Source organism: Serratia sp. CY74737, assembly GCF_052166775.1.
Lineage (GTDB): Bacteria > Pseudomonadota > Gammaproteobacteria > Enterobacterales > Enterobacteriaceae > Serratia > Serratia ureilytica.
Genome location: NZ_JBJNOF010000020.1, coordinates 56,036 through 111,854 on the forward strand (window position 1 = coordinate 56,036; position 55,819 = coordinate 111,854).

Sequence of the window (55,819 nt, forward strand, 5' to 3'; positions counted from 1 at the left end):
GTCGTAGCGTGCAAAAACACCAGATATTGACCGGCATCGGCCGGCGGCTGGCTGAGAAAGCGCGCGGCGATGGCATAGTCGCCGTAGCTGCCCGGTTTATCGTAGCCGAGGCTTTTGGCGAACAGCTCGCGCGTGCGTTCCACCGCGTGCTGCCGTTTGTCTATCTCATGGCGCACGTTGTAGAACCAGCTGGCGAACGGTTCGCGCGCGCTTTTGCAGTCAGGGCCATGTTTGTTGCCCTTGGCGACGCGCGTGATCAGCGCGGCGCTTTTCATCAGGCCCTGCGCGTCGATCACCACGTCGTAACGGCGTTCTTGCAGCGCGCGCTTGAAGTCGCAGCGCTGCTGTCGGGTGTCGCTGCCGAACCAGTTTTTGCGCCAGCGGCGAATGGCCACCGGGATCACGCGATCCACCGCCGGGTGCCAGGTGGGGATTTGGCTGAAACCTTCTTCCACTACCCAGTCGAAGCGGATATCGGGAATGGCCTGCAGCGCATCGGTCAGGGCGGGCAGCGTATGCAGCACGTCTCCCATCGAGGACGTTTTTACGATTAACACCTGCATGACTATTCCTCGCTGGCGACAAGCAACGGCGTCAGCGCATCCAACACTTGCTGCGGCTGAATATCGATCAAACTTTGGTGATACCCCTGTTCGGCATCGCCCTTACGCACCTTGTGGTAGCCGCTGATTAAGCGAATCACCCGCGCCTTGTCGGAGAGCGGCGGCGTGAAGTCGGGGCTGCTTGGGCCGTACAAGGCTATCAGCGGTTTGTTCAACGCTGCGGCAACGTGCATTAAACCGGAGTCGTTGCTGACCACCGCCCGGCAGGCCGCGATCAGGATCACCGCCTGCTCCAGCTGGGTTTTTCCGGCCAGATTAAGGCAGAAATCGCGCGCGTCGTCCTGCAACGCGGCGCGGATCTGTTCGCCGGCCTCATGGTCTTTTGCCGAACCGAACAGCGCGATTTGATAGCCGCTCTCGATCAGCCGTTGAGCCAGCGCCGCGTAGTGATAGTGCGGCCAGCGCTTGGCGGGGCCGAACTCCGCGCCTGGGCAGAAGCCGACGATCGGGCGGCTGTCGGTCAGGTTGAAGGCTGAGGTGGTTTCGGCGATCTCTTCGTCGCTCACCCGCAGCTGCGGCCACAGCAGCGGCTGCGGCAGATCGTCGGCGCGCTGAACGCGGCCTTTGTCATAGGCCAGCGCCACATAGCGCTGCACCATCAGCGGGAAAGCCGCCTTGTCGAGCACGCGCACGTCGTTCAGCAGGCCGTAGCGCATTTCGCCCCGCCAGCCGGTGCGCTGCGGGATATCGGCGAAGAAAGGCACCAGCGCGGATTTGAACGAGTTGGGCAGAACGTAAGCGCGATCGTAACGGTTGGCGCGCAGAGCGCGCCCCAGGCGGCGGCGCTCGCCGAGCCCCAGCGCGCCGTGGCCCAGCGGCATCGCCAGCGCCTGATTGACTTCCGGCATGCGCGCCAGCAACGGGCGGCACCAGGCCGGCGCCATCACATCGATCTCCGCCGACGGGTATTCGGCCTTCAGGGTGCGATAGAGACTTTGCGACATCATCATGTCGCCAACCCAAGAAGGGCCGATAACCAGTATTTTCATACCCAGCGTTAATTCCTTCAGCTTATGCGGTGCGGTTCAACCAGGCCATGTACTCTTTCACGCCTTCGGCGACCGTTTTGAACGGTGCGTCGTAGCCGGCGGCGCGCAGCTTGGTCAGATCGGCCTGGGTGTACGCCTGATAGCGGCCCTTCAGCTTCTCCGGGAACTCGATGTATTCCACCGCGCCTTGCTGATGGAAGTCCACCACCGCGTCAGCCACCGCCTGGAAGGTTTCCGCCCGGCCGGTGCCGCAGTTGAAGATGCCGGATTTGCCGGTTTCCCAGAACCACAGGTTGACCGCCGCCACGTCGCCGACGTAGATGAAGTCACGCTTGAAGTTTTCGCTGCCGGCGAACAGTTTCGGGTTTTCGCCGCGGTTGATCTGGGTGTTCAGGTGGAAGGCGACGCTGGCCATGCTGCCTTTGTGGCCTTCACGCGGGCCGTAAACGTTGAAGTAGCGGAAGCCGCAGATCTGCGAGTCCGCTTCCGGCAGGATCTCACGCACGTACTGATCGAACAGGAATTTGGAATAGCCGTACACGTTGAGCGGCGCTTCATACTGACGCTCTTCGATAAACTCTTCGCGGCCGCCGTAAGTGGCGGCGGAGGAGGCATACAGGAACGGAATCTCGCGATCCAGGCAGTAGTGCAGCAGGTCTTTGGAGTACTGATAGTTGTTGTCCATCATGTACTTGCCGTCCCACTCGGTGGTCGCAGAGCAGGCGCCTTCGTGGAACACCGCTTCGATCTCGCCCAGATCGTCGCCGGCCACGATGCTGGCGATAAAGTCTTCTTTATCGATATAGTCAGCGATGTCCAGATCGACCAGGTTGACGAACTTGGTGCCGTCTTTCAGGTTGTCCACCACCAGGATATCGCGATATCCCTTGTCGTTCAGTGCCTTAATGATGTTGCTGCCGATCATGCCGGCGCCGCCAGTAACGATAATCATTGGGTTACCCCTGCTAAGCTGCCTGGTGGGGCACAATGCCCCACGCTCAATGGCGGTTATCATAGCATTTCATGCCGCGGCAAACAGCGGAAGGGCTCCGAATATCCCGCATTGCCATTGAAGTCCGCCGTTTGCCGTGATATCTGCTGCAATTTTAATATTCTCTCCCGTGCATTCTCGTCAGTTTGGTTACAAATCAGTAAAATATGCCGCAATTAGCCCAATCCTGGAGATAACCGAATGTCAGCGTCTTTTTATCAGCAGTTGGAACAACAGCTTGCCGCCACGCGCAGTGAAGGGCTGTTCAAGGAAGAACGCATCATTACCTCCGCGCAACAGGCGGACATCGCCGTCGCCGACGGCAGCCATGTGATCAACTTCTGCGCCAATAACTACCTGGGCCTGGCCAACCATCCGGCGCTGATCGCCGCCGCCAAATCGGGGATGGACAGCCACGGTTTCGGCATGGCGTCGGTGCGCTTCATCTGCGGCACCCAGGACAGCCACAAGCAGCTCGAACAAAAACTGGCGGCCTTTTTGGGCATGGAAGACGCGATCCTGTACTCCTCTTGCTTCGACGCCAACGGCGGGCTGTTCGAAACTCTGCTCGGCCCGGAAGACGCCATTATCTCCGATGCGTTGAACCATGCGTCGATCATCGACGGCGTGCGGCTGTGCAAGGCCAAGCGCTATCGCTACGCTAATAACGACATGGCCGAGCTGGCCGCGCAGCTGAAACAGGCCAAAGCCGACGGCGCGCGCCACATTCTGATCGCCACCGACGGCGTGTTCTCGATGGACGGCGTGATCGCCAACCTGAAAGGGGTTTGCGATCTGGCGGACGAGTATCAGGCGCTGGTGATGGTGGATGACTCCCACGCGGTGGGCTTTGTCGGCGCCAACGGGCGCGGCACCCATGAATACTGCGAAGTGATGGGCCGCGTCGATATCATTACCGGTACGTTAGGCAAGGCGCTGGGCGGCGCGTCCGGCGGCTACACCGCCGCCAAGAAAGAAGTGGTGGAGTGGCTGCGCCAGCGTTCGCGCCCGTACCTGTTCTCCAACTCGCTGGCGCCGGCGATCGTCGCCGCGTCGATCAAAGTGCTGGAACTGTTGGAAGAGGGCGATGCGCTGCGCGATCGCCTGTGGGCCAACGCGCGTCTGTTCCGCGAAAAAATGACCGCCGCCGGCTTCACCCTGGCCGGCGCCGATCACGCCATCATCCCGGTCATGCTGGGGGAGGCGAAGCTGGCGCAGGAATTCGCCAATGCGTTGCTCAAGGAAGGCATCTATGTGACCGGTTTCTTCTATCCGGTGGTGCCGAAAGGCCAGGCGCGCATCCGCACCCAGATGTCCGCCGACCACACCCCGGAGCAAATCGAACGCGCAGTGGCGGCGTTTACACGTATCGGTAAGGATCTTGGCGTTATTGCATAAGGTAAAACCATGAAAGCACTGTCAAAACTGAAAGCGGAAGAAGGGATTTGGATGACCGACGTGCCTCAGCCGGAGCTGGGCCACAACGACATCATGATCAAAATCCGCAAAACCGCGATCTGCGGCACCGATGTGCATATCTACAACTGGGACGAGTGGTCGCAAAAAACCATTCCGGTTCCGATGGTGGTCGGCCATGAATACGTGGGCGAAGTGGTGGCGATCGGTCAGGAAGTCAAAGGCTTCAGCATCGGCGATCGCGTGTCCGGCGAAGGCCACATCACCTGCGGCCACTGCCGCAACTGCCGCGGCGGCCGCACGCACCTGTGCCGCAACACCATCGGCGTGGGCGTGAACCGTCCGGGCAGCTTCGCGGAATATCTGGTGATCCCGGCGTTCAATGCCTTCAAGATCCCGGATAACATCTCCGACGAACTGGCTTCGATCTTCGATCCGTTCGGCAACGCGGTGCATACCGCGCTGTCGTTCGATCTGGTCGGGGAAGACGTGCTGGTGTCCGGCGCCGGCCCGATCGGCATCATGGCGGCGGCGGTGTGCAAACACGTCGGCGCCCGTCATGTGGTGATCACCGACGTTAACGAATACCGTCTGGAACTGGCGCGCAAGATGGGCGTGACCCGCGCGGTGAACGTCAGCAAGGAAAACCTCAACGACGTGATGGCCGAGCTGGGCATGACCGAAGGATTCGACGTCGGTCTGGAAATGTCCGGCGCGCCGCCGGCGTTCCGCACGCTGCTGAACGCCATGAACCACGGCGGGCGCATCGCCATGCTGGGCATTCCGCCTTCGGATATGTCGATCGACTGGAACCAGGTGATTTTCAAAGGGCTGTTTATCAAAGGGATTTACGGCCGCGAAATGTTTGAGACCTGGTACAAGATGGCGGCGCTAATCCAGTCCGGTCTGGATTTGACCCCGATCATCACCCACCGTTTCTCGATCGACGAGTTCCAGCAGGGCTTCGACGCCATGCGCTCCGGCAAGTCGGGCAAAGTGGTGCTGAGCTGGGATTGATCTCGGCAGGCGTGAAAAGGGCCGGAATTCCGGCCCTTTTTTATGCTTGCGGTTTGGTTTGCGTCCAGTGCTGCCAATGACGCTTGATGAAGGTCACCGGCGGCGAGGTGGCAATGCTGTCGGCGATAACGCCCAGCGCGGTGCCGGCGTTGGTTTTTTCCTTCGGCGGTTTGACCTTGCACTGTTTGATGCCGCCGCTGAACGGGTTCTTCGGCTGCGGTTTTTGCGGTTTGACCGGCGGCGGGACGTAGCTGCCGCCACCGTTGCCCTGCGGTTCGTTCAGCAGCGCGCTCGGTTTGACCAGCACGATATCGGCGGGCAGCGACGGCAGCATCTGCTGCAGCACTTTCACCGTTGCCGGGCGCGGGTGGCCGATGGCGATGGCGGAACCGTTGCGCCGCGCCAATTCAACCGCGCGGTTGAACTGACGGCGGATATCGGCTTCGTTCGCGGTATCGTCGAGGAACACCTTGCGTTTGATCACCTTCACGCCGGTGCCAGCCGCGGCGCGGGTCGCCTGGCTGTTGCCGATGGTCATGCTGTCGAGGAAGTACAGACGGTAGCTTTCGAGCGCCTGCATCACTTTCTGCATGCCCGGCAGGCTGGAGGTCATGGCGCTGCCCATGTGGTTGTTCATGCCGACCGCGTAAGGCACGTTGTTCACCGCGTTGCGGATGATGCGCTGGATCTCGTCGCTGCTCATGGCGGGCTGCAGCGTATCGCGCTCCAGCGGCTGCTTGCTGAGCGGCGCCATCGGCATGTGGATCAGCACTTCGCGGCCCTGGCTGTGGGCGCGGGTGGCCATCAGGCGGGCGTGCGGCGCGTTGGGCAAGACTGCGACCGAGATCGCCGTCGGCATTTGCAGCACCGCATTTTCTTCGTGGGGGCGGTAGCCCACGTCATCGATGACGATGGAGAGTTTTCCTGCCTGCGCAGCGTAAGCCTGCAGCAGACAGCCCATTAACAGAGCTGTACGGGTTTTGACATAGCGCAAATCTATCTTCCCAACCACGGCAGTGGGTTAACCGCCTGTCCCTGACGACGGATTTCGAAATAGAGCGACGGCGTTCCCTGGCCGCCGCTGGTGCCGACCAGAGCGATCGGCTGGCCAGCGCGCACCTGCGCCCCGACGTTGACCAACGCGCTTTGGTTATAGCCGTACACGCTCATGTCGCCTTTACCGTGTTCGACCACCACCATCAGGCCATAGCCTTGCAGCCAGTCGGCCAGCAGCACGCGGCCATCGGCGACGGCTTTCACTTCGCTGCCTTCGCGGGCTTCGATCACCATGCCTTTCCAGCGTAGCTCGCCCTGCTGCTGCTCGCCAAAGCCGTGCAGCGTGCGGCCGCGCACCGGCCACATCAGCTGGCCGGCCGGACGGCCGAGGCCGCCGGTTCGCGCCATCAGCGAGCGATCGGCTTCGCTAGGTTTGTAGGTGGTGCCGGTTTTCTTCGCCTGCTGTTCCTTGATGCGCACCTGTTCGCGCACCTTGGCCGCTTCACGCGCTTCGCGTTCGGCGCGCGCACGGGCTTCGCGCTCCGCCCGGGCGATCTTGTCGCGCATGCGGGCTTCGTTTTGGCGCAGTTCCACCAGGCGTTGTTGGTCTTTTTCCAGCGAGGCTTCCAGCGCGGTCAGCGTTTTCTTGCGGGCGCCGCGCGCCTGCTCCAGCTTCTGCTGCTGCGTCTGTTGTTCGCTCAGTAAGGATTTTTGCTGGCCCTGTTTGGCCACCAGCGTGGTTTTTTGCTTCGCCAGCTCGGCGCGGGTCTGTTTCAGCTCTTCGATGGTTTTCTGGCGCGCTTCGTTCAGATAACCGAAATAGGCCAGAATACGTTCGCTGCGCTGGCTTTCTTCACCGCTGAGGATCAGCTGCACGGCGCTGTGCTGCCCTTGCCGGAAGGCGGCGTCGAGCTGTTTGGCGAGGAGGTTTTGCTGGGTCGATTGCTGCTTTTGCAGCTTGGCGATCGAGGCGTTCAGGCCGGAAATGTCCTTGCCCAACTGGGTGAGCGTGCCCTGGGTGTCGCGCAACTGGCGGCTGGCCTGAGCGATGGTTTTTTCCTGCTGCCGCAGCTGATCCTGCAGCGAGCTGCGCTGCTGTTGCTGCTGCTTCACCGCTTTTTCTTTCTCGGCGATGCTCTGCTGAATGTCTTTCAGCTGGGATTTATTGTCTTCCGCCGCCTGGCCGGCGAGCGGCAACAGCAAGACGCCAGCGCAAAATACGCTGGCGCACATGGCGGTGAACGTCCTTGGCGCGGTGCGTTCAGGCAGCGGCCGGCTGCCTGCGTTTGCGCTTCGGGTTACCCTTGATAGTGCAAAAAACGCCTTCTCCCTCATGGAGAAGGATTATTCCACGATGAACAGCGGCTTACCAGTCATCTCTTGCGGGATTTCCATTCCCATCAGCGTTAACAGGGTTGGCGCGATGTCCGAAAGCTTGCCGCCTTCGACCGCCTGCGCCGGTTTGCCGACGTAAATCAGCGGCACCGGCAGGCTGGTGTGGGCGGTATGCGCCTGGCCGGTGGCCGGATCGCGCATCTGCTCGGCGTTGCCGTGATCGGCGGTGATCAGCAACTGACCGTCGACGTCGCGCACCGCGTCAACCACCTGGGCGATGCAGGCGTCCAGCGTTTCCACCGCTTTGACCGCCGCTTCATACACGCCGGTATGCCCCACCATGTCGCCGTTCGGGTAGTTGCAGATAATGGCGTCGTATTTGCCGCTGCGGATGGCGGTCAACAGTTTGTCGGTCAGTTCGGCGGCGCTCATCTCAGGCTGCAGATCGTAGGTGGCGACCTTCGGCGAATTGACCAGCACGCGGTCTTCCCCTTTGAACGGCGCTTCCACGCCGCCGTTATAGAAGAAGGTGACGTGGGCGTATTTTTCGGTTTCCGAGATGCGCAGCTGGGTTTTGTCGTGCTTCATCAGCCATTCGCCGAAGGTGTTGGCCAGCGATGCCGGCGGATAGGCGCAGGCGGTGTCGATGTCGGCGGCGTACTCGGTCAGCATCACGAAATCGCCGAACTGCACCTGTTTGGCGCGTGGGAAACCGTCGAAATCCGCGTTCACGAAAGCGCGGGTGATCTGGCGCGCGCGGTCAGCGCGGAAGTTCATGAAGATCAACGCATCGCCGTCCTGCATCGCGGCATCGGCCTCGCCGGCGGCGCGAATGACGGTCGGTTTGACGAACTCGTCGTTTTCACCACGCTGGTAGGCGGCCTGCAAACCGGCTACCGCATCGTCGGCCACGTAGTCGCCTTTGGCCGCGGTCAACAGGTCATAGGCCAGCTGCACGCGATCCCAACGGTTGTCGCGATCCATGGCGTAGTAGCGCCCAATGAGTGAAGCGATGCGCCCGACGCCCAGCGTGGCGAAGGCCTCGCGGCAGCGCTGCAGCGGGGCTTCGGCGCTGCGCGGTGGCGTGTCGCGTCCGTCGAGGAAGGCATGCAGATAGACGGCTTTGGCGCCGCGCCGGGCGGCCAGTTTAATCATGGCCAGGATGTGCTCGTCGTGGCTGTGCACGCCGCCCGGCGACAGCAGGCCCATGATATGCACCGCTTTGTCGGCCGCCACGGCCTTATCGACGGCGGCGGTCAGGACCGGATTGGCGAAGAAGTCGCCGTCGGCGATCGCTTTGTCCAGCCGGGTCAGATCCTGGTATACGATGCGCCCGGCGCCCAGGTTGACGTGGCCGACTTCGGAGTTGCCCATTTGGCCGTCGGGCAGGCCGACATCCAGTCCTGAAGCGGCGATCAGCGTATGCGGCTGCTCCCGCCACAGGCGATCCATCACCGGGGTGCCGGCGTTCAGGATCGCGTTGTCCTGCCGCTCTTCACGGTGGCCGTAACCGTCCAGGATCACCAGTACCATCGGTTTTTTGTTGCTCGACATTGCATTGACCTCTTATGAACTTTTTAAGCTGCGAATAGCCATGCGCCCGCCGGAAGCATGGCTGTTCGCCCTCGAAAAACCGGCTGATTTTACACCGCCGCCGGCGATAAATAGCCCAAAGAGATCAAGGTTGCGGCGAATCGCGCGGGCTTTTATGCTCTGACCTCGGGAATTTCTCAGCGCAGCCCGCAGTTTCTACAATCGCGCTTGCTTATTGGCTGTATTTGCCGCACTCGGCAGGTATACTCTGGAACCTTGACTTATTTATCCCTTAACTGACGGGAGTTGTTACCCCCCATGCTGCAAGAAATTATGCCATTCGTAAGCAGACACCCTATTCTGAGCCTGGCTTGGATCGCTCTGCTGGTCGCCGTGATCGTCATGACCTTCAAAAGCCGTTTCTCCAAGGTCAAAGAGATCGCTCGCGGTGAAGCTATCCGCCTGATCAACAAAGAAGATGCCGTGGTGGTTGACACCCGCAGCCGCGACGATTTTCGCCGTGGTCACCTGGCCAGCGCCATCAACCTGACCGCCAGCGAAATCAAAAGCGGCAGCCTGGGCGAGCTGGAAAAACACAAAGCGCAGCCGATCATCGTCGTGTGCGCCAACGGCACCGCCTCCCGCGAGCCCGCGGAGAACCTGAGCAAGGCCGGTTTTGAAAAGGTGACGATGCTGAAAGACGGCATCGCCGGCTGGAGCGGAGAAAACCTGCCGCTGGTGCGCGGCAAGTAACCGTTAAACCTATTTGAGGTGGCAATCCATGGCTAACATTGATATCTACACCAAAGCGACTTGCCCGTTCTGCCATCGCGCCAAGGCGCTGTTGAACAGCAAGGGCGCGGCGTTTAACGAGATCGCCATCGACGGCGATAACGCCAAGCGCGAAGTGATGATCGAGCGCAGCGGGCGCACCACCGTGCCGCAGATTTTCATCGACGGCCGGCATATCGGCGGCTGTGATGATTTATATGAACTCGATGCTCGCGGCGGCCTGGATCCGCTGCTTTAAGCAGCTTGCCGGTTCACCGAGTGTCAATAAGGACGTTTAACCAAGGGTATTACTCACATGTCAGAACAAAACAGCACTGAAATGGCTTTCCAGATCCAACGTATTTATACCAAGGACATCTCCTTCGAAGCGCCGAACGCGCCGCAGGTTTTCCAGCAGGAATGGCAGCCGGAAGTTAAACTTGATCTGGATACCGCGTCCAGCCAACTGGCTGACGAAGTGTATGAAGTGGTACTGCGCGTAACCGTGACGGCGACCCTGGGCGAAGAGACGGCGTTCCTGTGCGAAGTGCAACAGGCGGGCATCTTCTCGGTAGCAGGCATCGAAGGCACGCAGCTGGCGCATTGCCTGGGCGCATACTGCCCGAACATCTTGTTCCCGTATGCGCGCGAGTGCATCACCAGCCTGGTTTCCCGCGGCACATTCCCGCAGCTGAACCTGGCACCGGTCAACTTTGACGCGCTGTTCATGAACTATCTGCAGCAGCAGGCGGAAGGCGAAGGTGCCGCACCACATCAGGATGCCTGATGAACACCGTCAATGCTTCAATGACTGTCATCGGTGCCGGCTCGTACGGCACCGCATTAGCCATCACGCTGGCGCGTAACGGCCACACCGTGGTGTTGTGGGGGCATAACCCCGCGCAAATTCAAACGTTGCAGCGCGATCGCTGCAATCAGGCGTTTCTGCCCGACGTTCCTTTCCCCGATACCCTGCTGCTTGAAGCCGATTTGGCGCGTGCGCTGGCTGCCAGCCGCGACGTGCTGGTGGTGGTGCCGAGCCATGTGTTCGGCGACGTGTTGCGCCAGCTGAAGCCGCATCTGCGCCCTGACGCCCGCATCGTGTGGGCCACCAAGGGGCTGGAGGCCGAAACCGGCCGGTTGCTGCAGGACGTGGCGCGTGAGGCGTTGGGCGAGGCGATCCCGCTGGCGGTGCTCTCCGGGCCGACGTTCGCCAAAGAGCTGGCCGCCGGCCTGCCGACGGCGATTGCGCTGGCGGCGACCGATGCGCAGTTCGCCGACGATCTGCAACAGCTGCTGCACTGCGGCAAGAGCTTCCGCGTCTACAGCAATCCCGACTTCATCGGCGTTCAGCTTGGCGGCGCGGTGAAGAACGTGATCGCCATCGGCGCCGGCATGTCCGACGGCATCGGTTTCGGCGCCAACGCCCGCACCGCGTTGATTACGCGCGGGCTGGCGGAAATGAGCCGTCTGGGTTCTGCGCTGGGCGCCGACCCTTCGACGTTCATGGGCATGGCGGGGCTGGGGGATCTGGTGCTAACCTGCACGGACAACCAGTCGCGCAACCGCCGCTTCGGCATTATGCTGGGGCAGGGCAAAGGCGTGCAGGAAGCGCAGGACAGCATCGGTCAGGTGGTCGAGGGCTATCGCAATACCAAAGAGGTGTTGGCGTTGGCGCAGCGGCACGGCGTTGAAATGCCGATCACCGAACAGATCTATCAGGTGCTTTACTGCCATAAGGACGCCCGCGAAGCGGCGCTGAGCCTGCTGGGGCGAGCCCGAAAGGACGAAAAGCCCAGCGCGTGACATAAAACGATATGTCGGGGCAGCGGAATGCTGACCCCGCAAATGACCTGGGCCGCTCCGCGCCACCGTGTGAAGCGGCCCGTTTGGCAAGGCAAAGGGGTATGTGATGTCGTCAGAAGAGTTGGAACAGGTCTGGAACAGCATTAAATCAGAAGCGCGAGCACTGGCTGATTGTGAACCGATGCTGGCCAGCTTTTTCCATGCGACGTTGCTCAAGCATGAGAACCTGGGCAGCGCGCTCAGCTATATGTTGGCCAACAAGCTGGCGACGCCGATCATGCCCGCCATCGCGGTGCGCGAGGTGGTGGAAGAGGCCTACAAGTCCGACAATCAGATGATCGTTTCGGCGGCGCGCGATATTCTCGCGGTGCGGCTGCGCGACCCGGCGGTCGATAAATACTCCACGCCGCTGCTTTACCTGAAAGGGTTCCACGCGCTGCAGGCTTACCGCATCGGCCACTGGCTGTGGCAGCAAGGGCGGCAAGCGCTGGCGATCTACCTGCAAAATCAAATTTCCGTCGCCTTCGGCGTAGACATCCACCCGGCGGCGACCATCGGCTGCGGCATCATGCTCGACCACGCCACCGGCATCGTGATTGGTGAAACGGCGGTGGTGGAAAACAACGTCTCTATTCTGCAGTCGGTCACCCTGGGCGGTACCGGTAAAACCAGCGGCGACCGTCACCCGAAAATCCGCGAAGGGGTGATGATTGGCGCCGGCGCCAAAATTCTCGGCAATATCGAAGTGGGCAAGGGCGCCAAGATTGGCGCGGGCTCGGTGGTCTTGCAGGCGGTGCCGCCGCACACCACCGCCGCCGGCGTACCGGCGCGCATCGTCGGGCGCCCGGAGAGCGATACGCCGTCGATGGATATGGATCAATACTTCAACGGCACCAACCACGGATTCGAGTACGGCGACGGCATCTAAGCCGTGCCTGCGGGTCCATTCAGGGGGAGCTTCGGCTCCCCCTGTGTTTTTCAAACGGCGGTCAGCCCTGTTTCGGGAACTGGGTGATATCGGTAACGATATCGTCGATCGCCGCCTTGACGTCATCCGCCGTGACCGGCGTGCTGTCGTTGTTGACGGTTTTACCGTAGGCCTTGCGCACCACTTCCATCACCGTTTTACCGGTATCCTGGTCGATCAACTCGCCTTCGATATACAGCGCGGTATTTTGCGTCCGGTGCCCGGTAGCCGCCATGGTGCTGGCAACCACCGCAGCGACCGGCACCACCTCATAGAACTTCATGTCTTCGTTTTCGGCCGAAACGGCGGTGATGGCGAGTTTGGCCACCAGCACGCGCGAGCCCGCCGGGCTTGGCAGAATGGTAAAGCGGTTCTGCAGCGCGGTTTTGATCCGCTGGGTCGCGTAGGCCTTAATCTTGTTCAACGTGTCCTGACTGACGCGCGCCGTGGGTTTCTCCGCCGGGAAATAGACCACCGGTTGGAAATAGATGCCGCGATAGTTGGATTCCTTGTAACTCGGATCTACCCAGCGCAGCGTTTTATGACCGCTGGGCGAGGTGGTTTCCTGCAGTTTGCTGTAATCGGACAAGAAGCCCGAATATTGCGACGTTTGGGTGACTTTGGACGAACAGCCCGCCAGCAACAGGCCCGCTGCCAGAACGGCCATGGCAACGCTCAAGCGTTGTTTTTTCATGTGGTTTCCTATGATGAGTAGTGATTACCCTTACAAAACATAGCGCATTATCTGCGGCGTAGCGGGCATTTTCGGGGCCGGGCGTGCCCTGTCGCGGCCTTTTTTCAGGATCGTGATGCGCCGCCGGTTTTTGTCGCCAGCGCCGGTGATAAGGCGGCGAGTGAGGCATCCGCTCTGGCCCGCGTCAGGCGTAGCTCAGCTTGCCACTGTGGCAACAATGGCCAGAGATCCGCCTGATGTTCGGCTTGCAGGCACCAAACCTCCCGGTCGTGCCAATCACCGAGGGCATTTTGCGCCGCTTTCAGGCTCGTCATCGCGGCGGGAGAAAGGGGAAGGCGTTGCGGGTAGGCTTCGGCCGCGTAACGCAGGCGTTTAACCAGCAGCCGAAGACGGTGGCGATCGTAGCCGGTATCAGCCAATGCCCGGCGCAATTGCCGTTGCTGGCGCTGCAGGCGTCGGTTCACACGGTGTTTGGCGGCGCGTTGCGCGGTGCGGCGAAAGCGGTGCGGCCAGGCGTGCAATAGCGAAGGGAAGCTGATGAGCTGCGGGTTGGCGAGCAGTTGGCGGCAGCGGGCCTGAAAATCGCTCTGGCGCACGTTGGCCTGCCAATCCAGATGATGGTGCGCCAGTTCGGCGATCAGCACCTCGAGATCGCGCAGCGGCGTCGTGAGCCTGCCCAACTGGGCGGCGGCCCGATCGAGCCGCGTTGCGCCGGGGCAACCGTGCAACGGGCGCAGCAGGCTGCGGATACGGCGCAGACTGACGCGCAAATCGTGCAGCGCTTCGCTGTCCGGCGCCTGTTGCAGCCGCTGTAGCGCCTCGTTCAGCGCCGACTCGAGCCGGCGAAGCGGGGTGACAATATCCTCGACGAAAGCCATGTGCCGTTCCTGGAGAGAGCATCGCAACGATGCCTCCTTCAGTATGGCGCGTCGTTGCGGATTACGCCTTGATCAGCGCGCCGGCATAGTCCAGCTGCCGCCAGGCTTCATAAACCACCACCGCGACGGCATTCGACAGGTTCATGCTGCGGCTTTGCGCCTGCATCGGGATGCGGATTTTTTGCTGCGCGGGCAGCGCATCGAGGATGTCGGCGGGCAACCCGCGCGTTTCCGGGCCGAACAGCAGGTAGTCGCCGGCCTGATAGCTGACGGCGCTGTGCGCCGGCGTGCCTTTGGTCGTGAGAGCAAACAGCCGTTGCGGATCCTCGGCGGCGAGAAAAGCGGCGTAGTCGGCATGACGGTGGACGCGGGTGAACTCATGGTAATCCAGCCCGGCGCGGCGCAGACGCTTGTCGTCCCACGGAAAACCCAGCGGTTCGATCAGATGCAGATTAAAGCCGGTATTGGCGCACAGGCGAATGATATTGCCGGTATTGGGTGGAATTTCGGGTTCAAATAAAACGATGTTCAGCATGTTGCAGGCCCCTCGTGAACGAGGGGCGCAGGATAGCAAACTCTTACTGTTCTGTCTTAGACGATAGGCGTTGATGATGCAGCGGCAGCCACAGCACCAGCCGCAGACCGCCAAGCGGGCTGTCTTCGGCCTTCACCCAGCCGCGATGCTGATTGACCGCCGCCTCGACGATCGCCAGGCCAAGGCCGGTGCCGCCGGACTCACGGTCGCGCGCCTCATCGGTGCGGTAGAACGGGCGGAAAATCTGCTCGCGATCTTCGGCGCTGACGCCGGGGCCGTCGTCGTCAACCTGGATGGTCACGCCCTGATTGTCGGCGCTGAACGCCACGGCGATGCGGGTGTGCGAATAACGCAGGGCGTTGCGCACGATGTTTTCCAACGCGCTGTCCAGCGCGCTCGCGTTGCCGAACAGCGTCCACGGACCGGGCGGCGCAGCGATCTCCAGCTGCTTGCCCATCTGTTCCGCTTCGAAACGGGCGTTGTCCAGCACGTCGGCCCACAGTTCGTTGGCCTTCAGCTGCTCGCGCGCCAGCTCGCCCTTCTGCTGCCCGCGCGACAGCGCCAGCAGATCGTTGATCATCGAATCCAGCCGCTGTGCTTCGGTTTCGATGCGCGCCAGTTCGTGGCCTTCGCCGTGGCGGCGGCGCATCAGCGCGGTGGCCAACTGCAGGCGAGTCAGCGGCGTGCGCAGCTCGTGCGAGATGTCCGAGATCAGCCGCTGCTGCGCGTTCATCATGCGCTCCAGCGCGCTGACCATTTGGTTGAAGCTGGCGCCGGTAGCCAGGAACTCCTGCGGACCGGCCTCCAGCTCCGGATGCTGCTTCAGGTTGCCGCGCGCCACGTCATCGGCGGCGTTCTTCAGCTTGCGCGCCGGCTTCGCCAGGCTCCAGGCCAGCCACAGCAGCAGCGGGGCGCTGATCAGCATGGTGACGATCAGCAGCAGCAGCGGCCGGTCGAACATCAGGTTGATGAAATCGGATTGCGGGCTGTTGGCGGGACGGATCAGGTACAGCTGGTAGTTGTCTTCGCCGTCACGCACCGCGAACGGCCCGACCAGCTCGACGCGGCCGTATTTTTTCTTCTTCGGATGATCCGAGTTATCGGATTGGCCGATGAAGTTGCGGACGATCTGCATTTCGTTGCGCTGCGCGCCGATCACCCGGCCTTCGCTGGTGACCAGCAGCAGGCGTTGGCCCGGCGGCGCCCATTTGTCGATGGCGCGGAACAGGCGGCGCCACCACATCAGATCGTTGGCCGGATCGTTTTGCAGCTCGGCCTCGACGTGCTGTTCCAGCATCAACCCCTGCCGCTGCTCGCTGTCGAGCAGCGAGGTCATTTGGCGGGAGTCGAGCTTGGGCACCATCAGCACCAGCATTAGCACCAGGGCTAACGTGAACCAGAAAATGGCGAAGATGCGTGCCGTCAAACTGTTGATCATGTTGCAGATACCATCAAATAACCACGCCCGCGCAGGGTTTTGAACCACGGATGCCCGTCTTTGCGATCCGGCAGCTTACGCCGCAGGTTGGAGATGTGCATGTCGATGGCGCGATCGAACGGAGTCAGGCGTTTGCCCAGCACTTCCTGGCTCAGCAGTTCGCGCGACACCACCTGGCCGAGATGCTGCGCCAGCAGATACAGCAGGGTGAACTCGGTGCCGGTCAGATCCAGCACCTGGCCGTCGAAGCTGGCCTCCTGGCGGCCGGGGTTCAGCTGCAGGCCATCGACATCCAGCGTCGGGGCGCCGCTGTCGACCTGTTGCTGCTGTTCGCTCCAGTTGGAACGGCGCAGAATGGCGCGGATGCGCGCGACCAGCTCGCGATCGTTGAAGGGTTTCGGCAGGTAATCATCGGCGCCCAGCTCCAGGCCCAGCACGCGGTCCAGCTCGCTGCCGCGCGCGGTCAGCATGATGACCGGCGTTTGGTGATGTTGGCGCAGTTCTTTCAGCGTATCGATGCCGTTTTTCTTCGGCATCATGATGTCGAGCAGCAGCAGATCGACGGAGCTGTCCAGCAGCGACAACGCCTGCTCGCCATCGTGCGCGACGACGATATTAAAACCTTCCATTTCAAGCAGTTCTTTTAACAGCGAGGTCAACTCGCGGTCGTCGTCAACTAACAGAATCTTGTTCATTATGATTTACCTCCAGACGCAAAATACGTCATCAACTGTTGCCATTCCATGACTTTACGTAGTTTTACATGCACTGACGCAGGTTTTCAGGTGTGGCGGTACACTGCTCCTCGTTGATTCGCAAAGTGAGAAAGCTTGAGGAGTTGAAATGCGTAAGGTGACCGCATTAGTTATGGCATCACTGCTGGCAATTGGTTCGACCGCTGCCTTCGCTGCCGACACTATACCGGACACAGCCCAACCTCCCGGCAACGACGCGATGACCCGAATACCCGGCCAGCACCATATGTTCGACGGTGTCAGCCTCAGCGAACAGCAGCGCCAGCAAATGCGCGATTTGATGCGCCAGGCCCGGCACGATCTGCCTGGTGTCAATGTAGCTGAAATGGAAGCCATGCATAAACTGGTGACCGCAGAGAAATTTGACGAAGCCGCCGTGTACGCCCAGGCGGAAAAGATGGCCCAACAGCAGGTCAAGCGCCAGGTCGAAATGGCCCGGGTGCGCAACCAAATGTATAACCTGCTGACGCCAGAGCAAAAAAGTGTTTTAGACCAGAAACATCAGCAGCGCATGCAGCAGATGGAGCAACAAATTTCTGGTTTGCAGCAAGCTTCTGCCCAGAAGTGAAGTACGACTGAGTAGTCCCCTGTTTTTCCTTGCCATAGACACCATCCCTGTCTTCCCCGCCATGATGGCGGGGTTTTTTTTATCCGACATTTCGCTATATTGAGCGCCACACCTTTTGGCCGGGGCCCCTTATGGAACAGCGCTATGCACGCCTGGTAAAGTCCGCCGCGTTGGCCGCAACCGCGCTGGCGTCGTCGCTGCTGTTGATTAAAATCGTCGCCTGGTACCACACCGGTTCGGTCAGCCTGTTGGCGGCGCTGGTGGATTCGTTGGTCGATATCGCCGCCTCGCTGACCAACCTTCTGGTGGTGCGCTATTCGCTACAGCCGGCCGATGCCGAGCACACCTTCGGCCACGGCAAAGCGGAATCGCTGGCGGCGCTGGCGCAAAGCATGTTTATTTCCGGCTCCGCCCTGTTTTTGTTCCTCACCGGCTTCCAGCACCTGTATGCGCCGCAAACGCTGCGCGATCCCGGCGTCGGGGTCGTGGTGACGGTGATCGCGTTGGTCAGCACGCTGATTCTGGTCACCTATCAACGCTGGGTGGTCAGAAAAACGCGCAGTCAGGCCGTACGCGCAGATATGCTGCATTATCAGTCAGATGTCATGATGAATGGTGCTATTCTTATCGCTCTTGGGCTAAGCTGGTACGGCTTCCAACGGGCGGATGCGTTGTTCGCGCTGGGCATCGGCGTTTACATCCTCTATAGCGCGTTGCGCATGGGCTATGAAGCGGTGCAGTCGCTGTTGGATCGGGCGTTGCCGGATGACGAGCGCCAGGCGATTATCGCCGTGGTTTCCTCCTGGCCCGGGGTGAAAGGCGCGCACGATCTGCGCACGCGTCAGTCGGGGCCGACGCGTTTCATCCAGCTGCATCTGGAGATGGAGGACACGCTGCCGCTGCGTGAGGCGCATCGGTTGGCCGATCAGGTGGAACAGGCGTTGCGACACCGTTTTGCGGGGGCGGACGTCATCATTCACCTGGATCCGTGCTCCGTGGTGCCGCCGGGTAGGCAGGGGCATTGGGAGCTATAATCAGATAGAGGCATAGCGCGAAGTATTATCATGAATATCTGAGTTAGCTCAGCGTGCCATGCGGTGTTTTTACCGTTATATTGCGTGACTTGAATCAATTCAGCTGGGTGTTTTTGATATAATATCCAGCAATAAGCCGTAAAGCTGGTTTTCTGCAGCCGGAGAGGTTTCAAGACGATCGGCGGAGACAGAATTCTTAAGAAATTGCATCTACACAGTTCAGAGGTAGTCATGATCAAGAAAATCGGTGTACTGACGAGCGGCGGTGATTCGCCGGGTATGAACGCTGCAATCCGCGGCGTTGTGCGTTCTGCGCTTTCAGAAGGTCTGGAAGTTTTTGGTATTTACGATGGCTACCTTGGCTTGTACGAAGATCGCATGGAGCAGCTGGACCGCTATAGCGTGTCCGACATGATCAATCGCGGCGGCACCTTCCTCGGCTCTGCCCGTTTCCCGGAATTCAGGGATGAAAACGTGCGCGCCAAGGCGATTGAAAACCTGAAGAATCGCGGTATCGACGCGCTGGTGGTGATCGGCGGCGACGGTTCCTACATGGGCGCCAAACGCCTGACGGAAGAAGGCTTCCCGTGCATCGGCCTGCCAGGCACCATCGATAACGATGTCGCCGGTACCGACTACACCATCGGTTACTTCACCGCGCTGGAAACCGTGGTGGAAGCGATCGACCGCCTGCGCGATACCTCCTCGTCGCACCAGCGCATCTCTATCGTGGAAGTGATGGGCCGTTACTGCGGCGATCTGACGCTGGCGGCGGCGATTGCCGGCGGCTGCGAATTCATCGTGCTGCCTGAAATCGAATTCAATCGCGAAGATCTGGTGTGCGAAATCAAGGCCGGTATCGCCAAGGGCAAAAAGCACGCCATCGTGGCGATCACCGAGCACATCTGCGATATCGATGAGCTGGCGCGCCACATCGAGCAGGAAACCAAGCGTGAAACCCGCGCTACCGTGCTGGGCCACATTCAACGCGGCGGTTCACCGGTCGCCTATGACCGCATCCTGGCCTCACGCATGGGTGCCTACGCCATCGAACTGCTGCTGCAGGGTTACGGCGGCCGCTGCGTCGGTATCCAGAACGAAAAGATGGTGCATCACGACATCATCGACGCGATCGAAAACATGAAGCGTCCGTTCAAGGGCGACTGGCTGGAAACGGCGAAAAAGCTGTACTGATTCGCCGCTCACCGCGCGCCGAAAGCCTCCGCTTGCGGGGGCTTTTTTATGCCCGGCGGCGACATATTCCAGAATCATCTAGCCCAAAATTTTTTATTCTTTAATTGCCGGGAAAGTTTCTGGCAGGCTCTGATGCTAAATCAACCGATTGAGGTTGCGTTAATTTTCTGGGAGAGCCTGTCAATGCGTAAATGGGGTGTAGGTCTGACATTGGTGCTGTTGGCGTCCGGCGCCATGGCGAAGGATATTCAGTTGCTGAACGTGTCATACGATCCGACGCGTGAGTTCTATCAGGCTTACAACACGGCATTCAGCAAGCACTATCAGGCGGAAACCGGCGACAAGGTGACGGTGCGTCAGTCGCACGGCGGCTCCGGCAAACAGGCGACCTCGGTGATCAACGGCATCGAGGCCGACGTGGTGACGCTGGCGTTAGCCTATGACGTCGACGCTATCGCCGAACGCGGGCGCATTGAGAAAGACTGGATAAAACGCCTGCCGGACAACTCGGCGCCTTACACGTCGACCATCGTCTTCCTGGTGCGCAAAGGCAACCCGAAACAAATTCATGACTGGCCTGACTTGATCAAGCCGGGCGTGTCGGTGATCACCCCGAATCCGAAAACCTCCGGCGGCGCCCGCTGGAACTACCTCGCCGCCTGGGGCTACGCGTTGCATCACAACAACAATGATAAGGCCAAGGCGCAGGCGTTCGTCAAAGACCTGTACAAGAACGTAGAAGTGCTGGATTCCGGCGCGCGCGGCTCGACCAACACTTTCGTTGAACGCGGCATCGGCGACGTGCTGATCGCCTGGGAAAACGAAGCGCTGCTGGCGGAGAAAGAGCTGGGCAAAGACAAGTTCGAGATAATCACCCCGAGCGAATCGATTTTGGCCGAACCGACGGTGTCGGTGGTGGATAAGGTGGTCGATAAACGCGGCACCCGCGACGTGGCGACCGCCTACCTGAAGTATCTGTATTCGCCGGAAGGGCAGACTATCGCGGCGCAGCACTATTATCGCCCGCGCGATGCGGCGGTGGCGGCCAAGTTCGCCGGTCAGTTTCCGCAGCTGAAGCTGTTCACCGTGGATGACACCTTCGGCGGTTGGACCGAAGCGCAGAAGGTGCATTTCGCCACCGGCGGCGTCTTCGACGAGATAAGCAAACGCTGATCCCGTTTGAGCGGCAATAAAAAACCCCGGCAAGCCGGGGTTTTTTTATGACAAGCCTAAGACAATCAGGCTTTTTTCGCTGCGGCAGCGGCTTTGACGATCACGGCGAAAGCGTCGGCTTTCAGCGAGGCGCCGCCCACCAGCGCGCCGTCGATGTCCGGCTGGGAGAACAGCTCTGCGGCGTTCTTGTCGTTCACCGAACCGCCGTACTGGATGATGATTTCAGCGGCGACCGCGGCATCGTGTTTGGCGATGTGATCGCGGATAAATTTATGCACGGCCTGCGCTTGCGCAGGGGTGGCGGATTTGCCGGTACCGATGGCCCAGACCGGCTCATAGGCGATCACGGTGCCTTTCATCGCCGGTGCGCCCAGCGTTTTCAGTACGGCGTCGATCTGGCGCGCGCACACTTCTTCGGTTTTGCCCGCTGCGTTTTCCGCTTCGGTTTCACCGATGCACAGCACCGGGATCAGACCGGCTTCTTTCAGCACGGCGAATTTCTCGGCGATCACTTCGTCGCTTTCTTTGTGGTAGGTGCGACGCTCGGAGTGGCCGATGATGATGTACTGAGCGCCGACGTCTTTCAGCATGTTGGCGGAAACTTCACCGGTGAAGGCGCCGGACAGGTTAACGTCCACGTTCTGCGCGCCCAGCGCGATGCGGCTGCCGGCCAGCGCGTGCTTGGCCTGATCCAGATACATCACCGGCGGGGCGATGGCGACGCCACAGCCGTCAACGCTGCTCAGCTCACTGCGCAGACCGGCGATCAGTTCGTTGACCATGTGGGTGCTGCCGTTAAGCTTCCAGTTACCCATAACTAATGGATGACGCATGTTTTTTCCTCCAACTAGGGAACGCGAGAGTCGAAATGACAACTGCCGGACCGGCAGTTTACCTGCCCAACAGTATAGAGATCATTAAGCGCGAAGGCTTTGCTTTTCGTCATTAAATGCCGCGCCGTTACGGCTCGGAAAGCGCCAGCTTAATCGGTTCAACCGCGAAGGTGACCCCTTTATCGCCGTTGTCCGAGACGACATAGCGAATGGCGCCGACTTGCTGTTGGTAAAAACGCGATCCTTTGCCTTTTTCCAGCAGGCTGTTCACCTTGTTCTGACTCTGTTCCACCGTCAGCGCCGGTTCGAACTGACGCATCAGCGCCGCCATATAGTTGATGGCGATGGCGCGCGCGGCTTTTTCTTCATTGGCCTGCTGCAGCGGCAGATGTGTGATCTGCAACGTTTTGATTTTACCGGTACCTTTCTCCAGTGCGGTGGAGGCGTACAGGTTTTCGTTGAGTTTACTGGCGGCGCGTGTCAGCAGCGGCGAATCGTCTTCGGCGGCGGGAATGGCGCGGAATTCGCCAATCGGCAGCTTCGGGTTATCGCGGTTGTACTTTTCGCGGAATTTGATCACCGTCAGGTCGAACGTCGGCGCGCCGGCCAGCAGGTAAGGCGCGGTCGGTTTCGCTTCGGCGGCGGGCGGTTCGGCCCAGGCGCTGGCGGCGGCCTGCAGCAGGCAGGCGATGGCGAGGGTTTTTCTCAGCATGGCGTATGGCATCAAGGACAAAGATGGCTCCGATTAAAGCGATAACCCGCAGGCCTTGTCAAAGATCCCACGCCGTTATCGGTTCGCTGACGAGAAAGCTGTGCGGCGCGCCGCGTTATGCGAGGCGGAAAACTCGGCCCGGCAGCGCCTATGTTACACTGCGGCGCAGAATATGGGCAGGCTTAGAGCGCAGGAATCGATGACGTTACAACAGTGGTGTTTTTCTTTTAAGGGCCGCATCGGGCGGCGCGACTTCTGGATCTGGATGGGGCTGTGGCTGGTGCTGATGGCGGCGGCGTTTACGCTGGCCAACTATCAGCTGATCGCCATCCAATCCATCGCTTTCTTTATCGTGGCGCTGCTGTGGCCGACGGCGGCGGTGCTGGTCAAGCGCCTGCACGATCGCAACAAGGCCGGCTGGTGGGCGCTGCTGCTGATCCTGGCGTGGATGCTGGCGGCGGGGAACTGGCAGATGCTGGCGCCGATCTGGCAATGGGGCGTCGGGCGTTTCATTCCGACGCTGATTATCGTGATGATGATGATCGATTTGGGTGCCTTCGTCGGCACGCCGGGAGACAATCGGTTCGGCCCGGAAGCCGAACCGGTGAAGTTCCGCTGATCCCCGTCGGGTTACCAGTAGTGTTCGCTGGTGATATGGCCCGGCTTGCGGCGCAGGTGCTTGCGCATCTGGCGTTGGTCTTTCAGCGTTTGCTGCGTATCTCGCACCATTTGCGGGTTGCCGCACAGCATCACGTGACTGGTTTCGGCGTCGATGGTTAAGCCGATCGCCGCTTCCAGTCGGCCGTCCTCGATCAGCGCCGGCACGCGGCCGGTCAGTGAGCCGGGCGTCTCTTCACGGCTGACGACGGTCTGGATGCGCAGCTTGCCGTTGTAGCGTTGCTGCAGTTGCTGCATCAGCGGCAGGTAGCTCAGGTCGCGCGCAAAACGCGCGGCGTGCACCAGCACCAGGTTGTTAAAGCGCTCGAGGCCGGCGCCTTGCTGCAGAATCGATAAATAGGGGCCGATGGCGGTGCCGGTCGCCAGCATCCACAGCGTGTCGCAGTCGGGCACCTCGTCCAGCACGAAGAAGCCGGCGGCTTCTTTGGTCACCATCAGGTCCGATCCCGGCCGCAGCTGATTGAGGCGCGGGCTCAGTTTGCCTTCCGGCACCGTGACCAGATAGAACTCCAGGTTGGCGTCATCGGGGGCATTGACGTAGGAGTAGGCGCGCTGCACCCGTTCACCGTCGATCTCCAGCGCCAGCTTGGCGAATTGCCCGGCGGTGAAAGGATCGATGGGGGCATTGACCACCAGGCTGAACAGCCCGTCGGTCCATTGTTTTACCTGCGTAACCTTGCCGTTTACCCATTCAGCCATACTCTAAAGCTCCCGTGGTCGAATCAAATAAGCACAATGTCGTGAGCCGGAAATGGCGTGCGCGGTGCGCTCTACCCGGTAGTCGTTGCCGAACAGCCGGTGAAACAGCTGCAGCTCGGAATTGCACAGGCTGCTGCAGTTGGAACCGGCCACGCCGATCGGACAGTGGTTTTCCACCAGCAGCGCACCGTGCGGATGATCGAGCAATTCGGCCATGTAACCGTCGTGTTGCCGCAGGCGAACCAGGCGGGTTAGCCGATCCTGATGGCTGCGCTCGGCGGACAGCTCTTCGGCATAGCGCAGATAAAGCTGCTCTTCGCGCGCGATGAGCAACGGTTCCACGCCGGCGCCGCCAAACAGCTGCAGCGCGGATTCCCGCAGTCGCTCCTGATCGTCGGCCGTGTAGGCGTGCCCCCGCTCGGTCAGCGACCAGTAGCGCGTCGGGCGGCCGACCTTGCTGCGCGCTTCTTCGTAACAAACCAGCTCACGTTTTTCCAGGGATTGCAGATGTTGTCGGATGCCCATCGGCGTGATGTCCAGACGCTCCGCCAGCATTTTGGCGGAGTGCGGGCCGAGAGCCTTTAACTGCAATAAAATCAGCTCAGGTGTTTTCATGAACCAAATCCCTATGGTGTTATTTTATTTCAAGTTGATGAAAATAATTATCGATTAAATGCTAAAGCGCAGCTACTGCAAACGCGCTAATTTTTACCCCCAAAGCGTTAGACGTACAGTTTAATTTACGAGCCTGGTCGGGTTTGCTGCCAGTGTGACCTGGATCAATATTTGTCTGAAACTCGCTAAAAAAATCAGATTTGATTAGCTTATGCCGCCATAGAGGGCTGCTCGCCGTTCTGGCTGCTGCAACGGCCATACCGGGACGCTGTGACGAGTTGAAACGTTAACGAAGATAATGAGAAAACTAGAGAACTTTCACCTGTTGGTGATGCTTATCCTGTTGGTCGCCGTCGGCCAGATGGCGCAAACCATTTATGTTCCCGTTATTGCTGACATCGCTCACGATCTGTCGGTGCGCACCGGCGCCGTGCAGCGGGTGATGGCGGCGTATCTGCTGACCTACGGTTTCTCCCAGCTGATTTACGGGCCGATATCGGATCGTATCGGGCGTCGTCCGGTGATCCTGACCGGCATGATGATCTTCCTGGTGGGGGCGCTGGGCGCGCTGCTGTCCACCAACCTGACGATGCTGGTCGCCGCCAGCGCCATCCAGGGCATGGGCACCGGCGTGGCGGGCGTGATGGCGCGCACCATGCCGCGCGATCTGTATGCCGGCACCGCGCTGCGCTATGCCAACAGCCTGCTGAATATGGGGATTTTGGTCAGCCCGCTGTTGGCGCCGGTGATCGGCGGCGCGCTGGCGATGGTGTTCGGCTGGCGAGCCTGTTACGCCTTCCTGCTGGCGCTGTGCGCCTGCGTCGCCTTCGCGATGTTCCGCTGGCTGCCGGAGACCCGTCCGGTCCAGACAGAAAAACGCCGCATGCTGGCCAGTTTCCGCCAGCTGCTTAGCGATAGCACCTTCAGTTGCTATCTGGTGATGCTGATCGGCGCGCTGGCGGGGATTGCGGTATTTGAAGCCAGCTGCGGCGTGTTGATGGGCGGTGTGTTGGGGCTGAGCGGCCTGACCGTCAGTATCCTGTTCATTCTGCCGATCCCGGCGGCGTTTTTCGGCGCCTGGTACGCCGGGCGCGACGGCAAGACCTTCCACACCCTGATGTGGCATTCGGTGATTAGCTGTCTGCTGGCGGGAGCGATGATGTGGATCCCGGGCTGGTTCGGCGTAATGAACATCTGGACGCTGATCGTGCCGGCTGCATTGTTCTTCTTCGGCGCCGGCATGCTGTTCCCGCTGGCGACCACCGGGGCGATGGAGCCGTTCCCCTATCTGGCCGGCGCGGCGGGCGCGTTGGTGGGCGGCATGCAGAACATGGGCTCCGGTCTGGCGACCTGGCTTTCCGCCATGCTGCCGCAAACCGGGCAGTTCAGCCTCGGCTTGCTGATGTTCGCGATGGCGGTGCTGATCCTGCTGTGCTGGTGGCCGCTGTCCAACCGGATGCAGCATCAGGGACACACCGCATAACGACAGGGCGCCATTCGGCGCCCTCATACCGTTGACAAAGGGGAGAAAAAGCGTGGTTTTTCCCCCCTTTGCGGGGATCAGCCGAAAATCAATGAATTGATTTTCCTTGTTTTCTATTCGCTGCTCTCTGCCAACCCGGCAAGGGCATGAGGTTTGTCATCAATCATCAGGGCGCCCTTCGGCGCCCTGTTTCGTTACAGCAGAAACTCGTGCAGCGCCGGGTCCTTGCGATCCAGATAGTGGGTCGAACGGATACGGCGAAGGGTGCGCGACTTGCCGCGGATCAGTAACGTTTCGGTCGTGGCCATGTTGCCCTTGCGGCTGATGCCCTCCAGCAAATCGCCCTTGGTGATGCCGGTAGCGGAGAAGATGACGTTGTCGTTGCGCGCCATCTGGTCCAGGCGCAAGACCTGAACGGCCTCGATGCCCATCTCACGGCAGCGCGCCAGCTCCTGCTCGCCGAGGCGGCGGTTCTCGGGGCTGTCGCCTTTCACTTCATGGCGCGCCAGCAAACGTGCCTGCATGTCGCCGTCCAACGCGCGGATCACCGCGGCGGAGATCACCCCTTCCGGCGCGCCGCCGATGCCGTACATCACATCGACTTCGCTTTCCGGCATGCAGGTGAGAATGGAGGCCGCCACGTCGCCGTCAGGAATGGCGAACACCCGCACGCCCAACTGCTGCATCTGCGCGATGACGCCGTCGTGGCGCGGTTTGGCCAACACGATGACCGTCAGCTGTGACAAGGGTTTGTCCAGCCGCGCGGCGACGTTCTGCAGGTTCTCCGCCAGCGGCAGATTGAGATCGATGGCGCCGCGCGCCGCCGGGCCGACCACCAGCTTCTCCATGTACATGTCCGGCGCGTGCAGGAAGGTGCCGCGATCGCCCACCGCCAAGACCGCCAGCGCATTGGACTGGCCCATGGCGGTCATGCGGGTGCCTTCGATCGGATCGACCGCGATGTCGACCGCGTCGCCCTGGCCGCTGCCGACCTGCTCGCCGATATACAGCATCGGCGCTTCGTCGATCTCGCCTTCGCCAATCACGATGCGGCCATCGATATCCACCTTGTTGAGCATGATGCGCATGGCGTGGACCGCCGCGCCGTCGGCGGCGTTCTTGTCGCCGCGTCCCAGCCATTTGTAGCCCGCCAGCGCGGCGGCTTCGGTAACGCGGGAAAATTCGATGGCTAATTCACGTTTCATGGCAAACCTGTCTGTGAGAAAGGGAAGAAAATATCGGCAAAGTCTATCACAGCGCGGCGGCGGCGGGGCGGGGCAAAAAAAAGCGCCGCCTGCAGGCAGCGCTTGTTGGAGAACCGGCAGCTTCGGGATTACTCGTGATCTTCCCATGCCTGCGCGCGAGCCACCGCTTTTTTCCAGCCGCTGTAGCGGTAGTTGCGTTCGGTGGTTTCGATGCTTGGGCGGAATTCACGCTCAATCACCGCTTTGCTCTTCACTTCATCCAGATCGTTCCAGTAGCCGATGGCCAGGCCCGCCAGGAACGCGGCGCCCAACGCCGTCGATTCACGCACTTCAGGGCGCTCTACGCGGGTGCCGAGGATATCGGACTGGAACTGCATCAGGAAGTTGTTGGCGACCGCGCCGCCGTCCACGCGCAGCGATTGCAGGCGGGTGTTGGCGTCGGCCTGCATGGCGTCCAGCACGTCGCGCGTCTGGAAGGCGATAGATTCCAGCGTGGCGCGGATGATGTGGTTGCTGTTGGCGCCGCGGGTCAGGCCGAAGATGGCGCCGCGGGCATACGGATCCCAGTAGGGCGCGCCCAGGCCGGTGAAGGCCGGCACCACATAGACGCCGTTGCTGTCTTTCACCTTGGTGGCGAAATATTCGGAGTCGGCGGCGTCGCTGATCAGTTTCAGCTCGTCGCGCAGCCACTGGATAGACGCACCGCCGATGAACACCGCGCCTTCCAGCGCATAGTTCACTTCGCCGCGCGGGCCGCAGGCGATGGTGGTCAGCAAACCGTTTTTCGAGCGCACCGCTTCTTTGCCGGTGTTCATCAGCAGGAAGCAGCCGGTGCCGTAGGTGTTCTTCGCCATGCCCGGTTGAACGCACAGCTGGCCGTACAATGCTGCTTGCTGGTCGCCGGCGATACCGGCGATAGGAATACGCGTGCCGCCCTTGCCGCCGATATTGGTCTGGCCGTATACCTCGGAGGAAGGACGGACTTTCGGCAGCATGGCGCGCGGAATGTCCAGCACTTCCAGCATGCGTTCGTCCCAGTCCAGTTCGTGGATGTTGAACATCATGGTGCGTGAGGCGTTGGTGTAATCGGTGACGTGTACGCGCCCCTGGGTCATCTTCCACACCAGCCAGGTATCGACGGTGCCGAACAGCAGTTCGCCGCGCTTGGCGCGCTCGCGGGCGCCTTCGACGTTGTCCAGGATCCATTTCACCTTGGTGCCGGAGAAGTAGGGGTCAACCACCAGGCCGGTGTTGTGACGGATGTACTCTTCCAGGCCGTCGCGCTTGAGCTTCTCGCAGATGTCGGCGGTGCGGCGGCACTGCCAGACGATGGCGTTGTAGACCGGCTTGCCGGTCTCTTTTTCCCAGACGATGGTGGTTTCGCGCTGGTTGGTGATGCCGATACCGGCGATCTGATCGGAATTGATGTCGGCCTTCGCCAGCACTTCTACCAGCGTCGAGCTTTGCGACGCCCAGATCTCCATCGGGTCGTGCTCAACCCAGCCGGCCTTTGGATAGATCTGCGGGAATTCGCGTTGCGATACCGCAACGATGTTGGCGTCGTGATCGAGCACGACGGCGCGTGAGCTGGTGGTCCCTTGGTCGAGTGCGACAATGTATTTTTTTTCTACAGTCATGGTAATTATCCTGCTGTTGTTAACCGTTTAAAACTGCACCCATCACGCTTTACGCTGCTGGGTCTTGGCGTCGGGCTCTTCTTCCGTCACGCAGACGTCGCACGGCAGGTGGCGGCCAATCAGCGCGCGGTAACCGAAAGCGCCCAGGCCACAGCCGACGATAGGGGCGAAGATCGGCACCAGGAAGTACGGGATGTCGCGCGCGCCGGTGAAGGCGACTTTGCCCCAGCCGGCCAGGTAGGCGAACAGTTTCGGCCCGAAGTCACGCGCCGGGTTCAACGCAAAGCCGGTCAATGGTCCCATGGAGGCGCCGATCACGGCAATCAGAATACCGATCAGCAGCGGCGCCAGCGGGCCGCGCGGAATGCCGTTGCCGTCGTCGGTCAGCGCCAGGATCAGGCACATCAGGATCGCAGCGATCACCATTTCTACCAGGAAGGCCTGGCCGACGGAGATGTGCGCGTTAGGGTAAGTCGAGAAGATGCCGGCCAGTTCAAGGCTTTCGTTGCTGCCGCGCACCATATGGTGAGCCGCTTCGAAGTCGAAGAACAGGTTGTAGTACAGCCCGTAGACCAGGGCGGCGGCGCAGAAGGCACCGGCGATCTGCGCAATGATGTAAGGCACCACTTTGCGCCCGTCGAAGCAGGCGAACAGCCACAGGGCGAGGGTGACCGCCGGGTTGAGATGCGCGCCGGAAATGGCGGCGGTCAGATAGATGGCCATGGCGACGCCGAGGCCCCAAATGATGCTGATTTCCCACTGGCCGAAGCTGGCGCCCGCCAGTTTCAGTGCGGCAACGCAGCCTACGCCAAAGAAGATCAGCAGCGCCGTGCCGAGGAACTCGGCGATGCACTGGCCTTTTAATGTCGGACTGGTGATTTGGCTCATAATGTTGGTGTCCTGCAAAACGGCGGTTGTTGGTTTATAGGCTCAGCCAGGTATACATCTGACCTATGGGCACAGTTTTTTTCATCTCGTCCAATTATTGAATGAGGACGTGATGTAAATTTATCGTTAACGAACATAAACGAGAAATAGCGAAATCAAAATGTGTGTGGCGCGTCATAAAATTGAGCGATTTCGCGTCGTTCAGTGTTCTTTCTGAGCCATAAAAGTGTGATCTGACCAGTGGTTTGGCGAGGGGGCGTTAACAACTCGCGGCGGCGGCGGCGGGGATTTTCAGTTTTTACTGATGGCGAGGGCAGGAAAATTGCAACAGACTGCGCGATGATCCGGTATGTTGCTAGACAGGCGGAGACTGGCTACTTACAATCGTTTTTAACGAATCGAGACTGGCGCGCCTTCCGTAACGGCGCGTCACTGAGCGCGATGCAATATTCGCAGTAGCTGCAGCCGACGTTGCGGCCGCTACTTATAGATGTACGCCTTGCTATCATGAGGGGACTGAAGCATGTCATTTGAAGTATTTGAGAAACTGGAAGCAAAAGTACAGCAGGCGATTGATACCATCACCTTGTTGCAGATGGAAATTGAAGAGCTGAAAGACAAAAACAACTCTCTGTCGCAGGAAGTTCAGGCTGCCTCCGGCAACCACGAAGCGCTGGTGCGCGAAAACCAACAGCTGAAAGAAGAACAGCACGTATGGCAAGATCGCCTGCGCGCGCTGCTGGGCAAAATGGAAGAGGTTTGATTCCTTACGCCATGCAGCAACGAAAAGGGCGCCTCAGGCGCCCTTTTTCATGTCCGAAAATCACTCGATGTCGAGCGGGTCTTCGGAGAGGATGATGCCGGTGTTGTCGGCATACAGGTGGTCGCCGGAGAAGAAGGTGACGCCACCGAAGTTGACGCGGATATCGCTTTCGCCCACGCCTTCGCTTACGGCACCCGCCGGGATCGCCGCCATCGCCTGAATGCCGATGTCGAGTTCTTCCAGATCGTCCACCTGGCGCACCGCGCCGTACACCACGATGCCTTCCCATTCATTCTGGGCGGCCAGGCGCGCCAGTTCGGCGTTGATCAGCGCCCGGCGTACCGAACCGCCGCCGTCGACCAACAGCACGCGGCCGCGACCGTTTTCTTCAAGCAGATCGAATAACAGGCCGTTATCCTCAAAGCATTTCACCGTGGTGATCTGCCCGCCAAATGAAGTACGCCCGCCAAAATTGGAGAACAGAGGTTCAACAACGTTCACCTCTTCATGATAGATGTCGCAAAGTTCGGAAGTATCGTATTTCATAGGATTTTACGTCTGTTTGCCGCAGGAATGTTCAGTATATCCCTTTATTCGCCCTGTTGGCAAAATCATCAGTTTTTAACTGAGCGCCACGCCGATGGCGAACAGCAGATTGGCCAGCAACGCCGCCTTGACCATATGCTCCAGCATCGGCCGCATGCCGACTGGCGTCGGATCGCGCAGCACGCGCAGGCCGTGGCGCACCAGCAGCGGGATCGCCAGCACGAACAGCCAACCCCACGGGCTGTGGAGGTTGAACAGCGTGAACAGCGCGAAACACAGCACCGCGCCGCTGAGCAGCAGGGCGTGGTAAATGCGCGCCTTGTGCGGGCCGAGACGCACCGCCAGCGTATTCTTGCCGTTTTCGCGATCGCTTTCGATATCGCGCAGATTGTTGATGTTGAGTACCGCCGTTGCCAGCAGGCCGCAGGCGGTGGCCGGTAGCATCACGACGCTGTCGAAGGTGTGCGCCTGCAGATAGTAGGTGCCGGCCACGCTCAGCCAGCCGAAGAACACCAGCACCGAGATGTCGCCCAGCCCCAAATACCCGTAGGGTTTGTTGCCGACGGTGTAGGTGATGGCCGCCACGATAGACAGCCCGCCCAGCACCAGGAAGCCCACCACGTCGCTGGGTTGCTCGCAGGCGACGGCGATCAGCGAACAGCCGGCGATGCCGATCAGCACTACCGTCACCACCAGCGCCCGTTTCATCTGCGCCTGGGTGATCATGCCCTTTTGCATGCCGCGCAACGGCCCGATGCGATCTTCTTTGTCGCTGCCTTTGACCGCATCGCCGTAGTCATTCGCCAGGTTGGAGAGGATCTGCAGCAGACCGGCGGTCACCAGCGCCAGCAGCGCCACTTCAGGTTTCAGGCTGCCGTGCCAGGCGGCGATCGCCGAGCCGACCACGATGGAGGCAAAGGCCAACGGCAGGGTGCGGGGGCGTAGACTTTCGAGCCAGGCGGAAATCGGGGTGGTGGAGGTTGATGAGCTCATGTTTCGCTTCTGTCAGTAAGTTGCGGTGTCCGTTAGAAATAATTGTGGGAGGCAATGCCTCCCACACAGATGACTGACAAGACAATGATTGAGCGATTATAGGATAAAACGACTCAAATCTTCATCCGCCACCAGTTCATCCAGATGACTGCGCACGTAATCCGCATCAATTGTAATGGATTGGCCATTAATTTCACTCGCATCGTAGGAAATATCTTCCATCAGACGCTCCAGCACGGTGTGCAGACGACGCGCGCCGATGTTCTCGGTGCTTTCGTTGACCTGCCACGCGGCTTCGGCGATGCGGCGGATGCCGTCGGCGGTGAACTCGATATTGACGCCTTCGGTGCCCATCAGCGCTTTGTACTGTTCGGTCAGCGACGCGCTCGGCTCGGTCAGGATGCGCTCGAAGTCTTCGGTGGTCAGCGCCTGCAGCTCAACGCGGATCGGCAGACGGCCCTGCAGTTCCGGGATCAGATCCGACGGATTGGCGGTCTGGAACGCGCCGGAAGCGATGAACAGAATGTGGTCGGTTTTCACCATGCCGTGCTTGGTGGACACGGTGCACCCTTCCACCAGCGGCAGCAGATCGCGCTGCACGCCTTCGCGGGAAACGTCCGGGCCGGAGCTTTGGCCGCCGCGCTTACAGATTTTGTCGATCTCATCGATAAACACGATGCCGTGCTGCTCAACCGCTTCGATCGCCTGCTCTTTCAGCTCTTCCGGGTTCACCAGCTTGGCGGCTTCTTCTTCCACCAGCAGCTTGAAGGCTTCTTTGATCTTCAGCTTGCGCGGTTTTTGCTTTTGGCCGCCGAGGTTCTGGAACATCGACTGCAGCTGGTTGGTCATCTCTTCCATGCCCGGAGGCGCCATGATTTCCACGCCCATCGGCGCGGCGGCCAGATCGATTTCGATCTCTTTGTCATCCAGCTGGCCTTCGCGCAGTTTCTTGCGGAATGCCTGGCGGGCGGCGGACGGTTCCTGGCCTTCTTCCGGCTGGCCCCAGTTGTTTTTGGCCGGCGGGATCAGCACGTCGAGAATGCGCTCTTCGGCCAACTCTTCGGCACGGGTGCGATTTTTCTCGATCGACTGCATGCGCACCATTTTGATGGCGGCATCGGTCAGATCGCGGATGATGGAGTCCACTTCTTTGCCCACATAGCCCACTTCGGTGAACTTGGTGGCTTCAACCTTGATGAATGGCGCGTTGGCCAGCTTCGCCAGACGGCGGGCGATTTCGGTTTTACCGACGCCGGTCGGGCCGATCATCAGAATGTTTTTCGGGGTCACTTCGTGACGCAGCATCTCGTTGAGCTGCATCCGGCGCCAGCGGTTGCGCAGGGCAATGGCGACAGCGCGTTTGGCCTTGTTTTGGCCAATGATATAGCTGTCCAGTTCGCTGACGATCTCGCGCGGGGTCATTTCAGACATGGTATTCGATCCTTACGCTTTGGAAGGCAATTCTTCAATGGTGTGGAAATGGTTGGTGTAAATACAGATGTCGCCGGCGATGTTGAGGGATTTCTCAACGATGTCGCGGGCGCTCAGCTCGGTATTTTCCAACATGGCGCGGGCGGCGGCCTGGGCGTACGGGCCGCCGGAGCCGATGGCGATCAGATCGTTTTCCGGCTGCACCACATCGCCGTTGCCGGTGATGATCAGCGAGGCGGTTTCATCGGCGACCGCCAGCAGCGCTTCGAGCTTGCGCAGCATGCGGTCGGTGCGCCAGTCTTTCGCCAGCTCGACGGCGGCTTTCACCAGGTGGCCCTGATGCATTTCCAGTTTGCGTTCAAACAGTTCAAACAGCGTGAAGGCGTCAGCGGTGCCACCGGCGAAACCGGCGATCACTTTGTCGTTATACAGGCGACGCACTTTCTTGACGTTACCCTTCATCACCGTATTACCCAGGGTTGCCTGGCCATCACCACCGATGACGACCTGGCCGTTGCGGCGTACGCTTACAATTGTTGTCACGAGCAGACCCTCGTTAAAGACGGAAAGAAGTCCCCGCAGCGCCTGCTTTCGCAGACGCTACGAGGCATATTGAGAGTATAGATGGGGGGGGATTGACGCTTTTCAACCCCCAACGGAGAGGGGAATGCAACTCGACATGCCGACGCCCTTCAGGCGCGAAAGGGTTTTGTCCGCTGCGGCGCGGCTGCTGTAGGGGCCGAGCACCACGCGATTCCAACCGCCACCGGCGGTGATGCGGCTCTCGATGCCCTCGAACGCCAGGCGCGCACGCACGGATTCAGCCTGATCGGTGGCGCGGAACGAACCGCATTGCACCATCCACTTCTGTTTCGATTCCGGTTTGGTGTCCTGCTTGGCCGTTTCCTGTTTCACTTCCGGTTTGGGCTCCGGCTTCGGTTGCGGCTTCGGCTCAGGCTGTTTCACCTGCGCCGGCGGCGGGGTGACTTGCTTCGGCTGCTGGTGCTGCTGCACCGGCGCGGTGGTGGCCCCGTTGTTGAACGGGTTGCGCGGCGCCTGAGTGACCTGCTGCTGTTGCTGTACCGGCTGCTGCTGCATTTGCGGTTGTTGCATCTGCTGCTGGCGGTTGCCACGCGCGTTGGCCTGGCCCGGATCGTTATACGGCACTTCATTCAGCTGCGTCGGGCGCTGTTGCATGTCGGCCTGCATCTGCTCCAGCAGTTGCCGTTGTTCGGCGGTCAGCTGAGTTTTGGAATTGAGCTCGCCGCCGGCTGTCGGTTCGGTCGGGGTTTGCACGCCGATCTGTCGGTTTTCCAGCTCTTTGATATAGCGCCAGCGCTCTTCCGGCTTCGGCGGCAGGCCGTTGCCTGGGCGAGTGGTGTGCGCAGGCAACAACGGCGCGTCTTCCGGCTTGTTGTGCGTAATGAAATAGAGGCCACCGACAAAGACAACCAGCAACGCGACGGCTAACGCCAGCACGGTTTTGGAAACCTTCGGAGAACTGCGTTTTTTACGGCTGGGGGTTTTGCGCTTAGCTCCTGCTGCGCGCCCACGGCTTACATAGTCTTTTTGTGCCACTATTATTCCGCTGTGTCCTGATGAGAGGATAAGTCCGTCATGTTACTGAACCCTAAAATATTTGACTAGCGTTTCGGAGCAGCGGTGCTGCCTCTGATAATCAATTCACTGTCCAAGAGTCGGGAGCCGCTGGCCACCGTCTGGCCGTTCAACTGCTCCAACAGCAACAACATTGCCTGCTGGCCGATCTGGAAGCGCGGCTGCGCCACCGTGGTCAGCGGCGGATCGCAATACTGCGCCAGCTTGAGGTCGTCAAAGCCGACGATCGACAGATCCTGCGGTACCCGCAGCCCCATTTTCTTCGCCTGGGACAGCACGCCGATCGCCATGACGTCGCTGTGGCAGAACACCGCCGTCGGCGGTTTCGGCTGAGCCATCAACTGGGTCAGCGCTTGCGCGCCGGCTTCGTAGGTAAAATCACCCCGGGTAATATAGCTGCTTTCGACGGTAATGCCATTACGGCGTAGCGCTTGAACATAACCTTGCAGCCGATAATGGCTCAGCGGCATCTGTTCCGGCCCGGCGACGCAGGCGATCTGCCGGTGACCCAATTGATGCAAATAATGCACGGCTTCAAATGCGGCGGTCAGGTTGTCGATATGTACCGTCGGCAGTTCCAGCTCGGGCGCGAACTCATTGGCCATCACCATCGGCGGCAGGTTGCGCTGCTCTTCCTTGCTGGCGTCGAAGGGTAGATTAGAGCCCAGCAGCAGCATGCCGTCGATCTGTTTGGTGATGATCAGATTGACGAAGGTGCGTTCTTGTTGGTTCTGCTGCGCGCAGTCGCCGATCAGCACCAGATAGCCTTGTTGGGCGGCGGTCTGTTCGATCCCCTGGATCACATCCGCGAAAAACGGATCGCAGATGTCGGGCACGATCACCAGGATGGTGCGAGATTCGTTGCGTTTGATATTGCGTGACAGAGCATGAGGAGAATAACCCACGGCCAGCACGGCCTGTTCCACTTTCTGACGCGTTGGCGTTGACACCTTTTCCGGATTCATCAGCGCACGCGATACGGTAGCCGTTGAAACGCCCGCCATTTCGGCGACGTCTTTCATGGTCGCCATGGATAACTCTTTCTTGTGTTCCAACGCCTTTCTCCTTGCGTCAGCCCCATGCCGACGCCACTACTGCTGTTTGCTCACAATGTCCGGCATGCGGTGGCGGGATTGTTGTCATTGAGCGCCACTCGCGTTCGAGCACTCCGTCGCGCTGCGATGTGGCGACAAAATTTGCCCTCGCAGACATTCTAAACAGAATACGCCCCGCCTTTGTTACCTAATTTGCATAAAAAATGTGACCTGAGAAGGTTTTTTAGCGTTCGCTCGCAATTTAAAGGGTAAACGTTTGCATGACGGCAGCTAAATCGGACTTTTCCGGGATCAGCTGTCGATCGGATCGACATCCAGCGTCCATTTCACCTTGCGCGTTTGCGGCAGGGTGCCGATCAGCGGCAGCGAGCTTTTCATCAGCTGTTGCAGGACGCGCCGTGTCGGATGCTGCAGCAGCAGCTGCCAGCGGAAACGGCCGCCGCGTTTGGACTGCAGCGCCGGCACCGGGCCCATCACCCACAGCGAATCGTCCTTAAGCGGACTGGCTTCCAACAGATTGCGCAGCTGCTGCAGGAACAGCGGGGCCTGTTGGTTATCGTGATCTTCGGCGCGCACGATGATGTGGCTGGTGTAGGGCGGCAGAAACACGCTGTTGCGCTCCGCCAGCGTCTGTTTGGCGAAGGCGTCGTAACCTTGTTGCAGCAGCACCTGCAATAACGGGTGCTCCGGGTGGTGGGTTTGCAGCAGCACTTCACCCTGTTTGCCCGCTCGCCCCGCCCGGCCGGAGACCTGGGTATAGAGCTGAGCGAAACGCTCGGCGGAGCGGAAGTCGGCGGAGAACAGCGCGCCGTCCACGTCCAGCAACGCCACCAGCGTGACGTCGGGAAAATGGTGGCCCTTGGCCAGCATTTGCGTGCCGATCAGAATGCGCGCTTCGCCGCGATGAATATCCGCCAGGTGCTGCTCCAGCGACCCTTTGCGGCTGGTGGTGTCGCGATCGATGCGGGTGATCGGCGTGTCGGGGAACAGCGGCGCCAGCTCATGTTCCAGCTGTTCGGTGCCGACGCCGACCGATACCAGGTGAGTGGAGCCGCACTGCGGGCATTGGTGCGGCACCGGTCGCTGGCTGTCGCAGTGGTGACAGCGCAGCTGGCGCTGATGCTGGTGGAAGGTGTAATAGTGATCGCAGCGCTGGCACTCGGCGATCCAGCCGCACTCGTGGCACAGCAGCGCCGGGGCGTAACCGCGGCGGTTGAGGAACAGCATCACCTGATTGCCGGCTTTTAAATGGTGCTGCATGCTTTTCAAAAGCGGCTGCGACAGGCCGACCTTCAGCGGCAACCCTTTCAGATCGATCAGGTGCTGTGCCGCCGGTTTGGCGTTGCCTGCCCGTTGGGTGAGCTTCAACTGGCGATATTTGCCCAGTTGCACGTTGTGCAGCGTTTCCAGTGCCGGCGTGGCGGAGCCCATCACCATCGGGATATCTTCTTCCCGGGCGCGGAACACCGCCAGATCGCGGGCGTGGTAGCGCCAGCCTTCCTGCTGTTTATAAGAGCTGTCGTGCTCTTCGTCGATGATGATAACGCCCAGTTGCCGGAACGGTGTGAACAGCGCCGAGCGGGTGCCGATGACGATAGCGGCTTCGCCGCTGCGCGCGCGCAGCCAAACCGCCAGCCGTTCGCTGTCGTTCAGCCCGGAGTGCAGCACGTCCACCGGCGCGTTGAAGCGCTCGCGAAAGCGGGCGATGGTTTGCGGCGTCAGGCCGATTTCCGGCACCAGCACCAGCGCCTGCCGGCCTTTGGCCAACACGTTTTCCAGCACGCTGAGATACACCTCGGTCTTGCCGGAACCGGTGACCCCGGCCAGCAGCCAGGCGGCAAACTGCTCATCTTCGCTTCGGATCGCCCCGACGGCGGTGGCCTGTTCGGTATTCAGCCGCAGCCGCTCGCCGAGCACCGCAAAGTTGGGGCGCCAGTCCTGCGTGGCCGCGACCTGAGCGCGCAGATCGATCAGCCCTTTGGCGCGCAGCGCCTGCAGGGCGCTTTCCGTCAGCTCAAGCTGGCTGACTTGATGGCGATAGACCGGGCGTTGCAACAGCGCCGCCAGCGCCTGCTGCTGTTTCGGCGCGCGTTTCAGGCTTTCGGGCGGCGTGGCGCGCCCTTCTTCGGTGGCGAACCACTGCCACAGCGGCGCGGCCTCGGCCGGTTTGCCTTGGCGCAGCAGGATCGGCAGCGCGTGGAACAGCACTTCGCCGATGGGATAGTGGTAGTAATCGCTGGCCCAGCGCAGGATGCGCCACAGGCTGGGGGAGAACAGCGATTCCGTGTCGATCACGCTGTCGATCGGTTTGAGTTTGTCCAACGGCAGTTCGCTGGTGTCGCTGCAGCCGGTGACGATGCCGATTGCATGCTGCCTGCCCCAGGGCACGCCCACGCGCGCGCCGGCCACCGGCTGCATGCCGGGCGGCAGCAGATAGTCGAAGGTGCGGGCGAGGGGGACCGGCAAAGCAACGTGTACGACGGGCATGATCTCATCCAAATTGAAAAAAAGTGGGCATCAGTTTACACGGCGCATCGGCAAATGTACGGTTCCGATTGCGCGCCCCGACTAATGCTGTATAATTTGCCGCCTTTGGTATAATTCGATACCAAAATTCTATTATCAACCACGTGTGGTGTCTGGCGAAACAGGGCTGGATAGCGACACGGCCTTAACTGAGGTTTCCCATGAAACAAGGTATCCACCCAAAATACGAAGAAGTTACTGCTAACTGCTCTTGCGGTAACGTGATGAAGATCCGCTCCACCGTGGGCCACGATCTGAACCTGGACGTTTGTGGCGCATGCCACCCGTTCTACACTGGCAAGCAGCGTGACGTTGCTACCGGTGGCCGCGTTGACCGCTTCAACAAGCGTTTCAGCGTACCAGGCGCTAAGAAATAAGATTTCTTATCGACCGATGAAAAAGGCGCCCTGGGCGCCTTTTTTCTTTTCTGCCGCCGGCGTTCGCCGGGCGGTTCTCAATATTCCCAGGTATCGGGATCGACACCCAGTTCGCGCATCAACGCTTTTGCGGCTTCCGGGATTTCATCGCTGCGCTCTTTACGCAGGTCTTCATCGTTCGGCAGCGGCTGGCCGGTAAAGGCATGCAGAAACGCTTCGCACAGAAGTTCGCTGTTGGTGGCGTGGCGCAGGTTGTTCACCTGGCGACGGGTCCGTTCGTCGGTGAGGATTTTCAGGACCTTCAGCGGAATGGATACCGTGATCTTTTTGACTTGCTCGCTTTTTTTACCGTGTTCAGCGTAAGGGCTGACATACTCGCCGTTCCACTCAGCCATGGGACACCTTAACTTTGTCAGAAAAATTACAAAATTCTAAAAACCGGCCAATTATGCCCGATCTTCACTGTTCTCACTAAATAAATGTCAATTTTACGCGACCAGGGTCACTGAATGCCCCGCTTCGGCCAGGCATTGCCGCTTAACATCTTATCGTCATGTCATATCGGCATAATTTTAGCGGGTATTGTGTCATTGCTCAATCTATACGCAAAGAAGTTTAGATGTCCAGATGTATTGACGTCTATCAATCCTGCGATTACTCTTTAGGCCTCATTCACCGAACCGAGAGCCGAGCGAGCCCATGACGCGTAAACCAGCCACGATTGCCGTACGCAGCGGCCTGAACGACGACGAACAGTACGGCTGCGTTGTCCCGCCGATTCATCTGTCCAGCACCTATAACTTTACCGACTTCAATCAACCCCGAGCTCATGACTACTCGCGCCGCGGCAACCCGACGCGCGACGTGGTGCAGCGCGCGTTGGCGGAGCTGGAAGGCGGTGCCGGCGCGGTGATGACCGGCAGCGGGATGTCGGCGATCCATCTGGTGACCACCGTACTGCTGAAGCCCGGCGATCTGCTGGTGGCGCCGCACGACTGTTACGGCGGCAGCTATCGGTTATTCGACAGCCTGAGCAAGCGCGGCGCTTATCGCGTGCTGTTCGTCGATCAAGGCAATGAGGCCGCCCTGCAACAGGCGCTGGCGCAAAAGCCGAAGCTGGTGTTGATAGAAAGCCCCAGCAATCCGCTGCTGCGGGTGGTGGACATCGCGGCGATCTGCGCTGCCGCGCACGCGGCGGGCGCGTTGACGGTGGTGGACAACACGTTCCTCAGCCCGGCCCTGCAACAGCCGATCGAACTCGGTGCCGATCTGGTGGTCCATTCTTGCACCAAATACCTCAACGGGCATTCGGACGTGGTGGCCGGCGCGGTGATCGCCAAAGATCCTGAGTTGGCGGTCGAGCTGGCCTGGTGGGCGAACAACATCGGCGTGACCGGCGGCGCGTTCGACAGCTATCTGTTGCTGCGCGGCATGCGCACGTTGTCGCCACGCATCAAGGCGGCGCAACAAAACGCTGAAGCGATTGTTGATTATTTACAGCAGCAACCGCTGGTGAAAAAGCTGTATCATCCCTCCCTGCCGGAGAATCCGGGGCATGAGATCGCCCGTCGTCAGCAGCGCGGTTTCGGTGCGATGCTGAGTTTTGAGCTGGACGGCGATGAAGCGGTGCTGCGCCGTTTTCTCTCTGCCCTTGAGCTGTTTACTCTGGCAGAATCGTTGGGCGGCGTAGAAAGCCTGATCTCGCATGCAGCGACCATGACTCACGCCGGCATGGCGGCGGAGGCGCGGGCAGCGGCCGGCATCTCCGAGAGCCTGCTGCGCATTTCCGTGGGTATTGAAGACAGTGAAGATTTGATTGCCGATCTGGAACGCGCTTTCCAGGCGGCGGCAACGAGGTAAGCATGAATGCAATTGCTGTAGCAGGGCCGGTGAGCGGGCGTCAACTGCACAAGTTTGGCGGCAGCAGTCTGGCGGATGTGAAGTGTTATCTGCGTGTGGCCGGGATTATGGCGGAATACAGCCAGCCGGGCGACATGATGGTGGTATCGGCCGCCGGCAGTACCACCAATCAGTTGATCAACTGGCTGAAGCTCAGCCAGAGCGATCGCCTGTCTGCGCACCAGGTGCAGCAGACGTTGCGTCGTTATCACAGCGATCTTATCAGCGGCCTGTTGCCGCCGGAAAGCGCAGAGCCGCTGATCGCCGAGTTCATTCAGGATCTGGAACGCCTGGCGGCGCTGCTGGACGGCAACGTCGACGAGGTGTGCTACGCCGAAGTGGTCGGGCACGGCGAGATTTGGTCGGCGCGCCTGATGGCGGCGGTGCTCAACCACCTGGACATGCAGGCGGCCTGGCTGGATGCGCGTGACTTCCTGCGCGCCGAGCGCGCCGCGCAGCCACAGGTGGATGAAGGCCGTTCTTATCCGCTGCTGCAGCAATTGTTGGCTCAACATCCGGGCAAACGCCTGGTGGTGACCGGCTTCATTTCGCGCAACGACGCCGGGGAAACCGTGCTGTTGGGGCGTAACGGCAGTGACTACTCCGCCACTCAGGTCGGCGCGTTGGCCGGCGCTGCGCGCGTCACCATCTGGAGCGACGTGGCCGGGGTTTACAGCGCCGACCCGCGCAAGGTGAAAGACGCCTGCCTGCTGCCGCTGCTGCGCCTGGACGAAGCCAGCGAGCTGGCGCGCCTGGCGGCGCCGGTGCTGCATACCCGCACCCTGCAGCCGGTCTCCGGCAGCGATATCGATCTTCAGCTGCGCTGCAGCTACCAGCCGGAGCAGGGCTCGACGCGCATCGAGCGCGTATTGGCGTCCGGCACCGGCGCCAAGATTGTCACCAGCCACGATGACGTGTGTCTGATTGAACTGCACGTCGCCGCTCAGCATGACTTCAAACTGGCGCAGAAAGAGTTGGATCTGGTGCTCAAGCGAGCGCAGATCAAACCGCTGGCGGTGGGCATCCACCCAGACCGCAACCTGGTGCAGCTGTGCTACACCTCCGAGGTGGTCAACAGCGCGCTGGCGACGCTGCAGGCCGCGGTGCTGCCAGGCGAGCTGCGCCTGCGCGAAGGGTTGGCGCTGGTGGCGATGGTCGGCGCCGGGGTGTGCAAGAACCCGCTGCACAGCCACCGTTTCTATCAGCAGCTGAAAGATCAGCCGGTCGAGTTTATCTGGCAGGCGGAAGATGGCATCAGCCTGGTGGCGGTATTGCGCCAGGGGCCGACCGCGCTGCTGATCCAGGGGCTGCACCAAAGCCTGTTCCGCGCCGAGAAGCGCATCGGTTTGGTGCTGTTCGGCAAGGGCAATATCGGGTCGCGCTGGCTGGAGCTGTTCGCCCGTGAGCAGACCAATATCTCCGCGCGCAGCGGCTTCGAATTTATCCTGGCGGGGGTGGTGGACAGCCGCCGCAGCCTGCTGAACTATGACGGGCTGGACGCCAGCCGCGCGCTGGCATTCTTTGAGGACGAAGCGCAGGAGCTGGATGAAGAATCGCTGTTCCTGTGGATGCGCGCGCACCCGTTCGACGATCTGGTGGTGCTCGACGTGACCGCCAGCGAAGAGCTGGCCGGGCAGTATCTGGATTTCGCCAGCTACGGTTTCCACGTGATCAGCGCCAACAAGTTGGCGGGGGCCTCGTGCAGCGACAGCTATCGCCAAATACGCGACGCCTTCGCCAAAACCGGCCGCCACTGGCTGTATAACGCCACCGTTGGCGCCGGCCTGCCGGTCAACCACACGGTGCGCGATCTGCGCGACAGCGGCGACAGCATTCTGGCGATCAGCGGCATCTTCTCCGGCACGCTCTCCTGGCTGTTCCTGCAGTATGACGGCACGGTGCCGTTCACCGAGCTGGTGGATCAGGCCTGGCAGCAGGGGCTGACCGAACCGGATCCGCGGGTCGATCTCTCCGGCCAGGATGTGATGCGCAAGCTGGTGATCCTGGCGCGCGAGGCGGGCTACGACATCGAACCGAACCAGGTGCGGGTCGAGTCGCTGGTGCCGGCGGGGTGCGAGCTGGGCTCCGTCGATCAGTTCTTCGAGAACGGTGAGGCGCTGAATCAGCAGATGCAGCAGCGCTTTGAGGCCGCCAGCGAAATGGGCCTGGTGCTGCGCCACGTGGCGCGTTTCGACGCCAACGGCAAGGCGCGGGTCGGCGTGGAGGCGGTGCGCCCTGAGCATCCTCTGGCCTCGCTGCTGCCGTGCGACAACGTGTTCGCCATCGAAAGCCGCTGGTATCGCGATAATCCGCTGGTGATCCGCGGGCCGGGCGCCGGCCGCGATGTGACCGCCGGCGCGATCCAATCAGACCTTAACCGATTGGCGCAGCTGCTTTAATCCTCTGCGGGCGCGGGCTCACCGCGCCCCTTGGCTTTTCCTGCCATACTTATCTTTGTCGCGATCATGAAATTCCCTCGTTGAGCGGGTGAGGATTAATCATCTTATTCCCCTCATTTTCCTGTTGACTCTTTAGCCAACATGCGGCATTTTCTATCTAGACGTCTAAACGTATAGACGCTCATCAAAATGAAATAAAAACAGTGATCGATAAGAGGTGAGCAGGGTATGAGTTTTTTCCACGCAAACCAGCGGGAAGCGCTGAATCAGAGTCTGGCGGAGTTGAACGGCCAGATTAACGTATCATTCGAGTTCTTCCCGCCACGCACCAGCGAGATGGAAGAGACCCTGTGGCAGTCGATCGATCGTCTGAGCATTCTCAAACCTAAATTCGTTTCCGTCACCTACGGCGCCAACTCCGGCGAGCGCGATCGCACCCACAGCATCATCAAAGGGATCAAGGAACGCACCGGCCTGGAGGCGGCGCCGCACCTGACCTGCATCGACGCCAGCCCGGTGCAGCTGCGCGACATCGCGACCGATTACTGGAACAGCGGCATCCGCCATATCGTGGCGCTGCGCGGCGATCTGCCGCCGGGCGGCGGCAAGCCGGAAATGTACGCGACCGATCTGGTGGCGCTGCTGAAAGACGTGGGTGACTTCGACATTTCCGTCGCCGCTTACCCGGAAGTGCATCCGGAGGCGAAGAGCGCCCAGGCCGATTTGATTAACCTGAAACGCAAGATCGATGCCGGCGCCAGTCGCGCGATTACCCAGTTCTTCTTCGACGTTGAGAGCTACCTGCGCTTTCGCGACCGCTGCGTCGCCGCCGGTATCGACGTGGAAATCGTACCGGGCATTCTGCCGGTGTCCAACTTCAAGCAGTTGCAGCGCTTCGCCACCATGACCAACGTGCGGGTGCCAAGCTGGATGACCAGCATGTTCGAAGGGCTGGACAACGATGCGGAGACCCGCAAAATGGTCGGCGCCAACATCGCCATGGACATGGTGAAGATCCTGAGCCGCGAAGGGGTGAAAGATTTCCACTTCTATACGCTGAACCGTGCAGAGATGAGCTACGCGATCTGCCACACGCTGGGCGTGCGCCCGGTGGCCGCCGCCTGACGGGCTTGTTCCATTGAAAAGGGCGCCGCTTTACCGCGGCGCCCTTTTTTTGTGGGGGAAAGGCATAAAAAAGCGGCCCCGATAAACGGGGCCGCGATGAGGCTCACTAGCCGGTGTTGCGCATCCCGGCGGCGACGCCGGCGATGGTAACCATCAACGCCTGCTCCACGCGGGCGTCCGGCTGCTCCTGCTGGCGCGAACGGTGCAGCAATTCGGCCTGCAAGACGTTCAACGGGTCGGTATAGACGTTGCGCAGCGCGATGGATTCGGCGATCCACGGCAGGTCTTCCATCAGGTGCGCATCGTTAGCGATGGTCAGCACCACCTTGATGTCGCTTTCCAGCTGATCGCGCAGCTGTTGGCCCAGCGGCCACAGCGATTTATCCACCAGGCGCTGATCGTAGTATTCCGCCAGCCACAGGTCGGCTTTGGCGAACACCATTTCCAGCATGGCGATGCGGGTGGAGAAGAACGGCCAATCGCGGCACATCGCCTCCAGCTCCGCCTGTTTGCCGGCCTTCACCGCTTCCTGCAATCCGGCGCCGGCGCCGAGCCAGGCCGGCAGCATCAGGCGGTTCTGCGTCCAGGCGAAGATCCACGGAATGGCGCGCAGGCTCTCGACGCCGCCGTTCGGCTTGCGCTTGGCCGGGCGTGAGCCCAGCGGCAGTTTGCCCAGCTCCAGCTCCGGCGTGGCCGCGCGGAAGTAAGGCACGAAGTCCGGGTTTTCACGCACGTAGCCGCGATACATTCGGCAGGAGGTCTCGGACAGGTCGTCCATCAGCGCCCGCCATTCTTTCTTCGGTTCCGGCGGCGGCAGCAGGTTGGCCTCGAGGATCGCGCCGGCATACAGCGCCAGGCTGCTGATGGTGACTTCCGGCAGGCCGAACTTGAAGCGGATCATCTCGCCCTGTTCGGTGACGCGCAGGCCGCCCTTCAGGCTGCCCGGCGGCTGCGACAGCAGCGCCGCATGCGCCGGAGCGCCGCCGCGGCCGATGGAACCGCCGCGGCCGTGGAACAGCGTCAGCGCCACGCCGGCCTTTTCACAGGTTTTGATCAGCGCGTCCTGCGCGCGGTACTGCGCCCAGGAAGCGGCCATCACGCCGGCGTCTTTCGCCGAGTCGGAATAGCCGATCATCACCATCTGTTTGCCCTGGATGAAGCCGCGATACCAGTCGATGTTCAGCAACTGGGTCATTACGTCGTCGGCGTTGTTCAGGTCGTCGAGGGTTTCGAACAGCGGGGCGACCGGCAGCGCGAACGGGCAGCCGGCCTCTTTCAGCAGCAGGTGCACCGCCAGCACGTCGGAAGGCGTGCGCGCCATCGAAATCACGTAGGCGGCGATCGAGCCCTGCGGCGCTTCGGCGATCACCCGGCAGGTTTCCAGCACTTCCTGCGTGTCGGCGCTCGGTTGCCACTTCAGCGGTACCAGCGGGCGTTTGGAGTTCAGTTCGCGGATCAGGAACGCCTGTTTATCGGCTTCCGACCAGCTTTCATAGTCGCCCAGCCCCAGATAACGGGTCAGCTCGGCGATGGCTTCGGTATGGCGAGTGCTTTCCTGGCGCACGTCGATGCGCACCAGCGGCACGCCGAAGCAGCGCACGCGGCGCAGGGTATCCAGCAGTTGACCATTGGCGATGATGCCCATGCCGCAGGCCTGCAGCGACTGGTAGCAGGCATACAGCGGCTCCCACAGCTGCTCGTTGTTCACCAGCAGGTCGTGCGGTTTCAGCACGCGCTCGCCCTTCAGGCGACCTTCAAGATAAGCCTGGGAACTCATCAGCTGGCTGCGCAGCTGCTTCATGATTTCGCGGTACGGTTCCTGCACCTCATCGCCGCCGGCGCGGGCGCGCAGCTCAGGGGTGCACTCGGTCATCGACAGCTCGGAGACCAGCACCTGGATGTCGCGGGTAAACAGGTCGCAGGCTTTCCAGCGGCTGAGCAGCAGCACATGGCGGGTAATTTCGGCGGTGACGTTCGGGTTGCCGTCGCGGTCGCCGCCCATCCAGGAGGTGAAGCGCACCGGCACCGCTTCTACCGGCAGGCTGTAATCGATGGAGTTTTCCAGCTGTTCGTTGAATTCGCGCAGGAACGCCGGCACGCCTTCCCACAGGCTGTTTTCCACGACGGCAAAACCCCATTTGGCTTCGTCGATCGGGGAAGGGCGGTGTTTGCGAATTTCATCGGTGTGCCACGACTGAGCCACCAGCTGGCGCAGGCGGCGCATGATCTTGTTGCGCTCGTAGTCGGCCAGATCGTTGTGATCGAGCTGGCTGAGGCAGGTGTTGACCTCCACCAGCTTGTGGATCAGGGTGCGGCGGGTGATCTCCGTCGGGTGCGCCGTCAGCACCAGCTCGATGGAGAGTTGTGACACCGCGTGCTGCAGCTCTTTGTCGCTGAGCTTTTTGTCTTTGAGGCGGCTGAACAGTTGGGCCAGCGCTTCCGGGTTGCTGGCGGCCTCGCCGTTGGGCGAAATGCTGTGATACTGCTCGGCGACGTTGGTCAGGTTGAGGAACTGGCTGAAGGCGCGCGCCACCGGCAGCAGCTCGTCATTGGACAAGTTCTGCAGGGTAGAAAGCAGCTCCTGGCGATGCGCTTCGTTGCCGGCGCGTGAGGATTTGGAAAGCTTACGGATGGTCTCAACGCGATCGAGAATATGCTCGCCCAGCGCTTCTTTGATGGTATCGCCGAGCAATTTGCCGAGCATACTGACATTACTGCGCATTGCCGAATATTGTTCGTTCATATAACCCCTGACCCAGTTCTGTATGTATGATTTTTATCTTGTAAATAAATTTCACGCGTCAGGCACAGACCGCCCGCCTGATCACATCGCGTTCCTGTCCAATCGTCAATTGACACTATTTTTAGCAAAAAAACATCAAAATCGGCGCATTTTCTGAAATTTAATTACGCCGCGTGGGTTATCAGCGTGGCTTATTTCGCTGTCTTCTACTTATTTTGAGTTAGGGGAAGCATAAAGCATTTCCCCTGTTAAATGTCGGGTTTATTGCCGGCAAAAGTGACTGACCAGCTGGCCCAGCAGTTTGCGCGTCGGTTCGATAAACGCGGTGTCGATGTATTCGTCCGGCTGGTGGGCCTGATCGATGGAACCGGGGCCGAGCACCAGGGTCGGGCAGACCTGTTGCACGAACGGCGCTTCGGTGCAGTAGTTGACCACCTGCGTGCGGGTGCCCAGCAGCTCCTCGATCACCGCCACCATGCGGTGGTCGGTCGGGCACTCGTAGCCCGGCACCGACGCGTGCAGCTCTTCGATGGTCAGGCGGCCCGGCCAGCGTTGGCTTACCGGCTCCAGCGCCTGATGCATCAGTTCGTTGATGTTGTCGAGCGTCATGCCGGGCAACGGGCGGATATCCAGGTGCAGTTCGCAACAGGCGCAGATGCGGTTGGCCGCGTCGCCGCCGCTGATATGGCCGAAGTTCATGGTGGGATAAGGCACGGCGAACGCCGGGTTGTTGTAGCGCTCCTGCAGGGTTTTGCGCAGCTCCATCAGGCGGCCGATGGACTCGTGCATCAGATCGATGGCGTTGACGCCGCGCGCCGGATCGCTGGAGTGGCCGGACTGGCCGACGATGCGAATGGCGTTGGCCATATGGCCCTTGTGCGCGCGCACCGGCTGCAGCGAGGTCGGCTCGCCGATGATGGCGAAATCCGGACGAATGGCGGTAGAGGCGGCGAAGTACCGCGCGCCGGCCATCGTCGTTTCTTCATCTGCGGTGGCTAAAATGTACAACGGCTTGGTCAGCTTGCTCGCGTCGATATCGCGCACCGCATCCAGAATAAAGGCGAAGAAGCCTTTCATGTCGGCGGTGCCCAGCCCGTAGAGCTTGTTGTCGTGCTCGGTCAGGGTGAAGGGATCGCGCGTCCAGCGGCCTTCGTCGTAAGGCACCGTATCGGTGTGGCCGGCCAGCAGCAGGCCGCCGCTGCCTTCGCCGATGCTGGCCAGCAGGTTGAATTTGTGGCGCGACTCCGGCACCGGCTGTACGTCGACGCGAAAGCCCAGGTCGGCAAACCATCCGGCCAGCAAGTTGATTAACGCCTCATTGCTCTGATCGAGGCCGGCATCGGTGGCGCTGATTGACGGAGTGGCGATCAACGCCCGGTACAGCTCAATAAATGGAGGTAATTTCATCTTCACTGTTGACAGCCTTAGGTTAGGATAGTATCAATATTCATGCATTTATTTTGAATAAAAATACAGTAAGCCGAAGCGTAAGGGAACCCGATGCCCGGATGTTTATAAAAGCATCAACGCCTGGCTCCGTGGGTGAACGGCGCAACAACGCTGGCTAGCCCTGTTACCTGGGTCGCAAGCGACCGCACGTCAGTTTAGAAGGTGAAAGGCCACATGTTGAATACGCTGATCGTTGGTGCCAGCGGTTACGCCGGAGCGGAGCTCACGGCTTACCTGAATCGCCACCCACACATGAACATAACCGCTTTAGCGGTTTCAGCGCAAAGTGCAGATGCAGGAAAGTTGCTTTCCGATCTCCATCCCCAGTTGAAAGGCATCGTCGATCTGCCGCTGCAGCCGTTGACTGACGTCGCCAAGGCGGCGCAGGGCATCGATGTAGTGTTCCTCGCCACCGCCCATGAAGTCAGCCACGATATCGCACCGGCTTTCCTGGCGGCGGGCTGCGTGGTGTTCGATCTGTCCGGCGCCTTCCGCGTGCAGGACGCCGGTTTTTATAGCCAGTACTACGGTTTCGAACATCAGCATGGCGCTCTGTTGGAGCAGGCGGTGTACGGCCTGGCAGAGTGGCAGAGCGACAAGATTAAACAGGCGCAGCTGATCGCGGTGCCGGGCTGTTACCCGACGGCGGCGCAGCTGGCACTAAAACCGTTGATCGAAAAACAGCTGCTGAATCTGGATCAGTGGCCGGTGATCAACGCCACCAGCGGCGTTAGCGGCGCCGGGCGCAAGGCCAGCATGACCACCAGCTTCTGCGAAGTGAGCCTGCAGCCGTACGGTATTTTCACTCATCGGCACCAGCCGGAGATCGCCGCACACCTCGGCGTGCCGGTCATCTTTACGCCGCACCTGGGCAATTTCCCGCGCGGCATCCTTGAAACCATCACCTGCCGTCTGAAAGCCGGCGTGACCGCGCAGGACGTCGCGGCCGCCTATCATGCCGCCTATGACGACAAGCCGCTGGTGCGGCTGTACGACCAGGGCGTGCCGGCGCTGAAAGCGGTGGTGGGGCTGCCGTTCTGCGACATCGGTTTTGCGGTGCAGGGCGAGCATCTGATCGCCGTGGCGGTGGAAGACAATCTGCTGAAAGGCGCGGCGGCGCAGGCGGTGCAATGCCTGAATATCCGTTTCGGCTTCCCGGAAACCCAATCACTCCTTTAAACCAGCGTGAGTAAACAGCAATGAACCCGTTAATTATCAAGTTAGGTGGCGTGTTATTAGACAGTGAAGAAGCGCTGGAGCGTCTGTTTACCGCGTTGGACAGCTATCGACAGCAGCACCAGCGCCCGCTGGTGATCGTGCACGGCGGCGGCTGCGTGGTGGACGAGCTGATGAAGCAGCTCGCTTTACCTGTGGTGAAAAAGAACGGCCTGCGCGTCACGCCGGCCGATCAGATCGACATCATCACCGGCGCGCTGGCCGGCACCGCCAACAAAACGCTGCTGGCGTGGGCGATTAAGCATCAAATCAACGCCGTCGGCCTGAGCCTGGCGGACGGCGGCAGCGCGGTCGTGACCCAGCTCGATCCGGCATTGGGCCACGTCGGCAACGCGCAGCCCGGCTCGCCCGCGCTGCTCAATACCCTGCTGGGTGCCGGCTACCTGCCGGTTATCAGCTCCATCGGTATCACCGCCGAAGGGCAGTTAATGAACGTGAACGCCGATCAGGCGGCGACGGCGCTGGCGGCGACGCTGGGGGCGGACCTTATCCTGCTGTCGGACGTCAGCGGCATCCTCGACGGCAAGGGCCAACGCATTGCGGAAATGACGGCGCAAAAAGCGGAACAACTGATCGCGCAAGGCATCATCACCGATGGTATGGTGGTGAAGGTGAATGCGGCGCTCGACGCTGCCCGCACCCTCGGCCGCCCGGTGGATATCGCCAGCTGGCGCCATGCCGATCAGCTTCCTGCTTTGTTTAACGGCGTGTCGATTGGCACCCGGATCCTCGCTTAATTTTAGAATTAGAAAGGAATAGATCATGCAAAACCAAGGCATCAAAAAAATCGTTCTGGCGTACTCCGGCGGCCTGGATACCTCGGCCATCATTCCATGGCTGAAAGAGAACTACGGCGGCTGTGAAGTGGTGGCGTTCGTGGCGGACATCGGCCAGGAGCGCAGCGATCTGGAAGGCGTGGAGCAAAAAGCCCTGCAGTCCGGTGCCTCTGAATGTCACGTGGTCGATCTGCGTGAAGAATTTATCCGCGATTACGTTTATCCGGTGCTGCAGACCGGCGCCCTGTACGAGGGCAGCTACCTGCTGGGCACCTCGATGGCGCGGCCGATCATCGCCAAGGCGCAGGTCGAGCTGGCGTTGAAAGTGGGCGCAGACGCGCTGTGCCACGGCGCGACCGGCAAAGGCAACGATCAGGTGCGTTTCGAAACCACCTACACCGCGCTGGCGCCGCAGCTGAAAGTGGTAGCGCCGTGGCGCGAGTGGAACCTGCGTTCCCGTGAAGCGCTGCTGGATTACCTGAAAGAGCGCAATATCCCGACCACCGCATCGCTGGAGAAAATCTACAGCCGCGATGAGAACGCCTGGCACATCTCCACCGAAGGCGGCGTGCTGGAAAGCCCGTGGAACGCGCCAAATAAGGATTGCTGGGTATGGACCGTCGATCCGCAGGAAGCGCCGGACCAGCCTGAGCAGGTGACCGTTACCGTCGAGAAAGGCCGCGTCGTGGCGGTTAACGGTAAAGCGCTGTCGCCGTACCAGTGCCTGGAAACCCTGAACGCGCTGGGCGCCAAGCACGGCGTCGGCCGTATCGACATCGTGGAAAACCGTCTGGTGGGCATCAAATCCCGCGGCTGCTATGAGACCCCGGGGGGCACCATCATGGTGGCGGCGCTGCGCGCCATCGAGCAGCTGGTGCTGGATCGCGACAGCTTCAAATGGCGCGAGCAGCTGGGCCTGGAGATGTCCTATGTGGTGTACGACGGCCGCTGGTTCGCGCCGCTGCGCCGCTCGCTGCAGGCCTCTGCCGAAGCATTGGCTGAAGAGGTGAACGGTGAAGTGGTGCTGCAGCTGTACAAAGGCCAGGTGACGGCGACCCAGAAAAAATCCGCCAACAGCCTGTACTCCGAAGAGTTCGCCACCTTCGGCGAAGACGAAGTTTACGATCACAGCCACGCGGGCGGCTTTATCCGCCTGTTCTCTCTGTCTTCACGCATCCGCGCGTTGAACGAGAAAAAGAATAAATAACCGATTGGCGTGACTCTGCAAGGGCGCAGCATGCTGCGCCCTTTCGCATAAAAATTCAGGAGTAAAGGTATGGCACTTTGGGGCGGACGGTTCACTCAGGCGGCGGATCAGCGGTTCAAGCAACTTAACGATTCGCTGCGGTTCGATTATCGCCTGGCGGAGCAAGATATCGTGGGCTCGGTGGCCTGGTCGAAGGCGCTGGTGACCGTTAACGTGTTGACGGCAACGGAGCAACAGCAACTGGAGCAGGCGCTGAATGCCTTGCTGACGGAAGTCCAGGCCGATCCTTTGGCGATCGTCCAAAGCGATGCCGAAGACATCCACAGCTGGGTGGAGCAGAAGCTGATCGAGAAGGTCGGCGATTTGGGCAAGAAGCTGCACACCGGCCGCAGCCGCAACGATCAGGTCGCGACCGATCTGAAGCTGTGGTGCAAACAGCAGATCGGCGATCTGCATCAGGCGATTGTCCAGCTGCAGCAGGCGCTGGTGGAGACCGCCGAAGCCAACCAGGATGCGGTGATGCCGGGGTATACCCACCTGCAACGTGCGCAGCCAGTGACTTTCGCGCACTGGTGCCTGGCCTATGTCGAGATGCTGGCGCGCGATGAAAGCCGCCTGCAGGATACCCTGAAACGGCTGGACGTCAGCCCGCTGGGCAGCGGCGCGCTGGCCGGCACCGCGTATCCTATCGATCGCGAGCAGCTGGCCGGCTGGCTGGGCTTCGCCTCGGCGACCCGCAACAGCCTGGACAGCGTATCTGATCGCGATCACGTGCTGGAGCTGCTGTCCAACGCCGCCATCAGCATGGTGCACCTGTCGCGCTTCGCCGAAGATCTGATCTTCTTCAACAGCGGCGAGGCGGCGTTTGTCGAGCTGTCTGACCGCGTGACCTCCGGCTCTTCGCTGATGCCGCAGAAGAAAAACCCGGACGCGCTGGAGCTGATCCGCGGCAAGTGCGGCCGCGTACAGGGCGCGCTGACCGGCATGATGATGACGCTGAAAGGCCTGCCGCTGGCGTACAACAAAGACATGCAGGAAGACAAAGAAGGGCTGTTCGACGCGCTCGACACCTGGATGGACTGCCTGCAGATGGCGGCGCTGGTGCTGGACGGCATTCAGGTGAAGCGCCCGCGCTGCCGGGAAGCGGCGGAGCAGGGTTATGCGAATGCCACTGAGCTGGCGGACTACCTGGTCGCCAAAGGCGTGCCGTTCCGCGAAGCGCACCATATCGTCGGTGAGGCGGTGGTAGAAGCCATTCGCCAGGGCAAACCGCTGGAAGCGTTGCCGCTGGCGGATTTGCAGCAGTTCAGCGCGACGATTGGCGACGACGTCTATCCGATCCTGGCGTTGCAATCCTGCCTGGACAAACGTGCGGCCAAAGGCGGCGTCGCGCCGCAGCAGGTGGCCGCGGCCATCGCCGCAGCGAAACAGCGTTTGGCTTGACGACGAGGGCGGCCTGGTGCCGCCCTTGAACCTTTACCCCGCCAGGCGTGCGCAGAGATAACGGTTTAGGCTCACGCCTTCTTCCATCGCGCCGATCGCCAGCCGGCGATGCTGTTCCGGCGTCATGCGCAGCACCAGTTTGCCGCTGAAATTTTTCTCCGCCAACGCCTGCGGCGGCGTTTCGCCTTGTGCCAGCATGTCGGCGATCGTTTCACTCACCACTTTCTCGATCCCCTCCAATGCGCCGGTACGCGTGGCGGCCAGCCAGGACAACGAGGGGAATTCGGCGCACAGCCCGACATATTCACGGTCTTGCGCTGACCAGGTGATGCGATAGGTATAGTGTTCATGCTTTTCCATGTTCTTCCTCCATTCTGGCCAGTGCGACGATGACCTGCTTAACCTGATATGCCTTGGCCGCGCCGTTGTTGCCGCGTTGGATATTGATGCGCGGATCGCCTGGCCAGGGCATGCGATAAACGTGATGGCTGCTACCGTTTATGCGCGGCGGCCCAAACCATCGCACGCAGATTTTCGCTAACTCGGCGAATTTGATGCTGTTCTGCCGCTGTTGCAAATCAGCGATGTCATCCCTGATCTCGTTCATGTTGCCTCCATTTTAGTATTATTATTGATATCACTTCAATATCAAAGCATAAAAAAAAATGAGCGCAGGAGGGCCGTGAGGCAAGAGGAGGGAGGAAAATCTGGAAAGCGCTGCGCAAAAAAACCGGGCCTGAAGGCCCGGTAGGTGTGAACGGATAAGGAGGCGTTATTCGCCCGGACAGCGCTGACAGCGCTCGATTTCGGCCGTGCCGAGTTTGAGCTTCGCCTGCAGGTCGCGCAGCGCAGTGCGCAAGCCTTCTTCGATCACCGGATGATAGAACGGCATGTCCAGCATCTGATCGACAGTCATCTGCTGTTGGTGCGCCCAGGCTAACAGGTGCGCAATGTGTTCGGCGTCCGGGCCGATCATTTCCGCGCCGAGGAAACGGCCGGTGCCTTGCTCGCCGTAAACGTGCAGAACGCCCTTGTTGCGCAGCATCACCCGCGAGCGGCCCTGATTCTCAAAAGAGACCTTGCCCACTTCAAAACAGCCGCAGGCGCTGAACTTCTCGCTCAGCTCGCGGAAGGTCGAGCCGACCATGGCGATCTGCGGATCGGAGAACACCACCGAAATCGCGCTGCGGCGCAGACCCGGATTGATCTCCGGGAAGCTGCCGGCATTGGCGCCGGCGATGCGCGCCTGATCGCTGGCCTCATGCAACAGCGGCAGCTGGTTGCTGGCGTCGCCGGCGATAAAGATATGCGGCACGCTGGTTTGCATCGTCAGGCGGTCGGCCAGCGGCACGCCTCGAGCGTCGAGCTGCAGGCCGGTATTTTCGAGGCCCAGCCGATCGACGTTGGGGCGGCGGCCGGTGGCGGCCAGCACGTAGTCCACCAGGATCTCCTGCGACTGGCCCTGCAGATCCTGATAGCGGATAAATACGCGGTCGCCTTCGCGCTGCATCATCTCCACTTTCACGTCGGCGTCGAGGTAGAATTCTTCCCCCAGCGCCTTCGCAGCGTAATCGCGCACGGCGCTGTCGGTCAGCGGCCCGACGGCGCCGCCGATGCCGAAGACCTTGGTGTCGACGCCGAGGCGGTGCAGCGCTTGCCCCAGCTCCAGCCCGATCACGCCGGGGCCGAATACCGCCACGGACTGCGGCAAGTCATCCCAGTTGAACAGATCGTCGTTGACGATCAGGCGGTCGCCCAGTTCATTCCACGGCGCCGGCCAGCTGGGGCGAGAGCCGGTGGCGATCACGATGCGCTGCGCCACGATGCGCGTATGGTCATCGACCTGCAGCGTGTTGTCGTCGATAAAGCGGGCATAGCCCTGAATTTTTTCGGCGGCCGGGATCTCGTCCACGCCTTCCAGCACGAAGCCGACGAAACGATCGCGTTCGCGTTTGACGCGCGCCATCACCTCGCGTCCGTCGATACGCGTTTTGCCGGTTGGGTGCACGCCAAAGCCCGGCGCACGTTCGATTTGATGCACCGCTTCGGCGGCGGCGATCAATAATTTGGATGGCATGCAGCCAACGCGCGCACAGGTGGTGCCGTACGGCCCGCCTTCAATCATCACCACGCTGGGGGTAGACAGTTTGGCCGCGCGATAGGCGCCGAGCCCTGCGGTGCCGCCGCCGATGACCGCGACATCAACGTTCAACAGTTTCATATCCGCTCCTGAAAGGTAAAAAAAGGGCGGGCCGTAGCCCGCCAAAGTTCACGTTGGCTTTGTTATTACTTATTAAGCTGACAGGAATGTTTCCAGGTCGTCGCTGCCGCCGATGTGACGGCCGCCGATGAAGACCTGCGGCACCGTGGCGCGGCCGCTGACGGCGCGCAGGCTGACGGTGGTAGCGTCTTTGCCCAGCACGATCTCTTCATACTGAATGCCGCGCTCTTGCAGCATCTGCTTGGCTTTGGCGCAGAATGGGCAGCCCGGTTTGGTGAACAGGGAGACCGATTCCTGCACTTTGAATTCCGGCGCCAGGTATTTCAGCATGGTGTCGGCGTCGGACACTTCAAACGGGTCGCCCGGCTTGTTCGGCTCAACAAACATTTTCTCGACCACACCGTTGCGTACCAGCATCGAGTAGCGCCATGAGCGAGGGCCAAAGCCCAGATCCGCTTTCTCGACCAGCATGTTCATGCCTTTGGTGAATTCACCGTTGCCGTCCGGCACGAAGGTGATGTTTTCCGCATGTTGGTCGGCTTTCCAGGCG

The 55,819-nt window shown here is 60.6% G+C and carries 54 protein-coding genes (2 of these 54 cut by a window edge); 22 read left to right on the forward strand and 32 right to left on the reverse strand.

Annotated features, from left to right (window positions below):
* The 3 genes in view from rfaC to rfaD are tightly spaced (at most 22 nt apart) and all read right to left on the reverse strand, a layout consistent with a single transcriptional unit that may run on beyond the window.
* Positions 1-563, reverse strand: the 5' portion of a protein-coding gene (gene rfaC, locus ACJ8PE_RS23185) for a lipopolysaccharide heptosyltransferase RfaC (protein WP_197761865.1). Its footprint begins 403 nt before the window's first position; 563 of the gene's 966 nt are visible here — the first part of the coding sequence; it begins with the start codon at positions 561-563; the stop codon falls past the left edge of the window.
* A 2-nt stretch (positions 564-565) separates the two neighbouring features.
* The gene (gene rfaF, locus ACJ8PE_RS23190; protein ID WP_047025854.1) at positions 566-1,612 is read right to left on the reverse strand and encodes an ADP-heptose--LPS heptosyltransferase RfaF; all 1,047 of its coding nucleotides are present in this window, start codon (positions 1,610-1,612) and stop codon (positions 566-568) included.
* Between the two features lie 22 nt (positions 1,613-1,634).
* On the reverse strand, positions 1,635-2,564 hold the full coding sequence (rfaD, locus tag ACJ8PE_RS23195) for an ADP-glyceromanno-heptose 6-epimerase (protein WP_033645196.1): 930 nt from the start codon (positions 2,562-2,564) through the stop codon (positions 1,635-1,637).
* A gap of 240 nt (positions 2,565-2,804) precedes the next feature.
* Here rfaD and kbl point away from each other — a divergent pair, with 240 nt between their 5' ends.
* A complete protein-coding gene (gene kbl / locus ACJ8PE_RS23200; protein WP_033645197.1) occupies positions 2,805-4,001 on the forward strand; it encodes a glycine C-acetyltransferase in 1,197 nt (398 codons plus the stop codon).
* 9 nt (positions 4,002-4,010) lie between these two features.
* Positions 4,011-5,036: an L-threonine 3-dehydrogenase gene (gene tdh, locus ACJ8PE_RS23205; RefSeq protein WP_033645198.1), complete on the forward strand. Its 1,026-nt coding sequence runs from the start codon at positions 4,011-4,013 to the stop codon at positions 5,034-5,036.
* A 40-nt stretch (positions 5,037-5,076) separates the two neighbouring features.
* Here the strand turns inward: tdh and ACJ8PE_RS23210 are convergent, their stop codons facing one another.
* The 3 genes from ACJ8PE_RS23210 to gpmM are packed head-to-tail and all read right to left on the reverse strand — an operon-like array spanning position 5,077 to position 8,921.
* Entirely contained in the window at positions 5,077-6,030 is a 954-nt protein-coding gene (locus tag ACJ8PE_RS23210) for a divergent polysaccharide deacetylase family protein (protein ID WP_047025852.1), read from the reverse strand.
* Between the two features lie 2 nt (positions 6,031-6,032).
* Complete coding sequence (gene envC, locus ACJ8PE_RS23215; protein WP_028128084.1) at positions 6,033-7,367, reverse strand: murein hydrolase activator EnvC; 1,335 nt, start codon at positions 7,365-7,367, stop codon at positions 6,033-6,035.
* A gap of 9 nt (positions 7,368-7,376) precedes the next feature.
* Positions 7,377-8,921, reverse strand: coding sequence for a 2,3-bisphosphoglycerate-independent phosphoglycerate mutase (gpmM, locus tag ACJ8PE_RS23220; RefSeq protein ID WP_197793776.1), 1,545 nt, complete (start codon positions 8,919-8,921; stop codon positions 7,377-7,379).
* Between the two features lie 297 nt (positions 8,922-9,218).
* On the opposite strand from gpmM, the gene ACJ8PE_RS23225 reads away from it, so the two are divergent.
* The 5 genes from ACJ8PE_RS23225 (at position 9,219) to cysE (ending at position 12,405) form a co-directional block, all read left to right on the forward strand.
* Complete coding sequence (locus tag ACJ8PE_RS23225) at positions 9,219-9,653, forward strand: rhodanese-like domain-containing protein (RefSeq protein WP_033645201.1); 435 nt, start codon at positions 9,219-9,221, stop codon at positions 9,651-9,653.
* Between the two features lie 28 nt (positions 9,654-9,681).
* Positions 9,682-9,930, forward strand: a complete 249-nt coding sequence (gene grxC / locus ACJ8PE_RS23230) for a glutaredoxin 3 (protein ID WP_004931142.1) — start codon at positions 9,682-9,684, stop codon at positions 9,928-9,930.
* A gap of 57 nt (positions 9,931-9,987) precedes the next feature.
* Positions 9,988-10,458 carry a protein-export chaperone SecB gene (gene secB, locus ACJ8PE_RS23235; protein ID WP_004931139.1) on the forward strand — a complete coding sequence of 157 codons (471 nt, stop codon included), beginning with the start codon at positions 9,988-9,990 and terminating at the stop codon, positions 10,456-10,458.
* Positions 10,458-11,477, forward strand: a complete 1,020-nt coding sequence (gene gpsA, locus ACJ8PE_RS23240; RefSeq protein ID WP_033645202.1) for an NAD(P)H-dependent glycerol-3-phosphate dehydrogenase — start codon at positions 10,458-10,460, stop codon at positions 11,475-11,477. Before secB ends, gpsA begins: the two co-directional genes overlap by 1 nt.
* 106 nt (positions 11,478-11,583) lie before the next feature.
* Positions 11,584-12,405, forward strand: a complete 822-nt coding sequence (gene cysE / locus ACJ8PE_RS23245; protein ID WP_025304676.1) for a serine O-acetyltransferase — start codon at positions 11,584-11,586, stop codon at positions 12,403-12,405.
* Between the two features lie 61 nt (positions 12,406-12,466).
* Here the strand turns inward: cysE and ACJ8PE_RS23250 are convergent, their stop codons facing one another.
* From ACJ8PE_RS23250 to cpxR, 5 genes are all read right to left on the reverse strand, one after another.
* Entirely contained in the window at positions 12,467-13,138 is a 672-nt protein-coding gene (locus ACJ8PE_RS23250; protein ID WP_033645203.1) for a DUF3313 domain-containing protein, read from the reverse strand.
* Between the two features lie 104 nt (positions 13,139-13,242).
* A complete protein-coding gene (locus tag ACJ8PE_RS23255; protein WP_197761855.1) occupies positions 13,243-14,016 on the reverse strand; it encodes a CHAD domain-containing protein in 774 nt (257 codons plus the stop codon).
* A 61-nt stretch (positions 14,017-14,077) separates the two neighbouring features.
* On the reverse strand, positions 14,078-14,551 hold the full coding sequence (trmL, locus tag ACJ8PE_RS23260) for a tRNA (uridine(34)/cytosine(34)/5-carboxymethylaminomethyluridine(34)-2'-O)-methyltransferase TrmL (protein WP_033645205.1): 474 nt from the start codon (positions 14,549-14,551) through the stop codon (positions 14,078-14,080).
* 43 nt (positions 14,552-14,594) lie between these two features.
* Positions 14,595-15,989 carry an envelope stress sensor histidine kinase CpxA gene (gene cpxA, locus ACJ8PE_RS23265; RefSeq protein ID WP_015379421.1) on the reverse strand — a complete coding sequence of 465 codons (1,395 nt, stop codon included), beginning with the start codon at positions 15,987-15,989 and terminating at the stop codon, positions 14,595-14,597.
* On the reverse strand, positions 15,986-16,684 hold the full coding sequence (gene cpxR / locus ACJ8PE_RS23270; RefSeq protein WP_004931124.1) for an envelope stress response regulator transcription factor CpxR: 699 nt from the start codon (positions 16,682-16,684) through the stop codon (positions 15,986-15,988). The genes cpxA and cpxR overlap by 4 nt, the downstream gene beginning before the upstream one ends.
* A gap of 148 nt (positions 16,685-16,832) precedes the next feature.
* On the opposite strand from cpxR, the gene cpxP reads away from it, so the two are divergent.
* The 4 genes from cpxP (at position 16,833) to ACJ8PE_RS23290 (ending at position 20,713) form a co-directional block, all read left to right on the forward strand.
* The gene (cpxP, locus tag ACJ8PE_RS23275) at positions 16,833-17,312 is read left to right on the forward strand and encodes a cell-envelope stress modulator CpxP (RefSeq protein ID WP_004931122.1); all 480 of its coding nucleotides are present in this window, start codon (positions 16,833-16,835) and stop codon (positions 17,310-17,312) included.
* 131 nt (positions 17,313-17,443) lie between these two features.
* Positions 17,444-18,346: a CDF family cation-efflux transporter FieF gene (fieF, locus tag ACJ8PE_RS23280; protein ID WP_197761853.1), complete on the forward strand. Its 903-nt coding sequence runs from the start codon at positions 17,444-17,446 to the stop codon at positions 18,344-18,346.
* Positions 18,347-18,577: 231 nt separating this feature from the next.
* On the forward strand, positions 18,578-19,540 hold the full coding sequence (pfkA, locus tag ACJ8PE_RS23285) for a 6-phosphofructokinase (protein WP_004931116.1): 963 nt from the start codon (positions 18,578-18,580) through the stop codon (positions 19,538-19,540).
* Between the two features lie 183 nt (positions 19,541-19,723).
* Positions 19,724-20,713: a sulfate ABC transporter substrate-binding protein gene (locus ACJ8PE_RS23290; RefSeq protein ID WP_033645235.1), complete on the forward strand. Its 990-nt coding sequence runs from the start codon at positions 19,724-19,726 to the stop codon at positions 20,711-20,713.
* A 65-nt stretch (positions 20,714-20,778) separates the two neighbouring features.
* Here ACJ8PE_RS23290 and tpiA read toward each other — a convergent pair whose 3' ends face one another.
* Both tpiA and ACJ8PE_RS23300 read right to left on the reverse strand, forming a co-directional pair.
* Positions 20,779-21,546 carry a triose-phosphate isomerase gene (tpiA, locus tag ACJ8PE_RS23295; protein WP_033652212.1) on the reverse strand — a complete coding sequence of 256 codons (768 nt, stop codon included), beginning with the start codon at positions 21,544-21,546 and terminating at the stop codon, positions 20,779-20,781.
* A 127-nt stretch (positions 21,547-21,673) separates the two neighbouring features.
* Positions 21,674-22,258, reverse strand: a complete 585-nt coding sequence (locus tag ACJ8PE_RS23300) for a DUF1454 family protein (protein ID WP_033645207.1) — start codon at positions 22,256-22,258, stop codon at positions 21,674-21,676.
* A gap of 199 nt (positions 22,259-22,457) precedes the next feature.
* Between ACJ8PE_RS23300 and ACJ8PE_RS23305 the strand changes: the two genes are divergently transcribed.
* Positions 22,458-22,877, forward strand: a complete 420-nt coding sequence (locus ACJ8PE_RS23305) for a DUF805 domain-containing protein (protein WP_016929710.1) — start codon at positions 22,458-22,460, stop codon at positions 22,875-22,877.
* An 11-nt stretch (positions 22,878-22,888) separates the two neighbouring features.
* On the opposite strand, the gene fpr is transcribed toward ACJ8PE_RS23305, so the two are convergent.
* The gene (gene fpr / locus ACJ8PE_RS23310; RefSeq protein WP_033652210.1) at positions 22,889-23,635 is read right to left on the reverse strand and encodes a ferredoxin--NADP(+) reductase; all 747 of its coding nucleotides are present in this window, start codon (positions 23,633-23,635) and stop codon (positions 22,889-22,891) included.
* A gap of 3 nt (positions 23,636-23,638) precedes the next feature.
* Positions 23,639-24,250: a helix-turn-helix transcriptional regulator gene (locus ACJ8PE_RS23315; RefSeq protein ID WP_033631328.1), complete on the reverse strand. Its 612-nt coding sequence runs from the start codon at positions 24,248-24,250 to the stop codon at positions 23,639-23,641.
* A 298-nt stretch (positions 24,251-24,548) separates the two neighbouring features.
* Between ACJ8PE_RS23315 and emrD the strand changes: the two genes are divergently transcribed.
* The gene (gene emrD / locus ACJ8PE_RS23320; RefSeq protein WP_033645209.1) at positions 24,549-25,733 is read left to right on the forward strand and encodes a multidrug efflux MFS transporter EmrD; all 1,185 of its coding nucleotides are present in this window, start codon (positions 24,549-24,551) and stop codon (positions 25,731-25,733) included.
* A 194-nt stretch (positions 25,734-25,927) separates the two neighbouring features.
* On the opposite strand, the gene glpX is transcribed toward emrD, so the two are convergent.
* From glpX to ACJ8PE_RS23335, 3 genes are all read right to left on the reverse strand, one after another.
* Entirely contained in the window at positions 25,928-26,938 is a 1,011-nt protein-coding gene (gene glpX, locus ACJ8PE_RS23325) for a class II fructose-bisphosphatase (RefSeq protein ID WP_197793774.1), read from the reverse strand.
* Positions 26,939-27,066: 128 nt separating this feature from the next.
* Positions 27,067-28,575, reverse strand: a complete 1,509-nt coding sequence (gene glpK, locus ACJ8PE_RS23330) for a glycerol kinase GlpK (protein WP_046897392.1) — start codon at positions 28,573-28,575, stop codon at positions 27,067-27,069.
* A 42-nt stretch (positions 28,576-28,617) separates the two neighbouring features.
* Positions 28,618-29,463 carry an MIP/aquaporin family protein gene (locus ACJ8PE_RS23335; protein ID WP_197761847.1) on the reverse strand — a complete coding sequence of 282 codons (846 nt, stop codon included), beginning with the start codon at positions 29,461-29,463 and terminating at the stop codon, positions 28,618-28,620.
* A 523-nt stretch (positions 29,464-29,986) separates the two neighbouring features.
* Here ACJ8PE_RS23335 and zapB point away from each other — a divergent pair.
* Positions 29,987-30,226, forward strand: a complete 240-nt coding sequence (zapB, locus tag ACJ8PE_RS23340; protein ID WP_004931092.1) for a septal ring assembly protein ZapB — start codon at positions 29,987-29,989, stop codon at positions 30,224-30,226.
* A gap of 60 nt (positions 30,227-30,286) precedes the next feature.
* Here the strand turns inward: zapB and rraA are convergent, their stop codons facing one another.
* The 7 genes from rraA to priA all read right to left on the reverse strand — a co-directional run bounded on the left by rraA (position 30,287) and on the right by priA (position 38,355).
* The gene (rraA, locus tag ACJ8PE_RS23345; RefSeq protein ID WP_004931090.1) at positions 30,287-30,772 is read right to left on the reverse strand and encodes a ribonuclease E activity regulator RraA; all 486 of its coding nucleotides are present in this window, start codon (positions 30,770-30,772) and stop codon (positions 30,287-30,289) included.
* A gap of 75 nt (positions 30,773-30,847) precedes the next feature.
* Entirely contained in the window at positions 30,848-31,765 is a 918-nt protein-coding gene (locus ACJ8PE_RS23350; RefSeq protein ID WP_197793773.1) for a 1,4-dihydroxy-2-naphthoate polyprenyltransferase, read from the reverse strand.
* Between the two features lie 96 nt (positions 31,766-31,861).
* Positions 31,862-33,196: an HslU--HslV peptidase ATPase subunit gene (gene hslU, locus ACJ8PE_RS23355; protein ID WP_033645212.1), complete on the reverse strand. Its 1,335-nt coding sequence runs from the start codon at positions 33,194-33,196 to the stop codon at positions 31,862-31,864.
* 12 nt (positions 33,197-33,208) lie between these two features.
* Positions 33,209-33,739 (reverse strand): ATP-dependent protease subunit HslV, encoded by a 531-nt coding sequence (hslV, locus tag ACJ8PE_RS23360; protein ID WP_004931085.1) that lies wholly within the window; start codon positions 33,737-33,739, stop codon positions 33,209-33,211.
* A 102-nt stretch (positions 33,740-33,841) separates the two neighbouring features.
* Positions 33,842-34,774, reverse strand: coding sequence for a cell division protein FtsN (gene ftsN / locus ACJ8PE_RS23365; RefSeq protein ID WP_033645213.1), 933 nt, complete (start codon positions 34,772-34,774; stop codon positions 33,842-33,844).
* A gap of 65 nt (positions 34,775-34,839) precedes the next feature.
* The gene (cytR, locus tag ACJ8PE_RS23370) at positions 34,840-35,868 is read right to left on the reverse strand and encodes a DNA-binding transcriptional regulator CytR (protein WP_025304661.1); all 1,029 of its coding nucleotides are present in this window, start codon (positions 35,866-35,868) and stop codon (positions 34,840-34,842) included.
* A gap of 291 nt (positions 35,869-36,159) precedes the next feature.
* Positions 36,160-38,355 carry a primosomal protein N' gene (gene priA, locus ACJ8PE_RS23375; RefSeq protein WP_046687963.1) on the reverse strand — a complete coding sequence of 732 codons (2,196 nt, stop codon included), beginning with the start codon at positions 38,353-38,355 and terminating at the stop codon, positions 36,160-36,162.
* Positions 38,356-38,555: 200 nt separating this feature from the next.
* Here priA and rpmE point away from each other — a divergent pair, with 200 nt between their 5' ends.
* The gene (rpmE, locus tag ACJ8PE_RS23380; protein ID WP_004931078.1) at positions 38,556-38,771 is read left to right on the forward strand and encodes a 50S ribosomal protein L31; all 216 of its coding nucleotides are present in this window, start codon (positions 38,556-38,558) and stop codon (positions 38,769-38,771) included.
* A gap of 77 nt (positions 38,772-38,848) precedes the next feature.
* Here the strand turns inward: rpmE and metJ are convergent, their stop codons facing one another.
* Entirely contained in the window at positions 38,849-39,166 is a 318-nt protein-coding gene (gene metJ / locus ACJ8PE_RS23385) for a met regulon transcriptional regulator MetJ (RefSeq protein WP_004931076.1), read from the reverse strand.
* Between the two features lie 304 nt (positions 39,167-39,470).
* Between metJ and metB the strand changes: the two genes are divergently transcribed.
* The 3 genes from metB (at position 39,471) to metF (ending at position 44,194) form a co-directional block, all read left to right on the forward strand.
* Complete coding sequence (gene metB, locus ACJ8PE_RS23390) at positions 39,471-40,631, forward strand: cystathionine gamma-synthase (RefSeq protein ID WP_033645215.1); 1,161 nt, start codon at positions 39,471-39,473, stop codon at positions 40,629-40,631.
* A 2-nt stretch (positions 40,632-40,633) separates the two neighbouring features.
* Positions 40,634-43,069 (forward strand): bifunctional aspartate kinase/homoserine dehydrogenase II, encoded by a 2,436-nt coding sequence (locus ACJ8PE_RS23395; protein WP_197761845.1) that lies wholly within the window; start codon positions 40,634-40,636, stop codon positions 43,067-43,069.
* 228 nt (positions 43,070-43,297) lie between these two features.
* Positions 43,298-44,194, forward strand: coding sequence for a methylenetetrahydrofolate reductase (metF, locus tag ACJ8PE_RS23400; RefSeq protein ID WP_197793772.1), 897 nt, complete (start codon positions 43,298-43,300; stop codon positions 44,192-44,194).
* 106 nt (positions 44,195-44,300) lie between these two features.
* Here metF and ppc read toward each other — a convergent pair whose 3' ends face one another.
* Complete coding sequence (gene ppc / locus ACJ8PE_RS23405) at positions 44,301-46,937, reverse strand: phosphoenolpyruvate carboxylase (protein ID WP_004931070.1); 2,637 nt, start codon at positions 46,935-46,937, stop codon at positions 44,301-44,303.
* Between the two features lie 261 nt (positions 46,938-47,198).
* Positions 47,199-48,344 carry an acetylornithine deacetylase gene (argE, locus tag ACJ8PE_RS23410; RefSeq protein WP_033631320.1) on the reverse strand — a complete coding sequence of 382 codons (1,146 nt, stop codon included), beginning with the start codon at positions 48,342-48,344 and terminating at the stop codon, positions 47,199-47,201.
* Positions 48,345-48,560: 216 nt separating this feature from the next.
* Between argE and argC the strand changes: the two genes are divergently transcribed.
* From argC to argH, 4 genes are all read left to right on the forward strand, one after another.
* Positions 48,561-49,565: an N-acetyl-gamma-glutamyl-phosphate reductase gene (gene argC, locus ACJ8PE_RS23415; protein WP_025304655.1), complete on the forward strand. Its 1,005-nt coding sequence runs from the start codon at positions 48,561-48,563 to the stop codon at positions 49,563-49,565.
* Positions 49,566-49,585: 20 nt separating this feature from the next.
* Complete coding sequence (gene argB, locus ACJ8PE_RS23420; protein ID WP_015379408.1) at positions 49,586-50,359, forward strand: acetylglutamate kinase; 774 nt, start codon at positions 49,586-49,588, stop codon at positions 50,357-50,359.
* 25 nt (positions 50,360-50,384) lie between these two features.
* On the forward strand, positions 50,385-51,605 hold the full coding sequence (locus tag ACJ8PE_RS23425) for an argininosuccinate synthase (RefSeq protein WP_004931061.1): 1,221 nt from the start codon (positions 50,385-50,387) through the stop codon (positions 51,603-51,605).
* A gap of 69 nt (positions 51,606-51,674) precedes the next feature.
* Positions 51,675-53,048, forward strand: coding sequence for an argininosuccinate lyase (argH, locus tag ACJ8PE_RS23430; RefSeq protein ID WP_004931059.1), 1,374 nt, complete (start codon positions 51,675-51,677; stop codon positions 53,046-53,048).
* Positions 53,049-53,081: 33 nt separating this feature from the next.
* On the opposite strand, the gene ACJ8PE_RS23435 is transcribed toward argH, so the two are convergent.
* The 4 genes from ACJ8PE_RS23435 to ACJ8PE_RS23450 form a co-directional block, all read right to left on the reverse strand.
* Complete coding sequence (locus tag ACJ8PE_RS23435) at positions 53,082-53,408, reverse strand: type II toxin-antitoxin system HicB family antitoxin (protein WP_033652204.1); 327 nt, start codon at positions 53,406-53,408, stop codon at positions 53,082-53,084.
* The gene (locus tag ACJ8PE_RS23440; RefSeq protein ID WP_197761841.1) at positions 53,395-53,655 is read right to left on the reverse strand and encodes a toxin HicA; all 261 of its coding nucleotides are present in this window, start codon (positions 53,653-53,655) and stop codon (positions 53,395-53,397) included. Before ACJ8PE_RS23440 ends, ACJ8PE_RS23435 begins: the two co-directional genes overlap by 14 nt.
* A 165-nt stretch (positions 53,656-53,820) precedes the next feature.
* Positions 53,821-55,269, reverse strand: a complete 1,449-nt coding sequence (locus tag ACJ8PE_RS23445) for a dihydrolipoyl dehydrogenase (RefSeq protein ID WP_197761839.1) — start codon at positions 55,267-55,269, stop codon at positions 53,821-53,823.
* Positions 55,270-55,341: 72 nt separating this feature from the next.
* Positions 55,342-55,819 carry the 3' portion of a glutathione peroxidase gene (locus ACJ8PE_RS23450; RefSeq protein WP_015379403.1) on the reverse strand. 254 nt of this gene lie beyond the right edge of the window, so 478 of the gene's 732 nt are visible here — the last part of the coding sequence; its start codon lies off the right edge, out of view — the gene reads right to left on this strand; it ends in the stop codon at positions 55,342-55,344.

Bases quoted from the DNA above. Each gene is read 5' to 3' on its own strand.
- ACJ8PE_RS23290 (WP_033645235.1), top strand. From the start codon at position 19,724: ATGCGTAAATGGGGTGTAGGTCTGACATTGGTGCTGTTGGCGTCCGGC.
- gpmM (WP_197793776.1), bottom strand. From the start codon at position 8,921: ATGTCGAGCAACAAAAAACCGATGGTACTGGTGATCCTGGACGGTTAC.
- rpmE (WP_004931078.1), top strand. From the start codon at position 38,556: ATGAAACAAGGTATCCACCCAAAATACGAAGAAGTTACTGCTAACTGC.
- ACJ8PE_RS23435 (WP_033652204.1), bottom strand. From the start codon at position 53,408: ATGGAAAAGCATGAACACTATACCTATCGCATCACCTGGTCAGCGCAA.
- zapB (WP_004931092.1), top strand. From the start codon at position 29,987: ATGTCATTTGAAGTATTTGAGAAACTGGAAGCAAAAGTACAGCAGGCG.
- grxC (WP_004931142.1), top strand. From the start codon at position 9,682: ATGGCTAACATTGATATCTACACCAAAGCGACTTGCCCGTTCTGCCAT.
- emrD (WP_033645209.1), top strand. From the start codon at position 24,549: ATGAGAAAACTAGAGAACTTTCACCTGTTGGTGATGCTTATCCTGTTG.
- argB (WP_015379408.1), top strand. From the start codon at position 49,586: ATGAACCCGTTAATTATCAAGTTAGGTGGCGTGTTATTAGACAGTGAA.
- gpsA (WP_033645202.1), top strand. From the start codon at position 10,458: ATGAACACCGTCAATGCTTCAATGACTGTCATCGGTGCCGGCTCGTAC.
- ACJ8PE_RS23445 (WP_197761839.1), bottom strand. From the start codon at position 55,269: ATGAAACTGTTGAACGTTGATGTCGCGGTCATCGGCGGCGGCACCGCA.
- tpiA (WP_033652212.1), bottom strand. From the start codon at position 21,546: ATGCGTCATCCATTAGTTATGGGTAACTGGAAGCTTAACGGCAGCACC.
- rfaF (WP_047025854.1), bottom strand. From the start codon at position 1,612: ATGAAAATACTGGTTATCGGCCCTTCTTGGGTTGGCGACATGATGATG.
- ACJ8PE_RS23250 (WP_033645203.1), bottom strand. From the start codon at position 13,138: ATGAAAAAACAACGCTTGAGCGTTGCCATGGCCGTTCTGGCAGCGGGC.
- cpxR (WP_004931124.1), bottom strand. From the start codon at position 16,684: ATGAACAAGATTCTGTTAGTTGACGACGACCGCGAGTTGACCTCGCTG.
- secB (WP_004931139.1), top strand. From the start codon at position 9,988: ATGTCAGAACAAAACAGCACTGAAATGGCTTTCCAGATCCAACGTATT.
- ACJ8PE_RS23350 (WP_197793773.1), bottom strand. From the start codon at position 31,765: ATGAGCTCATCAACCTCCACCACCCCGATTTCCGCCTGGCTCGAAAGT.
- ACJ8PE_RS23395 (WP_197761845.1), top strand. From the start codon at position 40,634: ATGAATGCAATTGCTGTAGCAGGGCCGGTGAGCGGGCGTCAACTGCAC.
- argE (WP_033631320.1), bottom strand. From the start codon at position 48,344: ATGAAATTACCTCCATTTATTGAGCTGTACCGGGCGTTGATCGCCACT.
- ppc (WP_004931070.1), bottom strand. From the start codon at position 46,937: ATGAACGAACAATATTCGGCAATGCGCAGTAATGTCAGTATGCTCGGC.
- cysE (WP_025304676.1), top strand. From the start codon at position 11,584: ATGTCGTCAGAAGAGTTGGAACAGGTCTGGAACAGCATTAAATCAGAA.
- rraA (WP_004931090.1), bottom strand. From the start codon at position 30,772: ATGAAATACGATACTTCCGAACTTTGCGACATCTATCATGAAGAGGTG.
- argH (WP_004931059.1), top strand. From the start codon at position 51,675: ATGGCACTTTGGGGCGGACGGTTCACTCAGGCGGCGGATCAGCGGTTC.
- ACJ8PE_RS23255 (WP_197761855.1), bottom strand. From the start codon at position 14,016: ATGGCTTTCGTCGAGGATATTGTCACCCCGCTTCGCCGGCTCGAGTCG.
- fieF (WP_197761853.1), top strand. From the start codon at position 17,444: ATGGAACAGCGCTATGCACGCCTGGTAAAGTCCGCCGCGTTGGCCGCA.
- rfaD (WP_033645196.1), bottom strand. From the start codon at position 2,564: ATGATTATCGTTACTGGCGGCGCCGGCATGATCGGCAGCAACATCATT.
- argC (WP_025304655.1), top strand. From the start codon at position 48,561: ATGTTGAATACGCTGATCGTTGGTGCCAGCGGTTACGCCGGAGCGGAG.
- glpX (WP_197793774.1), bottom strand. From the start codon at position 26,938: ATGAAACGTGAATTAGCCATCGAATTTTCCCGCGTTACCGAAGCCGCC.
- kbl (WP_033645197.1), top strand. From the start codon at position 2,805: ATGTCAGCGTCTTTTTATCAGCAGTTGGAACAACAGCTTGCCGCCACG.
- cpxP (WP_004931122.1), top strand. From the start codon at position 16,833: ATGCGTAAGGTGACCGCATTAGTTATGGCATCACTGCTGGCAATTGGT.
- ACJ8PE_RS23425 (WP_004931061.1), top strand. From the start codon at position 50,385: ATGCAAAACCAAGGCATCAAAAAAATCGTTCTGGCGTACTCCGGCGGC.
- cpxA (WP_015379421.1), bottom strand. From the start codon at position 15,989: ATGATCAACAGTTTGACGGCACGCATCTTCGCCATTTTCTGGTTCACG.
- pfkA (WP_004931116.1), top strand. From the start codon at position 18,578: ATGATCAAGAAAATCGGTGTACTGACGAGCGGCGGTGATTCGCCGGGT.
- ACJ8PE_RS23225 (WP_033645201.1), top strand. From the start codon at position 9,219: ATGCTGCAAGAAATTATGCCATTCGTAAGCAGACACCCTATTCTGAGC.
- metB (WP_033645215.1), top strand. From the start codon at position 39,471: ATGACGCGTAAACCAGCCACGATTGCCGTACGCAGCGGCCTGAACGAC.
- priA (WP_046687963.1), bottom strand. From the start codon at position 38,355: ATGCCCGTCGTACACGTTGCTTTGCCGGTCCCCCTCGCCCGCACCTTC.
- metF (WP_197793772.1), top strand. From the start codon at position 43,298: ATGAGTTTTTTCCACGCAAACCAGCGGGAAGCGCTGAATCAGAGTCTG.
- ACJ8PE_RS23315 (WP_033631328.1), bottom strand. From the start codon at position 24,250: ATGAAAACACCTGAGCTGATTTTATTGCAGTTAAAGGCTCTCGGCCCG.
- metJ (WP_004931076.1), bottom strand. From the start codon at position 39,166: ATGGCTGAGTGGAACGGCGAGTATGTCAGCCCTTACGCTGAACACGGT.
- glpK (WP_046897392.1), bottom strand. From the start codon at position 28,575: ATGACTGTAGAAAAAAAATACATTGTCGCACTCGACCAAGGGACCACC.
- envC (WP_028128084.1), bottom strand. From the start codon at position 7,367: ATGAGGGAGAAGGCGTTTTTTGCACTATCAAGGGTAACCCGAAGCGCA.
- ACJ8PE_RS23305 (WP_016929710.1), top strand. From the start codon at position 22,458: ATGACGTTACAACAGTGGTGTTTTTCTTTTAAGGGCCGCATCGGGCGG.
- trmL (WP_033645205.1), bottom strand. From the start codon at position 14,551: ATGCTGAACATCGTTTTATTTGAACCCGAAATTCCACCCAATACCGGC.
- tdh (WP_033645198.1), top strand. From the start codon at position 4,011: ATGAAAGCACTGTCAAAACTGAAAGCGGAAGAAGGGATTTGGATGACC.
- ACJ8PE_RS23440 (WP_197761841.1), bottom strand. From the start codon at position 53,655: ATGAACGAGATCAGGGATGACATCGCTGATTTGCAACAGCGGCAGAAC.
- ACJ8PE_RS23335 (WP_197761847.1), bottom strand. From the start codon at position 29,463: ATGAGCCAAATCACCAGTCCGACATTAAAAGGCCAGTGCATCGCCGAG.
- fpr (WP_033652210.1), bottom strand. From the start codon at position 23,635: ATGGCTGAATGGGTAAACGGCAAGGTTACGCAGGTAAAACAATGGACC.
- ACJ8PE_RS23300 (WP_033645207.1), bottom strand. From the start codon at position 22,258: ATGCTGAGAAAAACCCTCGCCATCGCCTGCCTGCTGCAGGCCGCCGCC.
- hslU (WP_033645212.1), bottom strand. From the start codon at position 33,196: ATGTCTGAAATGACCCCGCGCGAGATCGTCAGCGAACTGGACAGCTAT.